This is a genomic window from Streptomyces rhizosphaerihabitans, from assembly GCF_025399795.1.
GTDB classification, from domain to species: Bacteria; Actinomycetota; Actinomycetes; order Streptomycetales; family Streptomycetaceae; genus Streptomyces; species Streptomyces rhizosphaerihabitans.
Genome location: NZ_JAODTZ010000031.1, coordinates 1 through 57,671 on the forward strand (window position 1 = coordinate 1; position 57,671 = coordinate 57,671).

Consider the following 57,671-nt stretch of genomic DNA (forward strand, 5'->3'; position numbering starts at 1 on the left):
GCGGGGCCGATGCCTGACGGCGGACGGCGGCTGGCGGACGGCGGACGGCGGACGGCGGACGGCTGGCGGACGGAAGCCGGTGGTGGGCGACCGGTGGACGGTCAGCGGAGGCTGCGGACGTCGAGGTGTCTGAGGACCCGGTCCACGATCTCCGGGTCGGCCCCGGGCTCGCTCCGCGCGGACAGCACCTCGTGCCGGGCCGCGCTCATCATCTCCCCCTGGATCCGGCGCATCCGCTTCATCCTCCGGACCCGCTGCTGATGCGCCTCGCGCCGCTCCTCGTCCCCCAGGTCGGGGCTGATCCGCACGCCGATCTCGAAGGCCCGGCGCAGCAGTTGCTCGGAGACCTCCTCCGGCAGCTCCTCCACCTCCTCGATCTCCCGCAGCCGCCGCCTCGCGGCCTTGGCGGCCCGTATCGCGAGCTCCTTCTCGAAGGCCTTCTCGACGTCCTCGTCGGCCCGCACCCCGAGCCTTCTGACCAGCCACGGCAGGGTGAGCCCCTGGAGCACCAGGGTCGCCATGATCACCCCGAAGGCGATGAACACGATCTCGTCCCGGTCGGGGAACGGCGACCCGTCGTCCATCTCCAGCGGAATCGCGAGCGCCAGGGCCACGGAGGCGACCCCCCGCATCCCGGCCCACCACATGACCACGGTCTCCCGCCACGACGTCGGGATCTCCTCGTCGTAGTCCCGCTTGGCGTGCAGCCGCTTGGTCAGCCAGGTCGCGGGCAGCAGCCATGCAAGGCGTACGAACACGACCACCACCACGATCGTGGCGGCCCAGCCGAGCATCTCGCCCCACCGCCCCGCCGCCGTGCGGATCGCGTTGTGGAGTTCGAGCCCGATGAGCCCGAAGGCGACGCCGGTGACGAGCGTGTCGACCACGTCCCAGACGGTCGACCCGGCGAGCCGGGTCATGACGTCGTCGGCGTCGGTGGCGTACTCCGCGAGGAACAGTGCGGTGGTGAGCACGGCGAGCACCCCCGACCCGTGGAGTTCCTCGGCCAGCACGTACGCGGCGTACGGCACCAGCAGGGTCAGCCCGATCTGGAGGGTGGCGTCACCGACCATCGTCATCAGCCTGTTCGCGGCCCAGCCGAGGGCGACTCCCATGACGAGCGCGACGACGGCGGAGAGCACGAGGTCGAGTCCGGCCCGCCACGGCGAGAAGGTGCCGCTGACCGCGGCGGCGATCGCGACGTGGTACAGCACGATGGCCGTCACGTCGTTGAAGAGCCCCTCCCCCTCCAGGATCGACACCAGCCGGCGCGGCAGCCCGAGCTGTCCCGCGACGGCGGTCGCCGCGACCGGGTCGGGGGGTGCCACCAGCGCGCCCAGCGCGAAGGCGGCGGCGAGCGGCAGGCCCGGCACGATCGAGCTCGCGACGGCAGCCACGGCCAGCGTGGTGACGAACACCAGCGCCACGGCGAGCAGGAAGATCGGACGCTTGTTCGCGGTGAACTGTCTCCACGAGGTGCGCCGCACCGCGGCGTACAGCAGCGGCGGCAGCAGCGCGGGCAGGATGAACTCCGGCGGGATGTCCACGTTCGGGACGAAGTCCAGCACGGCCAGCACTATGCCGAGCAAGGTCATCAGGACCGGCGCGGGAAGCCCGAACCGCTCTCCCACCGGGACACTGATCACGGCCCCGAGCAACAGCACGAACAGCAGGGCCAACTGATCCACGGTCAGCGCTCCGGCGGGGTCTAGACGATCAAAGGCGAACCAGACCTCAAGCGTGCCACGCCGCTATGACAATCCCCGCTCACAGGGCCTTGCGCATCGCGCGGTGCGGCATTCCGGCGTCCGCGAACTCCGGACCGTACGCCACGTATCCGAGACGCTCGTAGAACCCCAGCGCGTGGGTCTGCGCGTGCAGGTCCACGGCAGCGAGGCCACGCGCGCGTGCCGCGACCTCGATGGCACCGACGAGCGCGGCGCCGACGCCGAGCCCGCGCGCCTCACGCGTCACGGCGAGCCGCCCGAGCGAGCCGACGGTCAGATCCCCGCCGGCCTTCGCCGCGGCCGCCTCGCCCTCCAGGAGACGCCCGGTGCCGAGCGGTACGCCGTCCTCGCGGACCGCCAGCACGTGCACGGCACCGGGGTCGTAGGCGTCGCACTCGACGTCTTCCGGGACGCCCTGCTCGCCGACGAAGACGTCCTTGCGCACCGCGAAACAGGCCTCACGCTCGGTGGCGTCCTCGGCGACCCGCACCTCGTACGCACAGCCCCGCACCGCCGGGGAGGTGCCCGCCGCCCCGGCCGAGCCGCCGCTCACGCGTTGCTCTCCTCACGGACCTTGTCGAGCGCCCGCTGGAGGTCCTCGGGGTAGTCGCTCTCGAACTCCACCCAGCGCCCGTCCCCGGGGTGCTCGAAGCCGAGCCGCACCGCGTGCAGCCACTGGCGGGTGAGGCCGAGGCGCTTGGCGAGCGTGGGGTCCGCTCCGTAGGTCAGGTCGCCGACGCACGGGTGGCGGTGGGCGGCCATGTGGACGCGGATCTGGTGGGTGCGCCCGGTCTCCAGCTTGATGTCGAGCAGCGAGGCGGCACGGAACGCCTCGACCAGGTCGTAGTGGGTGACCGAGGGCTTGCCCTCGGCCGTGACCGCCCACTTGTAGTCGTGGTTCGGGTGGCGTCCGATGGGCGCGTCGATGGTGCCGCTGGTCGGGTCCGGGTGGCCCTGCACCAGCGCGTGGTAGCGCTTGTCGACCGTGCGCTCCTTGAACTGGCGCTTGAGCGACGTGTACGCGTACTCCGACTTGGCGACCGTCATCAGACCCGAGGTGCCCACGTCGAGGCGGTGCACGATGCCCTGGCGTTCGGCGGCGCCGGAGGTCGAGATCCGGTAGCCGGCGGCCGCGAGGCCACCGATGACGGTCGGTCCCGACCAGCCGGGGCTGGGGTGCGCGGCCACGCCGACGGGCTTGACGATCACGAGCACGTCGTCGTCGTCGTGGATGATCTCCATGCCCTCGACATGCTCGGCGACGATCTGTACGGGCGCGGGTGCACCGGGCATCTCGACTTCGAGCCAGGCGCCGCCGTGCACCCGCTCGGACTTGCCGACCACCGAGCCGTCGACCGTGACCTTCCCCGCCGCGGCGAGCTCTGCGGCCTTGGTACGGGAGAAGCCCAGCATGCGGGAGATGGCGGCGTCGACACGCTCGCCCTCCAGGCCGTCGGGCACGGGCAGGGTGCGGATCTCGGGAACGGTGCTCACCCGTCGAGTATGCCGGACGGCTCGGACACCGACGGACCACGGCCCGAACGCCAGTGCCCGGGGAGGCCCGCCCGGCGGCCCGGTACGCGGGCCGCGAGCGCCCGTCCGAAGGCCCGTGCGTCAGTCCTTGTGGACCGTGCCGTCCGGGTCGAGACCCCGGAAGGAGAGCAGAACGATCAGGATGCCGCCGCAGACGATCGCCGAGTCGGCGAGGTTGAAGACGGCGAAGTGCTTGGGCGCGATGAAGTCCACGACCGCGCCCTCGAAGACGCCGGGCGAGCGGAAGACCCGGTCGGTCAGGTTGCCGAGGGCGCCGCCCAGCAGCAGGCCGAGGGCGATGGCCCACGGCACGCTGTAGAGCTTGCGGGCGAGCCGGGCGATGACGACGATCACCGCCGCCGCGATCACCGTGAAGATGATCGTGAACGCCTGACCGAAGCCGAAGGCTGCGCCCGCGTTGCGGATCGCCTCGAGCTTCAGCCAGTCCCCGATGATCTCGATCGAATCGTGGTGCTCCAGCTTCGCCACCACGATCATCTTGCTGACGAGGTCAAGGGCGTACGCCAGTACGGCCACCGTGAAGAGCACGGCGATCCTGCGCTTGCCCCTGGGCCGCTCGGCCGGGGCCGGCGCGGCGGCGCCGGACCGGTCGCCGGACGCCGCGTTCCCGTCGGACTGCTCCGGATCGGCCCCCGCCGCCCCTGGAATGTCCGGCGTACCGATGATGCGCTCCGCCTCTGCCACGTGAGTGAGTCCCTCGACCTAGGTTCCTGACTGAGGACGAGGGTACGGCACACGCTCCTGGGCCCACAGGCTCAGGAGCTCCCGCGGACCGCGAGGCGGTGGCGCTCCCGTGCGGCGCCCGGGGTTCAGTGCCTCCGCTCCTGCTTCTGCTTGCACTCGACGCACAGGGTGGCGCGCGGGAAGGCCTGCATACGGGCCTTCCCGATGGGGTTGCCGCAGTTCTCGCAGAGCCCGTAGGTGCCCGCGTCGAGGCGGTCCAGGGCGCGCTCGGTCTGCTCCAGCATTTCTCGCGCGTTCGAGTTGAGCGCCATCTCGTGCTCGCGTGTGATGTTTTTCGTACCGGTGTCCGCCTGGTCGTCGCCCGCGCCGTCGCCGGAGTCCCGCATCAGGCCCGCGAGAGCCTCCTCGGACGACGAGATCTCGGTGCGCAGCCGCAGCGCCTCCGACTGGAGCTCCGCGCGGGCCGCCCCGACCTCCTCCGCGGTCCAGGGGTCCTCCCCCGGTCGCACCGCGAGTTCTCCGGGCTCCATCGCCGCGATCCTCGCCTTGGGGACCGCAGTGGCCTTCTTGGCGGCCGTGGCCGTGCCACGGGTCTTCTTCGCAACCACTGTCGTGGCTCCTGTCGTCTTCGCGGCCTCGGCCGCACCCTGGGCCGCGGAAGCGACCACCTTCTTGGCCGTGCTGGTGCTCTTCCTCGCCGTGCCGGTGCTCTTCTTGGCCGCGGACTTCCTGGACGCGGGGTTCCTCGCCGCTGCCGCCGCCTTCTTCGCGGTGGTCTTCTTGGCGGCCGGCTTCTTGGCCGCCGCCTTCGGGGACGCGGTCTTCGGGGACGCCGATTTCGTGGCAGTCGTCTTCAAGGACGTCACCTCGGCTGTCGCGGGGGCCGTCTGCGCGTTCTTCTTCCCACCCGCATTCTTGGCCGCCGCACTCGTGGATCTGCCTGACGCCGACTGCTGTACGGCGGTCTTCTTCGCCACCATGGCCGCGGCCCCTTCACATATTGTGATCTTGCTCGCGAATCGTGCTGGGACGATAAATCGACTTCTGGCCCGCGGCAACGGGGGCCGCCCACGATTCGCCCGCCCCGCGAGCCCCGCGCGGCGGGTCTGCATGCGTTGTGCCCAGCTCCCCGCCGGGTAATCCGCCGGGCCCGGCGTCCCGGGATCCGGACACGCGCGCCTCGCCATTCGGGTCACCGCGCAGGCCACGGCGATGCCCGGGAAAACCGGTCGGCCGCTGTCCCCGGGGCGCCGTACACTGGGCGGAGCGAGAAGCGTGGATGGGGACGAGTAGCGGCGTACGCGGCCAGGAGCGACCCGGGGACGGTGGAAGCCCGGGGGCGAGCGCGACGCGAAGATCACCCCGGAGCCGCCGGAAGAACACCCCTCTGGGGCCAGTAGACCCGGCTTCGCGACCCCAATGAGGGGGCTCACTGATGCGAACGGCGCACCGGGGGGCCAAGGAGGGTGGTACCGCGGGAGCGCGCCGCACACGGCGTCCGTAGCAACACGGCTCTCGTCCCTCCGACGGAAGGCAGAAAGTCCGTTGGAGGAAGCTCGCCGATGACAGCGCCGACGTACCGCCAGGTGCCCGCCCAGGTCGACCTGCCCGCCCTCGAGCACGCCGTGCTCGACTTCTGGCGCGAGCAGAAGATCTTCGCCAAGAGCCTTGAGCAGTCCGAGGGCCGGCCGGAGTGGGTGTTCTACGAAGGTCCGCCCACCGCCAATGGCATGCCGGGCGCCCACCACATCGAAGCGCGCGTCTTCAAGGACGTCTTCCCGCGCTTCCGCACCATGCGCGGCTACCACGTGGCCCGCAAGGCCGGCTGGGACTGCCACGGCCTCCCGGTGGAGCTGGCGGTCGAGAAGGAACTCGGCTTCACCGGCAAGCAGGACATCGAGGCGTACGGCATCGCCGAGTTCAACGACCGGTGCCGCCAGTCCGTGACCCGCCACACGGACGCGTTCACCGAGCTGACGAACCGCATGGGCTACTGGGTCGACCTCGACGACGCCTACCGGACCATGGACCCCGAGTACATCGAGTCCGTGTGGTGGTCGCTCAAGGAGATCTTCAACAAGGGCCTGCTGGTCCAGGACTACCGCGTGGCGCCCTGGTGTCCGCGCGACGAGACGGGCCTGTCGGACCACGAGCTGGCTCAGGGCTACGAGACGATCGTCGACCCCTCCGTGTACGTCCGTTTCCCGCTCACCTCCGGTCCGCTGGCCGGCCGTGCCGCGCTCCTGGTGTGGACGACCACGCCGTGGACCCTGGTCTCCAACACCGCGGTCGCCGCTCACCCGGGCGTCACCTACGTCGTCGTCACCAACGGCGAGGAGCAGCTCGTCGTCGCACAGCCGCTCGTCGAGAAGGCGCTCGGCGAAGGCTGGGAGACCACGGGCGAGTCCTTCACGGGTGCCGAGATGGAGCGCTGGACGTATCAACGTCCGTTCGAGCTCGTCGAGTTCCCCGAGCCCGCCCACTTCGTGGTCAACGCCGAGTACGTGACGACCGAGGACGGTACGGGTCTGGTCCACCAGTCCCCCGCCTTCGGCGAGGACGACCTCAAGGTCTGCCGCGCCTACGGCCTCCCGGTCGTGAACCCGGTCCGCACCGACGGCACCTTCCAGGAGGACGTGCCGCTCGTGGGCGGCATCTTCTTCAAGAAGGCGGACGAAAAGCTCACCGAGGACCTCCAGAGCCGCGGCCTGCTCTTCAAGCACGTGCCGTACGAGCACAGTTACCCGCACTGCTGGCGCTGCCACACCGCGCTCCTGTACTACGCGCAGCCGTCCTGGTACATCCGCACCACGGCCGTGAAGGACCGCCTCCTCCAGGAGAACGAGGAGACCAACTGGTTCCCGGAATCGGTCAAGCACGGTCGCTTCGGCGACTGGCTGAACAACAACATCGACTGGGCGCTCTCACGCAGCCGTTACTGGGGCACCCCGCTGCCGCTGTGGACCTGCGAGGAGGGCCACATCACCTGTGTCGGCTCGCGGGCGGAACTGTCCGGGCTGACCGGCACCGACCAGTCGGAGCTGGACCCGCACCGCCCGTACATCGACGCGGTGACCTTCCCGTGCCCCGAGGGCGGCTGCGGCCTGACGGCGACCCGCGTCCCGGAGGTCATCGACGCCTGGTACGACTCGGGTTCGATGCCGTTCGCGCAGTGGGGCTACCCGTACAAGAACAAGGAGATCTTCGAGAGCCGCTACCCGGCGCAGTTCATCTCCGAGGCCATCGACCAGACCCGCGGCTGGTTCTACACGCTGATGGCCGTCGGCACCCTGGTCTTCGACAAGTCCTCGTACGAGAACGTGGTGTGCCTCGGCCACATCCTCGCCGAGGACGGCCGCAAGATGTCCAAGCACCTGGGCAACATCCTCCAGCCGATCCCGCTGATGGACCAGCACGGCGCCGACGCGGTGCGCTGGTTCATGGCCGCCGGTGGCTCCCCGTGGGCGGCCCGGCGCGTGGGCCACGGCACGATCCAGGAGGTCGTCCGCAAGACGCTCCTCACCTACTGGAACACCGTCGCCTTCCAGGCGCTGTACGCCCGCACCACCAACTGGGCGCCCAGCGAGGCCGATCCGGCCCCGGCCGACCGCCCGGTCCTGGACCGCTGGCTGCTCTCCGAACTCCACGCGCTCACCGACCAGGTGACGCAGGCCCTGGAGGCGTACGACACCCAGCGCGCCGGAAAGCTCCTGTCGGCGTTCGTCGACGACCTCTCGAACTGGTACGTCCGCCGCTCCCGCCGCCGCTTCTGGCAGGGCGACAAGGCCGCGCTGCGGACGCTGCACGAGGTCGTGGAGACGGTCACGCGGCTGATGGCCCCGCTGACCCCGTTCATCACCGAGCGGGTCTGGCAGGACCTGGTGGTCCCGGTCTCCCCGGACGCCCCCGAGTCCGTGCACCTGTCGTCCTGGCCGGAAGCGGACCTGTCCGTCATCGATCCGGAGCTGTCGCGCCAGATGGTGCTGGTACGCCGTCTCGTCGAGCTCGGGCGGGCCACGCGCGCGGAGTCGGGCGTCAAGACCCGTCAGCCGCTGTCGCGCGCGCTGATCGCCGCGACCGGCTTCCCGGCGCTCGACCCCGAGCTGCACGCGCAGATCACCGAGGAACTGAATGTGAGTTCGCTCGCCTCACTCTCCGAGGTCGGCGGCTCACTGGTCGACACCACGGCGAAGGCGAACTTCCGCGCGCTGGGCAAGCGCTTCGGCAAGGGCGTCCAGGATGTGGCGAAGGCCATTGCCGGGACCGATGCCGCCGCCCTGTCCCTCGCCCTGCGCGAGGGCACCGCGTCGGTCGAGGTCGGCGGCGAGACCGTCACCCTGGCCCCGGACGAGGTCATCATCACGGAGACCCCGCGCGAGGGCTGGTCGGTGGCCTCCGACTCCGGCGCGACCGTCGCCCTCGACCTGGAGATCACCGAGGAGCTGCGGCAGGCCGGCCTCGCCCGTGACGCGATCCGGCTGATCCAGGAGGCCCGCAAGAACAGCGGCCTCGACGTCGCCGACCGCATCGCGCTCCGCTGGACCTCCACGGACCCGGCGGTCATCGCGGCACTCGGCGAGCACGCCGGTCTCATCGCCGACGAGGTCCTCGCCACGGACTTCGCCCAGGGAGAGGCCGACGGCGCCTACGGGGAGCCGTTCACGGACGAGGGCCTGTCCCTGGTGTTCCGCCTCCGCAAGGCGTAACGAGGACCGGCGCACCCGCACCGAAGGCCCGGGGCCACCAGGAGATCCTGGTGGCCCCGGGCCTTCGGCGTTGCGCCCCTGCGACCCTGCGTGACTTCGGGCCGGCCCGGCGTCACGACCCTGGCCTTCGGCGTTGTGCGCCCCTGTGACGAGCGCCGCGCGCACCCCGTACGAGCGGAGACCCGCGCACCCCGTACGAGCGAGACCCGGGCATCGCGTACGAGCGCGGCTCCGCGCCCCCGGGTACAAGCCAAGCCCCCACGCACCCCGTACAAACGCCCCCTGGACCCCGTACAAGCCCCTGGTGGACCGCGCAAAAGGGCGAGGCCCCCGGAATCCGGGGGCCTCGCCCTGAACGCTGCCGACGCCTAAGGCGTGCTGATGGCCGTCAGTTGTCGTCCTCGTCGATGAGGAACCCGCGCATCGGCGAGGGCGCCTGCTGCATCGGCGACGGGCCCTGGGGCCGCACCGGAGCCATCGGCTGGGTCATCGCGGGCGACATCTGCTGCTGGCCGCCGTAGGACGGTCCCGCCTGCGACGGTCCACCCATGCCCGGGTTGCCGCCGTAGGACGGCGCACCGGCGCCTGCGGGGGCCATGGAGGGCGCGGAGGACGACGGCAGGGACGCCGTGGCCGGGTTGCGCGGCGGGGCGAGCGAGTCGTCCGCCTGCGTCTCCAGCTGGCGCAGCTGCGACTCCAGGTAGGACTTCAGACGCGTGCGGTACTCGCGCTCGAAGCCACGCAGGTCCTCGACCTTGCGCTCCAGCGTGGCGCGGGCGGACTCCAGGGAGCCCATCGCGACGCGGTGCTTCTCCTGCGCGTCCCGCTCCAGGGCGTCGGCCTTGGCACGGGCGTCGCGCTCCAGACCCTCGGCGCGGCTGCGGGCCTCACCGACGATCTTGTTGGCCTCGGAGCGCGCCTCGGCGATCGCCTGGTCGGCGGTCTGCTGAGCCAGCGAGAGGACACGGGCGGCGCTGTCGCCACCGGGGCCCTGCTGCGGCATCTGCTGACCGTGACCGCCCATGGGACCGCCCATCGGGCCACCCATGGGACCGCCCATCGGGCCGCCCATCTGCTGCATCTGCTGCATCTGGCCGGGGCCCTGGCCCATCGGACCCTGACCCATCGGACCCTGACCCATGGGGCCCTGGCCCATCGGACCCTGACCCATCGGACCCTGACCCATCGGACCCTGACCCATGGGGCCCTGGCCCATCGGACCCTGACCCATCGGACCCTGACCCATGGGGCCCTGGCCCATCGGACCCTGGCCCATCGGACCCTGACCCATCGGACCCTGACCCTGCTGACCGCCCTGTCCGCTGGGACCCGCGGGCAGCTGCGGCGCACCGCTCGGGAGCTGGGGCGGGCCACCCATGGGGCCACCCATTCCCTGCGGCGGGCCCGATATGCCGGCGGGCACGGGAGCGCCGGGCCCCCGCATACCCTGCGGCGGGCCCTGCTGGTCCTGCTGCTCGGGCGGTTTGCGCATACCCTGCTGCTGCTGGTTCTGCGCGGCCGCGCGCGTGGCAGCGGCCAGCTTGGCGCGCAGGTCCTCGTTCTCGCGGAGCAGGCGAGTCAGTTCGGCTTCGACCTCGTCGAGGAAGGCATCGACCTCGTCCTCGTCATAGCCTTCTCGGAGGCGGACGGTCGTGAACTGCTTGTTCCGCACGTCCTCGGGGGTCAACGGCATCTCTTCACCTCAACGTAGTCGTCGGCATTCGGCAAGACCGTATCGTTCACAGCCGGCTCACGACGGAGATCAGGATGTAGACGATGATCATCAGTACGAAGAAGGACAGGTCAAGCGCCACGCCCCCGAGACGCAGCGGCGGAATGAACCGCCGCAGAAGCTTGAGCGGTGGATCGGTGACAGTGTAGGTGGCCTCCAGAACGACCACCATCGCCTTGCCGGGTTGCCATGAGCGGGCGAACTGGAAGACGTAGTCCATGACCAACCGGAAAATCAGCACGATGAGGAAGCACATCAGCGCGATGTAGAAAACCTGCCCGACCACGCTCATGATCCGTGCTTCCCTCTCCCCTGTTTCCCATGCGGTGTTCCCGGTCCTGCGTCTCAGCTCTGGTTGAAGAACCCGCCCTCTGCGATGCGGGCCTTGTCCTCCGCCGTGACATCGACGTTAGCAGGCGACAACAGGAACACCTTCTGCGTCACCCGCTCGATGCTGCCGTGGAGACCGAACACCAAACCGGCCGCGAAGTCGACAAGTCGCTTCGCGTCGGTGTCATCCATCTCCGTCAGGTTCATGATCACCGGAGTGCCCTCACGGAAGTGTTCCCCGATGGTACGGGCCTCGTTGTAGGTCCGGGGGTGCAGCGTGGTGATCCGGTACGGCTCTCGTTCCGACACGACCTTGGGCATGATCACCGGGGCGTTCTTCTCCATGCTCTGACGTTCTTGTGTGATGGACGCCACGGGGGCGATGCGTGCCGGGCGCCCGGACTCCGCGGCGAGCGAGGCGGAATGCGGCACCGGGTCGCGTGGCGCCGGGGACTGTACCACTCGTACCGATTCATCCCGTTGGGACGAGTGCGCCTGATGTGACTGGTGCGGCGGTTCATGCCGTCGCCGGTCCCGCTCGGGTTCCGGGTCGAGCTCGGGCTCGAAGTCGTCGTCGGGGTCGAATCCCCTGCCGTCGTACCCATCGTCCTCCACGAGGCCGAGGTAGACCGCCATCTTGCGCATCGCGCCGGCCATGCTCTGAGTCCTCCGCTCTGTGGTGGATCGGCTGACGAATTGCCAAGTGCCCGCGATCCACGAGGTCGTTATGCCCGCCTTTGGCGGAAATGACCATATTTTCTGCTGTGGTCCGACTGCTTGGCGACGTTACCCGAGGCCGGGTCGGACTCCGAGTACCGCAGTACCGACGCGTACATGTGTCGCTCCGGCTGCCACAGCCTGTTCGAGGTCCGAGCTCATCCCTGCCGAGACCATGTTCGCAGCCGGATGAGTCCGGCGCAGGGCAGTCGACAAATCCATCAGCCGCTCGAACGCCTGTTGTTGGCGCCCCGCGTACTCGCCGGTGAGCGGAGCGACGGTCATCAGCCCGTCGAGACGGAGCCCGGGGGCCCTCGCGACGAGGTCGGCCAACTCCTCGACACCGCCGACCCCCACGCCTCCCCGCTCACCCCGGCCGCTCTCCTGCGCGTCCAGCGCGACCTGGATGAGGCACCCCACTTCGCGCTCCGCCCGCACGGCTTCCTTCGACAGGGCCGCAACGAGCCGGGAACGGTCGACGGACTGCACGAAATTCGCGTAACCGACCACGGAACGCACCTTGTTGGTCTGCAATTGACCGACAAAATGCCACAACAGGGGCAGATCCGAGCACTCGGCGGCCTTGGGGGCCGCGTCCTGATCCCGGTTCTCGGCCACATGACGCACCCCGAGTTCCGACAGGATCCGCACATCACTCGCGGGATAGGTCTTGGTGACCACGATCAGGGTCACCTCTTCGCGCTTGCGTCCGGCGGCCGTGCACGCCGCCGCGATCCGCTCTTCCACTTTCGCCAGGTTCGCGGTGAGTTGAGCCTTACGGTCTGTCATGCCCCATCAGTCCAGCCAGACATAGCCCGCGAGCCGCCCGGTGGTGCGGTCCCGTCGGTACGAGAAGTGGTCCCCCGATTCGAGCGTGCATACCGGCGACTGCTCCCGGTCGCGCACTCCGAGCCGTTCCAGTTGCGCGTGCACCCCGGCCGTCACATCGACCGCGGGCGTCCCCCACCCCGTCTCGGCGTATGCCGCGGGCTCGACGGCGGCGACCTCGGCACGCATCGCGTCCGGCACTTCGTAGCACCGTCCGCAGACGGCGGGTCCGGTGCGGGCGACGATCCTGGCCGGATCGGCGCCGAGTCCCACCATGGCCCGCACGGCCGCGGGAACCACGCCGGCGACCATGCCGGGCCGTCCCGCGTGCGCGGCGGCCACCACACCGGCGACGGGGTCGGCCAGCAGGACGGGCGTGCAGTCGGCGGTGAGAACGGCGAGCGCGAGCCCCCGCCGCGCCGTGACGATCGCGTCGACGGCAGGGATCTCCGAGGACCCCCAGGGCGCCTCGACGACCGCCACGTCCGGCCCGTGCACCTGGTTCATCCAGACGACCCGGGCCGGGTCGAGCCCGAGCGCCTTCGCGGCCAGGTCCCGGTTGGTGCGTACGGCGTCGGGGTCGTCGCCGACCGCTCCGCCGAGGTTGAGCTCCCCGTACGGAACGGCGCTCACCCCGCCCCACCTGTCGGTGAAGGCGAAGTGGGCGCCGCTCACGGTGCTCGTTTCGGAGCGCTGTCCTATCACTTCAGGAAGTCCGGCACGTCCAGTTCCTCGGCCGCGCTGTCCGAGTAGGAGCGGGACGGCGGGACCGGCGGGGACACCGGCAGCTCACTGACCGGCTCCGGAGCGGGCTCCGGGGTGACCTCCTTGGGCGTGACGCTGCCGAGCGACCCGAAGGAGGGGCGGCTCTCGGCGGGGCGCGACTGAACGGGCTCCTCGCGTCGGGTGGAGGTCGAGCCGAGGACGTTGTCCCGCTTGGCCGGCGGCTGGCCGCCGTCGAAGCCGGCGGCGATGACGGTGACCCGCACCTCGTCGCCGAGGGCGTCGTCGATGACCGCGCCGAAGATGATGTTGGCCTCGGGGTGCGCGGCCTCGCTGACCAGCTGGGCGGCTTCGTTGATCTCGAACAGGCCGAGGTCGGAGCCGCCGGAGATGGAGAGCAGGACGCCGCGGGCGCCGTCGATGGAGGCTTCGAGGAGCGGCGAGGAGATCGCCATCTCGGCCGCCGCCACCGCGCGGTCGTCGCCGCGGGCCGAGCCGATGCCCATGAGCGCCGAACCGGCCTCGGACATCACGGACTTGACGTCGGCGAAGTCGAGGTTGATCAGACCGGGCGTGGTGATGAGGTCGGTGATGCCCTGAACACCGGAGAGCAGGACCTGGTCCGCCGACTTGAAGGCGTCGAGGACCGAGACCTGGCGGTCCGAGATGGACAGCAGCCGGTCGTTCGGGATGACGATGAGGGTGTCGACCTCTTCGCGGAGTTCCGCGATGCCGTCCTCCGCCTGGTTGGCGCGGCGCCGGCCCTCGAAGGTGAACGGGCGGGTGACCACGCCGATGGTGAGGGCGCCCAGCGAGCGGGCGATGTTGGCCACGACGGGCGCGCCGCCGGTGCCGGTGCCGCCGCCCTCTCCGGCCGTCACGAAGACCATGTCGGCCCCCTTGAGGACCTCCTCGATCTCCTCACGGTGATCCTCGGCGGCCTTGCGGCCGACTGCCGGGTTGGCTCCGGCCCCGAGGCCGCGCGTGAGTTCCCGGCCGACGTCGAGCTTGACGTCGGCGTCGCTCATCAACAGCGCCTGCGCGTCGGTGTTGATGGCGATGAACTCGACGCCCTTGAGACCGACCTCGATCATCCGGTTGATGGCATTGACACCACCGCCGCCGACACCGATGACTTTGATGACTGCGAGGTAGTTCTGCGGTGCTGCCACGTCGAAGGCCTCTCGCCTCGAGTTACGTGTCGTCGCCTCGCACGCTCGCGATCCGACGACTGATGCCGAATGGGACGGTCCGAACGCCGACCCGAACCCTAACGCTGAAGTTTAGGGTTACCAGTGTGTCTGTTCCTTGGACTCTCCGAACAGGACACTAAGTCGACAAGCGGCGCACGTTCAACGAACACGCCGAACCTCCCGTTTTTCTTTTCACCCTATGTGATCAGGCGCAGCACTGCCCAACCAGGGGGCTGGCCTGCGCCGATGCGAGTCAACTGCCCGACGATGCGGGTGCGGTGGGGGCACTTACGTCGAAGCGCCGGGCCCCGGGATCGGCTTTCATGAGAGCAAGGAGCGTCCTGGCCTTCGCGCGGCCCTTCTCGACGCTGCCCCACTCGACGGTCCGGCCACCCGTCAACTCCAGCGAAACGGCGTCATAGGAACGGACCTTCACGGTACGGGTGTCACGGGCGACGGCGTCCGGAATGTCCCCGGCGATCCGCACCGCCTCACGCACCAGCCGGTCGACGGGGAAGCGGCGCAGCGCGGCACGCTTCGACACCGTCAATTCCAGTACGGGCACACCCCTCGGGGCATCGGAAACGGTGGCGAACCGCACGCCCTTGGCGTCCACTTCGATGAAGTTTGCGCCCTTTTCGACCAGTAGGACCGGAGTGCGTTCGGTCACTTTCAGGCCGATTCCGTGCGGCCAGGACCGGACGACGTCGACCGAGTCGATTCGGGGCAACTCCCTGAGCAATCGCGCCCCGATGGCGTCCGTGTCGACGGAGATCAGCGGGGATCCGACCGGGACATCGGCCGCCTCCCGCACCTGCCCGGCCGTCAGTACCCGCATCCCGGAGGCCGACACGCGCTCCGTGCGCAGCCAGGGGGAGCCGTAGAGAATCCACACCGCGGCGGCCCCGGCCAACACCAGGGCGGCCAAAAGGACGATGAGCCTACGAAGGCGACGGAGCCGCCCGACGAAGGGCGGCCGGGGCGGGCCGGACTCCAGCTTCTGCCGTTCACCGCGCTCGGCGGTCGTCGGTCCGGCCACGCTCCCTGCCTTCCCTCATGCGTCCTAGCGGTGGCGCGAGGCGATCGCCTCGTACACCATGCCGACGAGCAGGTCGTCGGCGTCCCGGCGGCCGAACTCGCTGGCGGCACGCGACATCTCGTACAGCCGGTGCGGGTCGGCGAGTACGGGCAGCACGTTCTGCTGCACCCACTGCGGGGTCAGCTCCGCGTCGTCGACCAGCAGTCCGCCACCGGCCTTGACCACCGGCTGGGCGTTCAGCCGCTGTTCGCCGTTGCCGATGGGCAGCGGGACGTAGGCGGCGGGCAGTCCGACGGCGGAGAGTTCGGCGACGGTCATCGCGCCCGCGCGGCAGAGCATCATGTCGGCCGCGGCGTACGCGAGATCCATCCGGTCCACGTACGGTACCGGGATGTACGGGGGCATCCCCGGCATCTGGTGCACCTGCGGCAGTTCGTTCTTCGGGCCGACCGCGTGCAGGATCTGGATTCCGGCCTGCTGGAGGTACGGAGCCGCCTGCTGGACCACCTCGTTGAGGCGGCGGGCGCCCTGCGAGCCTCCCGACACGAGGAGCGTCGGCAGGTTCGGGTCGAGCCCGAACGCGGCGCGCGCCTCGGGCCGTACCGCCGCGCGGTCCAGGGTGGCGATGGAGCGGCGCAGCGGGATGCCGATGTAACGGGCCCCCCGGAGCTTGCTGTCGGGCGTGGAGACGGCGACCTGGGCCGCGTACCGCGATCCGATCTTGTTGGCGAGGCCGGGGCGGGCGTTGGCCTCGTGGACGATGATCGGCACGCCGAGGCGCTTGGCCGCCAGGTAGCCGGGCAGGGCGACATAGCCGCCGAAGCCGACGACCGCGTCCGCCTTGGTCCGCTCCATGATCTGCTCGACGGCCTTGATCGTGCCGCGCAGCCGTCCGGGGACGGTGATCAGCTCGGGGGTGGGCTTGCGCGGCAGCGGTACGGCAGGGATCAGCGCGAGTTCGTAGCCGCGCTCGGGTACGAGCCGGGTCTCGAGTCCGCGTTCCGTGCCCAGGGCCGTGATACCCACGGTCGGGTCCTGCCTGCGCAGGGCATCCGCGAGGGCGAGCGCGGGCTCGATGTGGCCGGCGGTCCCCCCGCCGGCGAGTACGACATGCACCGAAATTCACCGCTCTCCGGACGAACGCGCCGCAGAGGCACGCCGTCGCATCGTGTTCCATCTCCGGGGCCCCGCGGCCCTTGCGGACTCTCTCACCGCACCCCGCTTTCTGCCAAAGCGGGGTTGCCGCATCGCGAGAGCCGCCCGCGCAGCGGGGTCGTCACGCGCGAAGGCGATCAGCAACCCGATGGCGAACATGGTCGGCAGCAGGGCGGAACCCCCGTAGGAGAACAGCGGGAGCGGGACACCGGCGATCGGCAGCAGACCGAGCACCGCACCGATGTTGATCACGGCCTGGGCCGTGATCCAGGTGGTCACGCCTCCCGCGGCATACCTCACGAAGGGGTCCTCCGTGCGTCCGGCCACGCGGATACCCGCATAGCCTAGAGCCGCGAAGAGGGCGAGCACCGACAGCGTCCCCGCGAGGCCCAGTTCCTCCCCAGTGATGGCGAAGATGAAGTCGGTGTGCGCTTCGGGCAGTTGGCCCCATTTCTCCACACTGGCGCCGAGACCGGAACCGAAGAGCCCGCCGGAGGCGAGGGCGTAGATACCGTGCACGGCCTGCCAGCAGGTGTCGTTCGGGCCCGGCTCGGTCGCGCCGATGCAGGCCAGCCTGGACATGCGATTGGGGCTCGTCTTGATGAGGACGAAGCCGATCGACAGGGCGACGGACAGCACCCCCACGAACAGCCGGGTGGGCGCTCCGGCCAGCCACAGCAGCCCGAACAGGATGGCCGTGAGGATGATCGCCGTGCCCATGTCGCCGCCGAGCATGATCAGGCCGAGCAGCATGAAGGCGACGGGCACGAGCGGCACCAGCATGTGCTTCCACTGGGTCAGCAGCCGCTTGTCCTGTTTGCGGGCGAGCAGATCGGCGCCCCAGAGCACGAGCGCGAGCTTGCCGAACTCGCTGGGCTGGATCTGGAACGAGCCGCCGAGGGAGATCCAGTTCTGGTTGCCGTTGACCGACATCCCTATCCCGGGCACCTGTACCAGGACCATCATGAAGACGGCACCCGCCAGTATCGGGTAGGCCAGCGCCCGGTGCAGTTTCACCGGCATCCGTGAGGCGGCCAGCAGCAGCACACCGCCGATCAGCGCGGCCAGGAACTGCTTGCGGAAGAAGTACGACCCGGGCAACGACAGCTGGAGCGCCGTGATCTGCGAGGCCGAGTAGACCATCACGAGCCCCAGCACGGTGATCAGCAGACTGCCACCGAGAATCAGGTAGTACGCGGTCAGTGGCCGGTCCCAGGCCTTGCGGGCACGCGTGAAGAGGCGGCGTACGGGGTTGTCGCGCGGCACCCCGGCGGCGGGCCGCCGGCCGGCCCGCCGCACGGGAGGCCGGCCGGTACGGCTAGTGGGCATCGGCGTCTCCGGGCCACAGCGATGTCACGCGTCCGTCCCTCCCAGGTTCGCCCGGCTAGGCGGCCGGGTCAGGCGCCGAGTTCGCGGACCGCCTCCGCGAACGCGTCACCGCGCTTGTTGTAGTTGGCGAACATGTCCATGGACGCACAGGCCGGGGCCAGCAGCACCGTGTCCCCGGGCTCGGCGAGCCTCCTGGCCTCCTGAACAGCCGCGAGCATCGCCCCAGTGTCGGTCCGGTCGAGGTCGACGACGGGTACTTCCGGTGCGTGTCGCGCCAGGGCTTCACGGATCAGCGCGCGGTCCGCGCCGATCAGGACGACGCCCCTCAGCCGCTTCGCCGACCGGGCGACGAGCTCGTCGAAGGTCGCGCCCTTGGCGAGCCCTCCGGCGATCCACACGATCGACTCGTAGGCGGCCAAGGAGGCTTCCGCGGCATGTGTGTTGGTGGCCTTGGAGTCGTCGACGTAGGCGACCTCGTCCACGTCGGCCACGTGCGCGATGCGGTGCGCATCCGGGGTGAAGTCCCGCAGTCCGTCCCGTACGGCCCGTGGAGGCACCCCGAAGGCACGCGCGAGGGCCGCCGCGGCAAGGGCGTTGGCGATGTTGTGCGGGGCGGGCGGACGGACGTCGGAGACCTCCGCCAGCTCCTGGGCGTTCTTCTGCCGGTTCTCGACGAAGGCGCGGTCGACCAGGATGCCGTCCACGACGCCGAGTTGGGACGGCCCGGGAGCGCCGAGGGTGAAGCCGACAGCCCGGCAGCCCTCCTCGACGTCCGCCGCGCGCACCAGGTCCTCGGTGGCCTTGTCGGCCACGTTGTAGACGCAGGCGACCCGATTGCCTTCGTAGATGCGGCCCTTGTCGGCGGCGTACGCCTCCATGGAGCCGTGCCAGTCGAGGTGGTCGGGCGCGAGGTTCAGTACCGCCGCGGAGTGGGCGCGCAGCGAGGGCGCCCAGTGGAGCTGGTAGCTGGAGAGTTCGACCGCGAGCACGTCGTACTCCTGCTCGCCGAGGACGGCGTCGAGCAGGGAGACGCCGATGTTGCCGACGGCCGCCGTGCGCAGGCCCGCCGCCTTGAGGATGGAGGCGAGCATCTGGACGGTCGTGGTCTTGCCGTTGGTGCCGGTGACCGCGAGCCAGGGCGCGGCCTTCCTGCCGTCCAGTTCCCGCAGCCGCCAGGCGAGTTCGACGTCGCCCCAGACGGGGACGCCCGCCGCGGCGGCCGCGGCGAACAGCGGTTTGTCCGGCTGCCAGCCGGGCGCGGTCACGATGAGCTCGGTGCCCTCGGGCAGGGTCGCGCCGTCACCGAGGCGCACGGTGACGCCGAGCGCCTCCAGTTCCGCGGCCTGCGCCCGGGCCCTTTCGTCGTCGCCGTCGTTGACGACGGTGACGAGTGCGCCGAGGCCGTGCAGGACCTTGGCGGCCGGGATGCCCGAGACGCCGAGGCCGGCGACCGTGACGCTCTTGCCCTGCCAGTTGGTCACTTCTTGGCTGCCCATCCTGCGTAGAAGAGGCCGAGTCCGACGATCACGCACATGCCCTGGATGATCCAGAAGCGGACCACCACAAGGACTTCGGACCACCCCTTGAGTTCGAAGTGGTGCTGCAGCGGGGCCATTCGGAAGACGCGTTTCCCGGTCAGCTTGAAGGAGCCGACCTGGATGACCACCGACATGGTGATGAGGACGAAGAGGCCGCCGAGCAGGGCCACCAGAATCTCGGTGCGGGAGCAGATCGCCAGACCGGCGAGCGCGCCGCCGAGGGCCAGCGAACCGGTGTCGCCCATGAAGATCTTGGCCGGCGAGGTGTTCCACCACAGGAAGCCGAAGCAGGCGCCCATCAGGGCGGAGGCGACGACCGCGAGGTCGAGTGGATCTCGTACCTCATAGCAGGCGGCCGGGTTGGTCAGGGTCAGCGCGTTGGCGCAGGACTCCTGGAACTGCCAGACACCGATGAAGGTGTAGGCACCGAAGACCATCGTGGCGGCGCCGGTGGCGAGGCCGTCCAGACCGTCCGTCAGGTTCACGCCGTTCGACATGGCGAGGATCATGAACAGCGCCCAGACCACGAAGAGCACCGGTCCGATGGACCAGCCGAAGTCCTGGACGAAGGACAGCTTCGTGGAGGCCGGGGTGTTGCCGCGGTTGTCGGCGAACATCAGCGCCAGCACCGCGAAGGTGATGCCCACGATCAGCTGTCCGGCCATCTTCGCCTTGGCCCGCAGGCCCAGCGAACGCCGCTTGATGATCTTGATGTAGTCGTCCAGGAAGCCGACCAGGCCCATGCCCGCCATCAGGCCGAGCACCAGGAGACCCGAGAAGGTCGGCGGATAACCCGTGATCACCTTGGACAGGAAGTACGCGATGATCGTCGCGAGGATGAAGGCGATACCACCCATGGTCGGCGTACCGCGCTTGCTGGCGTGCTCACGCGGGCCGTCGTCGCGGATGTACTGGCCGTAGCCCTTGCGGGCCAGCAGCTTGATCAGCAGCGGAGTGCCGACCAGAGTCAGGAACAGGCCAATGACTCCCGCGAACAGGATCTGCTTCATCATCGGGCGGAAACCTCACCCTCGGTACCGTCGGCGAGCAGCGCGAGCGCCACCCGTTCCAGCCCGACGGACCTGGACGCCTTCACGAGCACGACGTCACCTGGGCGCAGCTCACTGCGCAACAGGTCGACAGCCGCCTGTGCGTCGGACACGTGCACCGACTCCTCACCCCACGAACCCTCGTTATATGCGCCCAGTTGCAGCCAGGACGCTTCCCTGCCCCCGACCGCGACGAGCTTGCCGACATTGAGCCGGACGGCAAGCCGTCCGACCGCGTCGTGCTCGGCGAGCGCCTCGTCCCCGAGCTCGGCCATCTGACCGAGCACCGCCCACGTACGACGTCCCTTGCCCATCGCCGCGAGCGCGCGCAGGGCGGCTCGCATGGACTCGGGGTTCGCGTTGTAGGCGTCGTTGACGACCGTCACGCCGTCCGGACGCTCGGTGACCTCCATCCGCCAGCGGGAGAGGGTGCCCGCCTCGGAGAGCGCGCGGGCGATCTCGTCTGCGGACATGCCCAGCTCATGGGCGACGGCGGCCGCGGCGAGCGCGTTCGACACGTGGTGCTCACCGTACAGGCGCATGGTCACATCACTGCACCCGGAGGGTGTGCGAAGGCTGAAGGAAGGCTGTCCGCTCTCCGTGAGCCGGACGTTCTCGGCCCGTACGTCCGCTTCGTCGGACTCTCCGAAGAGGATCACGCGTGCCTTCGTGCGGGAGGCCATGGCGCGTACGAGGGGATCGTCGGCGTTGAGGACCGCCGCGCCGTCCTCGGGGAGGCTCTCGACGAGCTCGCCCTTTGCTTGCGCGATCTGCTCGCGGCCGCCGAACTCGCCGATGTGGGCGGTGCCGACGTTGAGGACGAGACCGATCTTCGGCGGGGTGAGGCCGGTGAGATAGCGGATGTGGCCTACGCCGCGGGCGCCCATCTCCAGCACGAGGAACTTCGTGTCCTCGGTGGCGCTGAGCGCGGTGAGCGGCAGTCCGATCTCGTTGTTGAGGGAACCGGGCGTGAAGACGGTCGGCGCCTTGCTCCGCAGCACCTGGGCGATCAGGTCCTTGGTGCTGGTCTTGCCCGCGGAGCCGGTGAGGGCCACGAGGGTCGCGCCGAGCCGTTCGACGACGTGGCGGGCGAGGGCACCGAGAGCCGTCTGCACGTCGTCGACGACGATGGCGGGCACGCCGACGGGGCGGGACGCCAGGACGGCGGCCGCGCCGGCTCCGATCACCGCCTCGGCGTAGTCGTGGCCGTCGGCCCGTTCGCCGACGAAGGCGACGAAGAGACTGCCGGACTCCACTTCACGGGAGTCCCTGACGACCGGTCCGGTGACCTGTACCGCCGGATCCGGTATGTCGTACGTCTGCCCGCCGACGACTGCTGCGATCTCGGCGAGAGAGAGGGCGATCACAAGTTCATCCCTGGGTCTGCTGGATAGCTTCGCGAAGCACTTGGCGGTCGTCGAAGGGACGCACCACCCCGGCGATGTCCTGGCCCTGCTCGTGGCCCTTGCCCGCGACCAGCACGGTGTCGCCCGGCTTTGCGCGCGCGACGGCCGCGGCGATGGCGGCGGCCCGGTCCTCGAAGACCTGGACCTCGCCGCGCTCGTGCGCCGGCACCTCGGCGGCGCCCGCGAGCATCGTGGCGAGGATCGCCAGCGGGTCCTCGGAACGGGGGTTGTCGGACGTCAGGACGGCGGTGTCGGCGAGCCGGGCCACGGCCGCGCCCATCGGCTTCCGCTTGGTCTTGTCACGGTCGCCGCCGCAGCCGAGCACCACGTGCAGGCTGCCCTCGGTCACCTTGCGCAGGGCGCGCAGGACGGATTCGACGGCGTCCGTCTTGTGGGCGTAGTCGACGACGGCGAGGTACGGCTGGCCCGCGTCCACGCGCTCCAGCCGGCCCGGGACCCCCGGGACGGCGGCGACGCCGTCCGCGGCGGTCTGCGGGTCGAGTCCGGCGGCCGCGAGGGCGACGATCGCGGCGAGGGCGTTGGCCACGTTGAAGGGGCCCGCGAGCGGCGAGCGGGCGTTGATCCGCTCACCCTTGGGGCCGACCGCGGTGAATGTCGAGTCCATCGGGCCGACTTCGACGTTCTCGGCGCGCCAGTCGGCGTCCGGGTAGCCCTCGGCGGAGAAGGTGATGACCGGGACGGTGGCTTCCCCGGAGAGCCGGCGACCGTACTCGTCGTCGAGGTTCACGACGCCGAGCCGGCTGCGTCTGGCCGTGAACAGCTGCGCCTTGGCCTGGAAGTAGTCCTCCATGCCGGTGTGGAACTCCATGTGTTCCGGGCTGAGGTTGTTGAAGACGGCGACGTCGAAGACGCAGCCGTCGACGCGGCCGAGTACCAGTGCGTGGCTGGAGACCTCCATCGCGACCGAGTCGACCCCGCGCTCGCGCATGACGGCGAACAGGGCCTGGAGGTCGGTGGCCTCGGGCGTGGTGCGTTCCGACTTGATGCGCTCGTCGCCGATGCGCATCTCGACCGTGCCGATCAGACCGGTGGAGTGGACCGTCTTCAGACCGCCCTCGATGAGATAGGCCGTCGTGGTCTTGCCGGAGGTGCCCGTGATGCCGATCTGGAGCAGATCTCGTCCCGGGTGGCCGTAGATGGTGGCCGCCAGCTCGCCCATCGATCCGCGCGGGTCGTCGACGACGAGGACCGGCAGACCGGTGGCCGCGGCGCGCCCGGCGCCGGTCGGGTCGGTGAGGACGGCGACGGCGCCGAGGCCGGCCGCCTGGGTCACGAAGTCGGCGCCGTGCAGACGCGCGCCGGGCAGGGCGGCGTACAGGTCGCCGGGTCGCACCGCGCGGGAGTCATGGGTGATGCCCGTGACCCCGGCGTCGCTCTCCGGCTTCTCGGCGCCCAGCTGATCGGCCAGCTCCGCGAGGTGGATGGCGGAGACGTGAACCGGCCGCGGCGGCCCCGGATATGTCACAGGAGCGCCCTTCTGGGTGGTTTGGGACTGATCAGCTTGTGGCACGGCGGTGAGCGTACCGGGCTCACCCCCGCCGGGGCGAAGCGAGGGCGCGGACGGGGTGTGCGGGGAGGAGTGGTTCCCGGGGTCCGGGGTGATCGTTGTCACGAGTGGTTCCTGGTCCGTTGTGCGTGGGTGCTGATCACTGCGTGCGTCGGAGCGGTCACGGCGTGAACGAGACGGGCAGCCGGGCCGCGTGGGCGCCGGTCGGCGGGACCTGAAGGGTCTTCAGGGCGAACTCCATCACCTGCTTGAAGACGGGTCCACAGATCTGGCCGCCGTAGTAAAGGCCCTTCGTCGCGTTCTGGATCGCGCAGTAGACGGTGATACGCGGCTTGTCCGCGGGGGCGAATCCGGCGAACGAGGAGGTGTAGCCGTGGTACTTGCCGGTGGCCGGATCCACGCGGTTGGCCGTACCCGTCTTGCCCGCGACCCGGTAGCCGGGGATGCGCGCCTTGATGCCGGTGCCCTGTTCGTCGTCCACCACGGACTCCAGCATCTGGGCGAGCGTCTTCGCCGTCTTCGCGCTCACGACCCGTGTCTTCTTGGGCGCGGCGGCCGGTGTGAAGCGGCCGTCGGGCCCCTTCGTACCGCGCACCAGGGTCGGCTCGATACGGACGCCGCCGTTGGCGATCGTCGAGTAGACGGAGGCCGCCTGCATCGCGTTGATCGACACGCCCTGGCCGAAAGGAATCGTGTACTGCTGCGAGGTCGACCACTTGTCGGCGGGCGCGAGGATGCCCGCCGTCTCGCCGGGGAAGCCGAGCCCGGTGTGGCTGCCGATGCCGAACTTGCGCAGATACGAGTAGAGGACCTGGTTGGCCTGTTTCTGGGTCTTTCCGAGCTGCCCGGTCGCCAGGATGGTGCCGATGTTGCTGGACTTGGCGAGCACGCCGTTGAGCGTGAGGTTCCAGGTCTTGTGGTCGATGTCGTCCTGGAAGAGCCGGTCGCCGCGGTGCAGCCGGTTGGGCACGACGACATGGGTCCCGGGGGTCGCCGCGTTCTCCTGGAGGACGGCGGCCATCGACATCAGTTTGGCGGTGGATCCGGGCTCGTACGCGTCCTGGAGGGCCGCGTTGCCCATGGCCGCCGCGTTGGCCTGGGTGAGGTCGTTGGGGTCGAAGCCGGGCGAGTTGGCCATGGCGAGGACCTGGCCGGTCCTGGTGTCCTGCACTATCACGTAGCCGCGGTCCGCCCTGGACTTCTTCACCTGCTCGGTGATGGCGTCCTGCGCGGCCCACTGGATGTCCCGGTCGATGGTCAGCTCGACGTCGGAGCCGGCCACGGCGGGTGTCTCGGTGGAGCCCACGGTCGGCACCTGGCGGCCCCCGGACTGGGCGTAGCGGATCTTGCCGTCCTTGCCGGTGAGCTGTTTGTTCAGCTGCTGCTCGATGCCGCCGCCGCCCTTGCCGTCGGCGTTGACCCAGCCCAGTATCCCGGCGGCGAGATCGCCGTTCGGGTACACGCGTTTGCTGGCCGGCACCGCGAGGACGCCGGCGAGGACGTTGACCGTGTTCCTGTCGGTCTCCGCCTTGGTCCCGAGCGTGCTCTTCAGGTCCTTGATCTGCTGCCAGACCTGGGGGGTGCGGCGGTGTGCGAGGAGCGTGTAGCGGGTGTTCTTCGTCCGCAGCTTCCTGGCGACGGTGTCCACGTCCTGGCCGATGATCGGGCCGAGGAGCGCGGCGGCCTGCTCGGGGGCGTCCCCCACCTTGGTGGCCGCGCGCGTGAACATCGTCGGGTCCGCGGTGATGTCGTACGCGTCCACGCTCGTCGCCAGCTCGACGCCGTCGCGGTCGGTGATCCCGCCGCGCTCGGCGGCCAGCGTGCGCCCGACGTACCGGTTCTGCTCGGCCTTCGCGGCATAGGTGCTCGCGTCCACGGCCTGCACCTGGAGCAGCCGTACGACGAACGCGATCATCACCAGCGTCAGCGCGAGGCTGACCATGCGCAGGCGGGGGCGGGGGCTGCCGAGCCGGATGACGCGCGGGCCTTCGGAGCGGTTCGCGGCCGGGCGGCGCACGGGGCGGGCGCCCGGGCCGGGGCGGCTCCGGCCGCCGGGGCGTACGGGCCTGGCGGGGCCGGGTACTCGGCGGCGCGGCGGTTCCCTGTCGGACACTTCCGTCACCTGCCGGGGGTTGTGGAGGGCTGTGTGGACGGGGCGGGGGCCCGGGTGGTGAGCGCGCCCGGGGACGGCTGCCGCTGGGCGGTGGACGGTGCCGCACTCCGCACCGGGCTCGGAGTGCGGGCCGGGACCGGGGCGAGGACCTCGGGCGGGGGGATCATCGGGGCCTGTGCGGCGGACTGCCGGCCGGCGGCTCCGGGGACGCCCTTGACCGTGCCGTCGGGGTCGAGGAAGGCCGGATCGCCACCGGGGACCATCCCGAGTTCGCGGGCACGGCGCTGGAGGGCGTCGGGGGCGGAGTAGGCGTCCACGTCCCGCTGTAGGCCCTGTTCCTCGTCGGTCAGGCTCTTGGTCTCCTTCTGGAGGTCGTCGAGCCGGAACGCCCCTTCGCTGAGCGCCGAGTTCAGCACGAGGAGCCCGATGAGACCGCCGCCGAGGAGAAGGACGACCAGGAGGACGAAGGGGGTTCGGGCGGCCTGCCCAGCCCCGGCCGGGAGGAGCCGCGCGAGCCGGGCGGCCCGCCCCCTGAGTTCGGGTCTGCCGCTCACGCGCCCTCCCTGTGGGTCTGGTGTGCCGTCGTCACGGCCGCTCCATGGGTTCGGTTCCCGTACTCACGAAGCCGTCGCGGGTTCGGTTCCCGTACTCACGAAGCCGTCGCGGGTCAGGATTCCCGACCCCCGCCGTCCGGCGGGTCCGGAAAACGGGCCCACGGCCTTTCGCGAGTTCGGGTTTCCGACTCACGGCCCCTCCTTCTCCCCGCGCCTCACTCGGCGGCTTCCTCGCGGATGCGCTGTGCCCCCCGCAGCCGGGCAGGAGCCGCTCGCCGGTTCTCGGCGACCTCTTCCTCGGTGGGAAGTTCGGCACCGCGGGTGAGGAGCTTGAGCCGGGGCTGGTAGCGCTCGGGGACGACCGGCAGTCCGGGCGGCGCCGTGTTGGCGGCGCCTGCCGCAAACACCTGCTTGACCAGCCGGTCCTCCAGCGAGTGGTACGACAGCACGGCGATGCGGCCGTCGACGGCGAGCGCCTTCACGGCCGCGGGAATCGCCCTCTCCAGGACACTCAGTTCGCCGTTGACCTCGATGCGCAGCGCCTGGAAGGTGCGCTTGGCGGGATTGCCCCCGGTGCGCTTGGCCGCCTGGGGCAGCGCGTCACGGATCAGCTCGACGAGCCGCGCGCTGTTGGTGAAGGGGTCCTTCTCGCGCTCGCGCACCACCGCGGAGACGATCCGCTTGGCCTGCTTCTCCTCGCCGTACGCCCGCAGGATCCGCACCAGTTCGCCCGGCGGATAGGTGTTGAGCACCTCGGCCGCGCTCATCCCGGTCGTCTGGTCCATGCGCATGTCGAGCGGCGCGTCCTGCGCGTACGCGAACCCCCGGTCCGCCTCGTCGAGCTGCATGGAGGAGACACCGAGGTCGAACAGGACACCCTGGACGCGCGGGATGTCGAGGCGGTCGAGCACGTCGGGGAGTTCGTCGTAGACGGCGTGCACCAGGGAGGCGCGGTCACCGTAGGGGGCGAGCCGCTCTCCGGAGAGGCGCAGCGCCTCCTTGTCACGGTCCAGGGCCACGAGCCGCACTTCGGGGAACCGGGTGAGCAGTGCCTCGCTGTGACCGCCGAGCCCGAGCGTGCAGTCGACGACCACTGCTCCCGGCTCGGCGAGGGCCGGGGCCAGCATGTCCAGGCACCGCTTGAGCATGACCGGGACGTGTCGGCTCTGTCCCTCCGGTCGCCCGCTGTCGCCCTCGTCGGTAAGCGCTTCGCGCCCTTGCATTCCGGGCCCTCTCAGGTCCGGCGCGGCCATACGCACTGCCGGGTCCCCACCCGCTCGGGAAGGGGAGGTCTGCTGGCGCCGGATGACTGGCGTCAGCCGACCGGGAGCGGGAGGAGGCCGAGCCGTACGTACGCGCCGCGCACGCGGGGAGACTCCGGAAAGTCGCCGGGTCTCCAGGGGAAAACAGTCCAGCGGGGAGAGCCTCGCCTCCCGCTTCGCGTCACTTTAGTCCACGGTGTCTCGCGGTCAACCAACCGGCATGCGCGTCGCGGACAGCGCCCGGATCGAAGCCGTGGATCCGGAAGAATCACCCGAACGGGCAAGCCGTCACCCCCCGTGTGGATTACCTCACAACAAGCCGCGATGACATTCTTTGTCCACTCTCCCAGCAGGACCGCCCCATACGTGACCAGTACCGTCATGGGTATGACGACTTCCGCATCTGTTCCCACCGAACCCGAAGGCGCCATAGCGGTGGAGCGCACGGTCACCGACCGTCTCGTCGACGCGAACGAGAAATACGCCGCCGCCTTCACCGACCCGGGGATGGACGCCCGACCCGTGCTGCATGTCGCGGTGGTGGCGTGCATGGACGCCCGGCTCGACCTGCACGCCGCGCTCGGCCTGGAACTGGGTGACTGCCACACCATCCGCAACGCGGGCGGCGTGGTCACCGACGACGTGATCCGCTCCCTCACCATCAGCCAGCGGGCGCTCGGCACCCGCAGCGTGGTCCTCATCCACCACACCGGCTGCGGCCTGGAGTCCCTCACCGAGGACTTCCGGCACGACCTGGAGATGGAGGTCGGCCAGCGCCCCGCGTGGGCGGTCGAGGCCTTCCGGGACGTCGAACAGGACGTACGGCAGTCGATGCAGCGCGTGCGCACCTCCCCGTTCCTGGTGCACACGGACGATGTGCGCGGCTTCGTCTTCGACGTCACGACCGGCCTGCTGCGGGAGATCGACCCCTCCTGACCGGCCCCGTCCCACCCCCCGGTCGCCGGCCCTCCGCAGCTCGTGGGACCCTCTCTTCACAAAAAACCCCGGCCGTCCGGTGCTCAAAGGGCCGTAAGAACTGACATATCGCGGCCACTTATCCACAGGCGAGTGACACGAACCGGTAACGGCAACAAGAATGCGGTTGTGGCGTCACGCAGAACCTTCGCGCGTGGTGTCCGTGTTTCGGGGTGGGCCGGTCCGCACAGGGCGTCGGCCCGAACGGGCCGAGGAGGGCCGGGTGACGACCTATGACGATCGAGCGAGCCTTACAGATCTGACCGCCACTGCGGAGCGTGTCCGCAGTTCGGTGGAAGGAGTGATCGAAGGCAAGCCTGAGGTCGTACGGCTTTCGCTGACCGTGCTGCTCGCCGAGGGCCATCTTCTGATCGAGGATGTCCCGGGCGTCGGCAAGACCATGCTCGCCAAGGCGCTGGCACGGTCCATCGACTGTTCGGTGCGGCGCATTCAGTTCACGCCCGACCTGCTGCCCTCGGACATCACGGGTGTGTCCATCTGGGACCAGCAGCGCCGGGACTTCGAGTTCAAGCCGGGCGCGATCTTCGCGCAGATCGTGATCGGCGACGAGATCAACCGCGCCTCGCCCAAGACGCAGTCCGCGCTCCTGGAGTCGATGGAGGAGCGGCAGGTCACCATCGACGGGCAGACCTACGAACTGCCCAGCCCGTTCATGGTGGTGGCCACCCAGAACCCGGTCGAGATGGAGGGCACCTACCCGCTGCCGGAGGCCCAGCGCGACCGCTTCATGGCCCGTGTCTCCATCGGCTACCCCAGTGCGGAAGCCGAACTGCAGATGCTGGACATCCACGGCGGGGTGAACCCGCTGGACGACCTCCAGCCGGTCGCCCACGCGCACGACATAGTGAAACTGATCGACGCGGTCCGCACGGTCCATGTCGCCGACCCGGTGCGCCGTTACGCGGTGGAACTGGTGGCGGCCACCCGTACCCACCCCGACCTCAGACTCGGTGCCTCGCCGCGTGCCACGCTGCATCTGCTGCGCGCGGCGAAGGCGTCCGCCGCTCTCAGCGGCCGGGATTTCGCGCTGCCGGACGATGTGCAGGCGCTCGCCGTCGCGGTCCTGGCCCACCGCCTGCTGCCCACGGCCCAGGCGCAGTTGAACCGCCGCACGGCCGAGCAGGTCGTCCAGGAGATCCTCCAGCGCACCCCGGTGCCCGCCGCTCCCCACCAGTCCGGCCTGTCGATGGGCCGGGGCGCGCCCACGTACGGTCAGCAGCCGCCCCGGAGGCTGTGATGACGCAGGCGAGCACGGGGCAGACCGCCGAGGGGGACAAAGGCGGGATGCGCACCGCGCTCGCCGGGCTCACCACCCGCGGCCGCTCGTTCCTGGCCGCCGGAGTGGCCGCCGCGATCTGCGCGTACGTCCTGGGGCAGAGCGATCTGCTCCGGGTCGGCCTGCTCCTCGCGGTCCTGCCGCTGGTCTGCGCGACCGTGCTGTACCGCACCCGCTACCGGGTCGCGGGCAGCCGCAGGCTCTCCCCCGGGCGCGTGCCCGCGGGCTCCGAGGCACGCGTCCATCTGCGCATGGACAACATCTCGCGGCTGCCCACCGGCCTGCTGATGCTCCAGGACAAGGTGCCGTACGTCCTCGGTCCGCGCCCCCGCTTCGTGCTGGACCGGGTGGAGGCGGGCGGCCGCCGCGAGGTGTCCTACCGGGTGCGCTCGGACCTGCGCGGCCGCTACCCGCTGGGGCCGCTCCAGCTGCGGCTGACCGACCCGTTCGGCATGTGCGAGCTGACCCGCTCCTTCTCGACGTACGACACCCTGACGGTCATCCCGCGCGTGGAGGCGCTGCCGCCGGTGCGGCTGGCAGGCGAGGCGAAGGGGTACGGCGACGGGCGGCACCGCTCGCTGGCCCTGGCCGGCGAGGACGACATCATTCCGCGCGGGTACCGCTACGGCGACGACCTGCGCCGCGTGCACTGGCGGCTGACCGCCCGTTACGGCGAGCTGATGGTCCGCCGCGAGGAACAACCCCAGCGCTCCCGCTGCACCGTGCTGCTCGACACCCGGGGCATCGCCTTCCACGGCGCGGGTCCCGACTCGGCCTTCGAATGGGCCGTCTCGGGCACGGCGTCGACACTGGTGCACATGCTGGAGCGGGGCTTCTCCGTCCGTCTCCTGACGGACACCGGCACCTCGGTGCCCGGCGAGGGCACCGACGGGTTCGCGGGCGCCAGCCAGGAGTCGGCGGACGCCGCCGGGATGATGATGGACACGCTCGCCGTCGTCGACCACTCGGACGGGACGGGCCTGTCCCGGGCGTACGACGTGCTGCGCGGTGGCAACGAAGGACTGCTGATCGCCTTCCTCGGCGATCTCGACGAGGAGCAGGCGGCGGTGCTCGGCAAGATGCGCCAGCGCAGCGGCGGGGCCGTCGCGTTCCTGCTGGACAGTGAGTCCTGGGTGCGGGAACCGACCGAGGTGCCCGGCCCGTTGGACACGAGCGTGGACCGGCTGCGCATGCTGCGCGAGGCGGGCTGGACCGCCGTGATGGTGCCTCGGGGGGCGTCGCTCGCCGACCTGTGGCGCGAGGCGGACCGCCAGCGCGCCCACGTGGCGTCGACAGGAACTACCGCGGGGGGTGGTGGCGTATGAGCGGGCGAGCCCGACTGGCGCTGTGTGCGGCGGCGGCCACGCTGATGACGTCCTGCGCGCTGCTGCCGCTGGTGAGCCCGGCGACCTGGATCTTCCAGGCGTGGTTCCTGCTGGCCGTGCAGACCGGCGTGGGCGCGCTGACCCGGCGGGTTCCGCTGGCCCGGCCGCTGACCGTGGCTGCCCAGGCGCTGGTGACGCTGATGCTGCTGACGCTGGTCTTCGCCCGGCATCAGGCCGTCGCAGGGATCGTCCCCGGGACCGACGCCTTCCAGCACTTCTCTGAGCTGCTCCGGGCGGGCACCGACGACGTCGGCAGATACTCGATTCCGGCCCCGTTGTCGGACGGGATCCGGCTGATGGTGGTCGGCGGCGTCCTGGTGATCGGGCTCGTGGTGGACGCGCTCTCGGTGACCTACCGCAGCGCCGCGCCCGCAGGGCTTCCGCTGCTCGCCCTGTACTCGGTCGCCGCCGGCCTCTCAGTCGGCGGCGCGGCGTGGCTGTGGTTCCTGCTCGCGGCCGCCGGCTATCTGATGCTGCTGCTGGCCGAGGGCCGGGACCGGCTCTCGCAGTGGGGCCGTGTTTTCGGCGGCTCCGGCGGAGCGGCCCGCGCACCCGGCCCGGAGCTCGCGGGCGGCGCCGTCGCGCCCGTCCGCACCGGGCGGCGGATCGGCGCGGTCGCGCTGGGCATCGCCCTGTTCGTGCCGTTCGTCCTGCCGTCGCTCGACGGCGGCGGTCTGCTGGGCGGCGCGGCACGGGGTGTCGACAACACCACCGGGGGCGTCGGGGTGGACCTGATGGTCTCGCTCCGCGACAGTCTGAACGTGGACGAGGACCGCACGGTCCTGACGTACCGCACCAACACCGCGCAGACGCAGGACCTGTATCTGCGGATCGTCTCGCTGGACGACTTCGACGGCACGGCGTGGAAGCCGACCCAGCGCCACATCGTGAACGTGCCGAAGACGTTCCCGGCGCCGATCGGTCTCTCCGGCCAGGTCAAGCGGGCCTCGATCCAGACCCGTATCGCGGCGGCCGACTGGTACACGCAGGGCTGGCTGCCGATGCCGTATCCGGCCAGCAAGGTGGACATCAGCGGCAGCTGGCGCTACGAACCCGTGGGGCGCACCCTCGTGGGGGACCACGGCCAGAGCACGCGCGGTGTGCAGTACCAGGTGACGAGCCTGATGGTGCAGCCGACGGCGCGGCAGCTGGCGAACGCCCCGGAGCCCTCGTCGGCGATGAGGCGCGAGTACACCAAGGTTCCGGGGTCGTTGCCCGCGGTGGTGGCGGCCACGGCCCGCAAGGTCACCGCGGGTTCGGCCAACCACTACGAGCAGGCGGTCAAGCTCCAGGACTACTTCGCGGTCAGCGGCAACTTCCGGTACAACACCCAGGTGCAGGCCGGCAGCGGCTCCACCGCGATCGCGAACTTCCTGAAGGACAAGGAGGGCTTCTGCGTCCACTTCTCCTTCGCGATGGCCTCCATGGCGCGGACGCTCGGGATTCCGGCCCGCGTGGCGGTGGGCTTCACACCCGGGACTCCGCAGGCGGACGGTTCGATGTCGGTGGGGCTGCGGGACGCGCACGCCTGGCCCGAGCTGTACTTCGAGGGTGTGGGCTGGACCCGTTTCGAGCCGACCCCGAGCCGGGGCACGGTGCCGTCGTACACGCAGACGAACACACCGGGCAACGACGTGTCCGCCGCGCCGAAGCCGACGTCGTCGACGTCCGCGGGACCCTCCACCGCGCCGTCGGCCAGTGAGAACTGCTCGCCTCAGCTGCGGAAGCTGGCTGCCTGCCCTGGCCAGTCCTCGGCGGCGGCGGTCGGTGCCCAGGACGACGACTGGCCCTGGTTCAACATCCTCGGGCTGACGCTGGCCGGGCTGCTGATCCTGGGACTGCCGCTGCTGCCCATGCTGTGGCGGATGCGGGTACGGGCCGTCCGGCTCGGCGGCCACGGCCGCACCGAGGCGGACGTGGCGGCGTACACGCTGGGGGCCTGGCTGGAGGTCACCGATTCGGCGTGGGACTACGGAATCGCGCCGAAGGAGTCGCAGACGCCGAGGAAGGCCGCCGAGCGGGTCGTCGGGCTCGGGCACTTGGATCCGGAGGCCGCGGCCGCGATGCACCGGCTGGCCGCGGCCGTGGAGCAGGTTCTCTACGCTCCGCGTCCCCGGCCGGTGGCGGGCCTCGCGAACGACGCGCGCCGTGTCGAGGAGGCCTTCCGGATCTCCGCGAGCCGTCCCGCTCGTCTGCGTGCTCTCCTCGCCCCCCGTTCGGCCGTCCGGGTGATCTGGGCGTTCTCGACCGCCCGGACATCCCTGAGAAGCCGCCTGTCGGCCCGCCTGCAATCCCTGCTCCGCCGTCCGTCGAGCCAGAACGGCTGACGGACACCGGGGCCCTCGGCCCTCGCCATGCCTGAGCGGCTTGCGGCCTGAGCGGCTTGCGGCCCGCGGCCTGGCGAGGGCCGGTCCCGTGAGGGCCTGCCCGACGTCGAGCGGTCACGGCGGTCCGGTGCCCGTGACCGCCCTGGAGGGCGGGCCCCCGAGCGATGGCCGTCCCTGGCCGGGCGAAGCCGAAGCCTTGGGGACGGGCGGGAACAGCCACCCCCCGTGCCGGGCGCCGTCGCGACATGAGCGCACGGGCCGCCGGGCCGGGTCCCCTGGGCAGGCCCCCGGGTGCCGGGCGGGCCCCCGGGTGCCGGGCGAGACGCCGGGTGCCCCGGCAGGCGCGCACCGAGCGGCACCGCACACCGGCCCGCAGCCGGAGCGCGGCGGCTGTCCGACCGAACGCCGACCGCACATACGCGTGAGGGGGCGTCCACCCGGATCCGGGTGGACGCCCCCTCACGCGTATGTCTGCGGCTGCGACGCCGGAGGCTCAGTTACCGCCTTGTTCGTCGCGGCGACGCTGCCAGCGCTGTTCGATTCGATCCATCACGGAACGGCGTTGTCGGCCCTGGTGGCGAGCGGCGGGCGAACCCGACGCGGCCGGCTGTTCACCCGGCTTGGGAGCTTTGCGCCAACCGGTGACGGCGAGCACCGCGCAGCCCAGCATGACGAGGAAGCCCACCACGCTCAGCCAGATCTGAACTGCGACCATTCCAGCCATGAGGAGCGCGATACCCACCAGGAAGCCCGCGACCGCCTGGTAAACCCGTCGCCGGGTGTACGTACGCAGCCCGCTTCCCTCAAGCGCTGTCGCGAACTTGGGATCTTCGGCGTACAGCGCTCGCTCCATCTGCTCGAGCATTCGCTGCTCGTGCTCCGAGAGCGGCACGGAGTCCTCCTCATCGTGCAGTCGCCGGGGCGACCGGGGGTCCCCTTCAGGATAGGCAGGGAATCGCCCCCGTGAAACCCGCCCCTCTACGCCAATTCGCCAACCGGAACCCGTCATGGCACCCCGAAGCGCTGAGGCGTGCATTCCCCAGCGAACGGTCCGTCATGCCGGACGGTCTCCCCCGATCATACGGCGCCGAGCACTCGATCGGGTGGTCTGTGGCGTACTCCATCTGCTGCCAAGCCCCTGATCAGCGGCGCACCACGGGAGCAGCTCAGTCCCCGGCAGCCCCTCGGGCCTCACCGAGCACGTGCAGTTGTGTGGCCACGGAGTGGAACGCGGCGAGTTCGGCCGCCGCCGCCTCCAGCTTCAGCAAGGCCTCCAGGGCACCCGGCTCGGTGTCCACCAGGACGCCCGGCACCAGGTCCGCGAAGACCCGTACGCCATGCACGGCACCGACCCGCAGCCCGGCGCCCTCGACCAGGGAGGTGAGCTGCTCGGCGGTGAAACGGTGCGGAACAGGATCACCCTCGCCCCAGCGTCCGTCCGGGTCGTCGAGGGCGTGCCGGGCCTCCTTGAAGTGCCCGGCGAGGGCGCGGGCCAGCACGGCTCCGCCCAGGCCCGCGGCGAGGAGGCTGAGCACGCCCTCGGGCCGCAGCGCGTCCACCACGTTGCGGACGCCCTCGGCCGGGTCGTCGACGTACTCCAGGACGCCATGGCACAGCACGACGTCGTAGCGGCCGCGCTCGACCACGTCGAACAGCCCGTGCGCGTCACCCTGGACACCCTGCACGCGGTCGGCGACGCCGGCCTCGGCGGCGCGGCGCTCCAGCGCGAACAGCGCGTTCGGGCTGGGGTCGACGACGGTGACACGGTGACCGAGGCGGGCCACAGGCACGGCGAAGTTGCCGCTGCCGCCGCCCGTGTCCAGTACGTCGAGCGACTCGCGCCCGGCGGTCTTGACCCGGCGGTCCAGGGCATCCTTGAGGACTTCCCAGACGACGGCGGTACGGAGAGAAGCGCGGGGGCGCATCGGGTCCGACACGGCAGTGACTCCTCGGCGCGGCACCGCCACTTGAACGGCGGAGCGATCTTCTGGCCTCCCGGCGGGGAGGCAGCAGGGGCCTCCACCCTATTGCCTCCGCCGCCGTGACCGATCCCCCGTCTCACGTGCGCCGGATCGCGCGATGAGCGGGTGCCGTACGGCACGGCGAGCGGGTGCCCGACGGACGCCGAGCGGTGCCCTGCGGACGCCGAAAAGCTGCCGGCCCTGTGCTCCGCCCGAGGCCTCCTCGCGGTCAACCCGCGTCCGGAACCCCCCTGTCCACCCGGTCCGGGTCCCCGTCCTGCCGCGGCTGGGGCAGCACGGGCTGCAGCACCAGCATCCGCTCGACGAGGCGCAGGAACATGGCGACGTCGCGTATCAGGTCGTCGGCGTCGCGGGTGGTGGCCGCTCCCTGGATGCCCGCCTCCGCGCGGGCACGGCGGGTGGCCCCGGAGGAGAACAGCGCGCTCCACTCGGTCAGTTCGGGCGCGATCTCCGGGAGCACTTCCCAGGCGCTGCGGATACGGGCCCTGCGCCGGGACGCGGGCTCCGGGCGGGCTCGCGCGGCGAGGACGGCGGCGGCGGTGCGCAGCGCGGCCAAATGGGCCGTGGCGTACCGCTCGTTGGACGTTTCCAGAGCCGTCGCCTCGTCGAGTCCGGCGCGGGCCTGGGAGAGCAGGTCGAGGGCGGCGGGCGGGGCCGTGGCCCGGCGGAGCACGGGGTGGACGTCGCCCGCCGGTCCGTTCAGTGAGGGGGCAGGGCCGGTGGCGCGGCGCCGACGGGCGGCGGCTGCGGATGAGTTGGCCATGACGAACCTCCTGTCGTCGTGTGACGGCACTGTGGCCGTATGTGCACATCGTGCGGTATGCCACTGACAATCCGTTCTGACCTGGGCTTTTGCTTCGATCGAAGGTTCGGGATAGTTTTTGCACTGACCAGTCAGTTCAAATTTAGTTCGATGGTGTTTCAGGGGATGGGGGAGCTGTGGACGGTCCGCACGGACTGGGCGTCACGGCAGAGGACTTCGGACTCAGGGGGCCCCGCGGGTGGGCGTTCCGCGGGGTTCGTCTCGACGCGGAGCCCGGATCGCTCATCGCGATCGAGGGGCCGTCCGGGTCCGGCCGCACGTGCCTGCTGCTCGCCCTCACGGGCCGGATGAAGGCCACCGAGGGGACGGCGACCGTGGGTTCGTCGAGGCTGCCGAAGCAGCTGGCCGCGGTGCGCCGGGCGAGCGCGCTCGCCCATGTGCCCGGGGTCACGGACCTCGATCCCGCCCTGACCGTCGGGGAACACCTGCGGGAACGGGCGCTGCTGCAGCGGCGGTTCGGGGGTTCACTGCGCGCCCTGCTGCGGCCTCGCGGCGAGCGGGTGAGCGAGACCGAGCTGCGGATCGGCGCCGCGTTGACCGCCGCCGGACTCGACCCTGAGACGCTGCCCAAGGGGGCGAGAACAGCCGTACGCGATCTGGAACGGCTCGAAGCGCTGCGGCTGTCCCTCGCGTTGGCCCTGATCGGCCGGCCACGGCTGCTCGGTGTCGACGACACCGACCTCAAGCTCTCGGATGCCGAACGGTCCGACGTCTGGGCCCTGTTGACGTCTCTCACCGAGTCCGGCACCACGGTCGTGGCGGTGTGCAGCGAGGCCCCCGAGGGTGCCGTCGTCGTGTCCACCGCACCGTTCGACATGTCGAAGCCCTCCGCCGAAGAGGACCCCGCCGGGACTCGCGCGTCCGTGACCGGAGCCGGGGACGGAGCCGGGGCCGGAGCCGGGGACGCGGCCGGGAGCACCGCCGAGATCACCGGCAGCACCGCAGTTGCCGCCGAAGCCGACACCACCGACACCGACGCCGCCGCGGATGCCATCGCCACCTCCATCGCCGACAGCGACAGCGACAGCGACAGCGACAGCGAGAACCACGACAGGAAGACGGTCGATGCGCTCGCCTGAATTGGCCCTTCTCGAACTCCGCCGCTTCGGCCGGGGCAAGCTCCCGCGCGCCGCGCTGGTCGCGCTCCTGCTGCTGCCCCTGCTGTACGGCGCCCTCTACCTGTGGTCGTTCTGGGACCCGTACGGCCGTCTCGACCGCATCCCCGTGGCACTGGTGAACGACGACAAGGGGGCGACGGCCGGCGGCCGGAAGGTCGCGGTCGGGGACACCATCACCGAGGGGCTGCGGGACAGCGACACCTTCGAGTGGCACGAGGTGAGTTCCGCCGAGGCCCAGCGGGGCGTGGAGGACGGCACGTACTACCTCTCGCTGACCATGCCGGGCGACTTCAGCAAGAGGATCGCCTCCAGTTCCGGGGCATCGCCCGAGACGAGTGCCCTCCAGGTGCGGACCAACGACGCGAACAACTACATCGTCGGGCAGATCTCCCGCACGGTCTTCAGCGAGGTGCGGACGGCCGCGTCCACGAAGGCCTCGCGTTCGTTCCTCGACAGGATCTTCATCTCGTTCTCGGACATCCACGGGAAGACCGTGCAGGCGGCCGAGGGTGCCGACCGGCTCAACGGCGGCATCGGCAAGGCGAAGAAGGGTTCCAAGGACCTCGCGGACGGTCTGAAGGAGGCCAAGAAGGGCAGCGGAAAGCTCTCCGGGGGCCTGCGGAAGCTCAGCACGGGCGCGGGCGACCTGGAGGACGGTTCGCGCCAGGTCGCGGACGGCACCCGGACGCTGGCCGGCAAGGTCAACGGGGTCGCGGACAAGGTGGGCCCGTTCCTGAAGGACAACGAGAAGTCGATCGGCGACACGGCCCGGCTGGTCGCCGACTCGGCCGCGGGCATCCGCCACAACCTCGACACCCTGGTGAAGACGGCTCCGGCCGCGGCCAAGGGCGCGCGCACCGCGTCCGACGCGCTGAACGCCGTCCACCGCGCGCGGTGCGAGACCCTGCCGGTCCCCGACGCGGCGTGTCCCGAGCTGACGAAGGCCGCGGAGGCGGCCGCGGACGTCGTCAAGGTCACCGACGACGTCAACGCGCTGATCGATGACCAGGACAGCGATCTCGACAAGCTGGACAAGAGCCTGGCGACGCTGGAGAAGCAGGCACAGGCCCTCGCCGATCGCTCGCCGCATCTCTCCGAGGACCTCGACGACGCCGTCTCCAAGATCAACAAGTTGAACGACGGAGCCTCCGCGGTCGCCAAGGGCGCGCAGCGGCTGCACTCCGGTATCGGCACCGCCAGGACCGGCGCGGCGGACCTCGACAAGGGCGTCGGCCGGCTGAGGACCGGCGCGAGCGATCTCGACGGGGGCCTGTACAAGCTCGTCGGCGGCTCCGGGAAGCTCGCGGGCGGCCTGCACGACGGCGCCGAGCTGATCCCCGACTACGACAAGCCCGACCGCGACCTGCGTACCCAGGTCATGGCCGACCCGGTGCAGATGGCCTCCAGGGACCTGCACAAGGCGCCCAACTACGGCACGGGATTCGCCCCGTACTTCATTCCGCTGTCCCTGTGGGTCGGCGCGATGGTGGCGTACATGCTGATCCAGCCGCTGAACCGGCGCGCGCTCGCTGCGGGAGCCTCGGCCTGGCGCATCGCGCTGGCGGGCTGGCTGCCGGTCGCCGTCGTCGGCGTGCTCCAGACGGCCGCCCTGATGGCGGTGCTGCACTGGGCGATCGGCCTCCAGATGGTGCGGGCGGCCGGAACGGTGGGCTTCCTGTTCCTGGTGACGGCCTGCTTCGCGGCGATCGTGCAGTGGCTGAACGCGCGCTTCGGAGCGGCGGGCCGGATCCTCGTCCTGGCCTTCCTGATGCTCCAGCTGACGTCGGCGGGCGGCACCTACCCCGTCCAGACCAGTCCGGGCTTCTTCAACGCGATCCACCCCTTCCTGCCGATGAGTTACGTCGTCGAGGCTCTCCGGAGACTCATCACCGGCGGCGGCCTGGAGCCGGTACGGACGGCGTGCGCCGTCCTGACGGCCTTCACCGTGGGCGCCCTCGCGCTCACCGCCCTGACGGCGCGCCGCAAACAGGTGTGGACCCTCGACCGGCTGCATCCGGAGCTGAGCCTGTGACCACGCGCGCAGGCGCTCCTGTGACAATCGGAGCCATGGAAAGCAGCAGCACCACGGCGGGCGGCGGCAGCCGCCGCGAGGCGACCCGGCAGAAGCTCTACGAGGCGGCCGTCACCCTGATCGCCGAACAGGGTTTCTCCGCCACCACGGTGGACGAGATCGCCGAGCGGGCCGGGGTCGCGAAAGGCACGGTCTACTACAACTTCGCGAGCAAATCGGTCCTCTTCGAAGAGTTGCTGCGACACGGCGTGGGGCTCCTCACCGCCTCGCTGCGGGAGGCCGCGGAGAAGACCGCCCGGGACGGCGGCAGCAAGGTCGACGCGCTGGACGCGATGATCCGGGCCGGGCTCGTCTTCATCAACCGCTATCCGGCGTTCACCCAGCTGTACGTGGCGGAGCTCTGGCGTACCAACCGGGCCTGGCAGTCCACCCTCATGGTGGTACGGCAGCAGGCGGTGGCGGTCGTCGAGGGCGTTCTGCGCGACGCGGTGGCGGGCGGCGAGCTCAGCGACGAGATCGACATTCCGCTGACGGCGGCGGCGCTGGTGGGGATGGTCCTGGTGGCCGCCCTGGACTGGCAGGCCTTCCAGCCGGAGCGCTCCCTGGACGATGTCCACGCGGCGCTGTCCCGGCTTCTGCAGGGTCGCGTGAGCGGCCACCGCTGAGCCAGGGTTCCGCCCCGAGGCCGGGCCCGCCGGAGATCCACCCGCTCGCCGGGCCCGCGCCCGCTCGCCCGAGCGCCGGTCCGGCGGATCCGGGCTCCGCGAAGCACGCACCGCGCCCGCCGCCGGCGCCGGGAAGCGGCACGCGTCGCTCCGGAGCACTTCGCGCCGCGCACACGAAAGCGCCGGTCCGGGTGGCCGCGTCCCCCGCGGGCCGTCCGTACCGGCGCTCCGTCGTGCTCCCCCGTACCCCCCGTTGGGCCCCCGTTCGGTCGTCCCCCCGGGTTCCCCCGTGTCTCACTCCCGCCGAGCGGGTCGGCGGAAGGAGCGGCCAAGGGCGCGAGTTCCGTTCCGCCGCCCCGTGTCGGCGGTGCCGGAGCCGCGCCCCTTTCCGTGTCTCCACTCTCCCGTTCGCGCAGGTCGGACCCATCCGTGCGGCTACTCATCTCACCCTGTAGGTACGGATACTCAGGCATACGCGCTCAGACCCAGGACGCCCCGTCGTCCACTGGTTACGATCGCCCCCGTGTCCGTACTCCCCCTGGTCTTCACCAGCGGCTGGGCCAGCGGCATCAACGCGTACGCGGTGGTGCTGCTCCTCGGCCTCTTCGGCGCGACCGGGCTGAGCGACGACGTCCCGGAGTCCCTGCAACGCCCTGAGATCCTGGTCACAGTCGGTGTTCTCTTCCTCTGCGAGGCGGTCGCCGACAAGATCCCGTACATCGACTCGGTGTGGGACTCCGTGCACACCGTGATCCGGCCGGCGGCGGGTGCGTGGGTCGGGGCGCTGCTCGCCGGACAGAGCGGCTCGGTCTCGGATCTGACGGCGGGCCTGATCGGCGGTTCGACGGCGCTGGCGAGCCACACGGTCAAGGCCGGGACACGGATGGCGATCAACACCTCGCCGGAGCCGTTCAGCAACTTCGTGATGAGTACCGCCGAGGATCTCGGGGTCGCGGGCCTCCTCACCTTCGCGATGTTCCATCCCGTGGCCGCCGCGTCCATCGCCGGTGTCCTGCTGTCCAGCGGGCTCGTGGTGCTCTGCTTCCTCGTCTCACGGATCAGACGGTTCCTGCGCCGCCGGACGCAGCGCCGGGAGGAGCGGCGGATGGCCTCGGCGGCGGAGCAGCCGCCCGGCCGGGCGCCATGGGCGGACCGCGACTGACCTCGACCGATCGCGACCGACCGCTGCGGGAGGTCCGGGCGGCGGACGGAGCCGCGACGCGGCCGAGCCGGAACCACTCCGCCCGACCTCCGGACGGGACTGTCGGTGGGGGCCGATAAAGTCGCCGGCATGGGACGGATTGCGGTGATCGGCGCCGGGATGGGCGCGATGGCGTCCGCCGCCCGGCTGGCCGTCGCGGGCCACCGGGTGGTGGTGTACGAGCGGACGCAGACGTACGGCGGTGCAGTGCGCCGCTTCGAGCGGGACGGCTTCGCCTTCGACACGGGCCCGGGGCTGCTTCCGGTGCCCGCGGTCTATCGCGACCTGTTCGTCAAGACGGGAAAGCAGCCCCTGGAGGAGTGCGTCGAGCTGGTGCAGGTCGACCCGTCCACCGACCACGTCTTCGCCGACGGCACGCGGGTGTCCCTGCCGAACGCCTCGCGCGCGGGTGTGCTCACCGCGCTGGACGAAGCGCTCGGCCCGGACGCGGGCGCGCGGTGGGGCGACTTCCTGGTGCGGGCCGGCGAGGCGTGGGACCGTGCGCGCAGACCGCTCCTGGAGGAGCCGCTGTGGCCCAACTGGGCAGTGCTGGCCGAGCGCGAGCCGTATCCCTCGGTGCCGTACAAGAGGCTGCTGCGCACCCGGCGGGCCGGCACCCTCGCCGAGGTCGGTGCCTGGGAGCTGCGCGACGCGCGTCTGACGGCTCTCCTGGAGAGTCATGCTCTGGCGTACGGGCTCGACCCGCGCGTCACCCCGGCGAGCGCCGCCGTGCTGCCGTACATGGAGCACGCCTTCGGCACCTGGTACGTGCGCGGCGGCATCCGGGAGCTGGCGCGCGCCGTGTACGAGCGGTGCCTGGAGCGCAGGGTCGAGTTCCGTTTCGCGACCTCCGTCGAGCGGATCGTCGAGAAGGACGGCAGGGTCGTCGGTGTGGAGCTCTCCGGGGGCGGCTCCGAGTCCCCCGGCCCCGAGGGCAGCCCCGAGACCCCGGGATCCGGAGAAGGCACGTTCGCGGAGGCGGACTTCGTGGTCGCGGGCGTGGCACCGGGCGTCGTGGACGCCCTCCTTCCCGGTCCGGGGCTCCGGAGCGGTGACGAGGTTCCGCCGCAGCCCGGGGCGTCCAGCCGACTGACCGTGCTGCTCGCGCTGCGCGGCGGGCGGCCCCGCGGGGTGGCGCATCGGACGGTGGTCCACACGGTCGACCGCGACGGCGAGCTGGACCGGCTCTTCGGCGAGCGTCCCGCGGTGCCCGCTGCGCCCACCGTCGTGGTGTCACGCCCCGACGACCCGGCGCTCGTCCCGGACGCGGAGCACGAGGCGGTCGCGCTGACCGTCACGGTGCCGTCGGGCGCTCAGGTGTCCGAGGCGGACGTGGAGCGGGTCCTCGGTGCCGCCGAGCGTGCCCTGCCGGATCTGCGCGACCGGCTCCTGTGGCACGAGGTCCGCACACCGGCCGACATCGCGGCGGCGACCGGCGCGGAGGGCGGCGCGGTCCCCGCCCCGGCGCTCGCGGCGGCGGACGGCCGGCTGCTGCACCCGTCGAACAGCACGCGGATCCCCGGGCTCTTCGCGGCCGGGGGCTGGGCACACCCCGGTGGCGGTCTGCCGCACGCGGGTATGTCGGGCGCGCTGGTGGCCGGGCTGATCGTGGAAGGACCGGAGTTCCAGGGCTCGCAGTGAACAGCCCGGTGGGCGGGAACGGCTGCCGGGACACGGACCGGCGGCAGGTCGCGACGCGCCGGTGGGCGGCGGTGCCGGGTGACTGAGGCTCCGGTAACGGCGACAGCGGTGCGGGAGGCCCTCAGCCGCTGTCCGGTCGGTCAGTAGCGGTACTGCTCGTCGTACCCGGCGTTGCCGTTTCCGGTGCCCTGGTACGGGTACTGCTGCTGCTCGGGCGGGAGTTCGCCGCCGTACTCGTCGGTGCGCTGCTGCGGCACCCAGACGCCGCCGGCCGGGGTCTCGCCGCCGTACGTGCCGGTGGCGTACTGGTCCTGGCCGGTGGCGTACTGGTCCTGGCCGTAGTTCTGCTGTTGCTGCGGGTACTGCTGGTCGCCACTGTTGTAGGCGGTGTTGTCGTACGAGGCGCCCGGGTAGGTCTGCTGGCCGGTGTACGGGTCCGAGTAGGCGGCGTACTGCTGCTGACTGTTGTCGTAGCCGTACTGCTGCTGCTGGTCGTAACCCGTGTAGCCGTCGTACGCGTAGGCCTGCTGGCCCTGGGCGCCCGCCGCGTAGGCCTGCTGGTCCTGGGCCGTGGCGTAGGCCTGCTGGTCCTGGGACTGGGACTCGCCGGCGTAGGACTGGTCGGTGGCGGCGGCGTAGGCGGCGCCGTTGTAGACGCCGTAGGAGCCGGTGTCCTCGGGCAGGGGCTGCGGTTCGTACACCGAGGTGGACTCGGCGGCCGTGGGCTCGGCCGGCTCCGGGGGCATGAACCGGTCGGACGGGGCGGGCGTGAAGACGTCGTCCTCGGCGGCGGCGTACTGGTCGTCGCGCCGGTAGGCCGCCTCCTCGACCTCGTCGAGGCCGCCCTCGGGCGACGGGTCGTCGCTCTCCGGATCATCCGGCTCGCCGCGGCGGCGCTTGCTGGGCTTGGCCGGCGCGGAGTGGCCGTTGATGGCCCAGCCCTGCGCGAAGCCCTGGCGGAACGACAGCGTCACGTACGTCTGGCCGACCGTGAAGGCGGCCGCGCCCAGGCCGATGACCACGACCGAGTGCATCAGGACACCGAGGACCACACCGAGGAAACCTACGAACGCGAGCAGCCGGAACCGCAGCCGCGCCTTGTACTGCAACAGCACCTCGCCGAGCAGCCACAACGCGACGATGCCGAATGCCAGATAGAGGACCGTCAAGCCCATGTACGCCCCTCTCCCAGTGGCCGCTACGCAGTGTGTCGTACGTGGGTGCGACCGGTCTAGGCCTGCTGCGGGTGGTGCAGGCCCAGATTCTCGTAGATTTCCAGCGTCGCCGTGGAGTTGTTCAACGTGATGAAGTGCAGTCCGGGAACTCCCTCGGCCAGCAGCCTCGCACAGAACTCCGTCGCGAACTCGATCCCAATGGAGCGTACAGCCGCCGGATCGTCTTTGACTGTGAGGATCCGCTCTTTCAGGACGTCCGGGAACGAAGCATTCGAGAGTTTGGGCAGCCGTTCCAACATCTTCACACTTGTCACGGGCATGACTTCGGGGATGACCGGCGTCGCACAGCCCGCCGCGTCGACGCGGTCACGCAGGCGGAGGTAGGACTCCGGCTGGAAGAACATCTGCGTGATGGCGTAGTCGGCGCCGGCCCGGCACTTGTCGACGAAGTGGGAGACGTCCAGGTCCCACGTGGCGGACCGGGGGTGCATCTCCGGGAAGGCCGCGACCCCGACGCAGAAATCGCCGGATTCCTTGATGAGGCGCACGAGTTCGGCAGCGTAGGTCAGACCCTTGGGGTGGGGGACCCACTCGCCCATGGGGTCGCCGGGCGGGTCCCCGCGCACGGCGAGCATGTTGCGGATGCCCGCGTCCGCGTACTGCCCGATGATGTTGCGCAGTTCCGCGATGGAGTGGTTGACCGCGGTGAGGTGCGCGACCGGGGTGAGGGTCGTGTCGAGGACGATCTGCTCGGTCTCCTTGACCGTGCCGGCCCGCGTGGAGCCGCCGGCTCCGTAGGTCACGGAGACGAAATCGGGCGCCACGGCCTCGACCCGCCGCAAGGCGTTCCACAGGTTCCGCTCGCCCTTGGGGGTCTTCGGCGCCGAGAACTCGAAGGAATAGGTCTGTTTGCCGGTCGCGAGCATGTCGCGCACGGTGCGTGCGCGATCAGTCCTGGTGGAAGCAGATCCGAGGGCCATACTCGCAGGTTAGCCAGAGGGCGTCGGTCCCCCAACCGAACCGCTGCCATATGTCCGATCTGTCGATTTCTTGTCCACCCCTCGGACACTCGCGGACACCCCGGGGGAGCAGCCCTGCCGCCTCCGGACACTCCCGGCCGGCGGCACTGCCGGAAGCCCCGTGCGGGCGGCCGACGTGTCTACGCCCCGCGCAGCCGCTTCGCGAACTCCGCCGCCGCCGCGCCCGGATCGTCCGCCTCGGTGATCGCCCGTACGACGACGATCCGGCGGGCACCCGCTTCGAGCACCTCGTCGAGCCGGCCGAGGTCGATGCCGCCGATCGCGAACCAGGGACGGTCGGTGCCGAGGGCGGCCGTGCCGCGGACCAGGTCGAGGCCGGGTGCGTGGCGGCCGGGCTTGGTGGGGGTGGGCCAGCAGGGGCCGGTGCAGAAGTAGTCCACGCCCTCCTGGACCGCAGCGGCCGCGGCCTCGGACCCGGCGTGCGTGGAGCGGCCGATGAGCACCTCGTCGCCGAGGATCGCGCGGGCCGCGGGAACCGGGAGGTCCCCCTGGCCCAGGTGCAGCACGTCGGCGCGGACGGCGTGGGCCACGTCCGCCCGGTCGTTGACCGCGAGGAGCTTGCCGTGCCGGGCGCAGGCGTCCGCGAAGACCTGGAGGTGTTCCAGCTCCTCCCCCGCCTCCATGCCCTTGTCCCGGAGCTGCACGATGTCGACACCGCCCGCCAGGACCGCGTCGAGGAACTCGGCGAGGTCGCCCTGACGCCTGCGGGCGTCCGTGCACAGGTAGACGCGGGCGTCGGCGAGCCGGCCCCGCGCGGTCGTGGCGGCGTTCTCGGGCATGGGTGTGTCCCCCGTTGTCGGTGCGCGGGGAGTGCGGCGGCCGGGATGATCCCGCCGCCGCGCTCCCCGTGCCGGACGGTCGCGTTCAGGTCAGACGGCGAGCGCCTGGGCGCGGCGCTTCACCTCCGTGCCGCGATTCTCGCTCAGGGCCTGCGCGGGGGTGCCGGGCAGGCTCGGGTCGGGGGTGAAGAGCCACTCGAGGGCCTCTTCGTCGGAGAAGCCGTCGTCCCTCAGGAGCGTCAGGGTGCCGGCCAGGCCCTTGACGACCTTCTGTTCGTCCGCGTCGATGAAGTCGGCGGGGACGTGCAGCGCGCGGTTCTCACCACGGCGTACGGCGATCAGCTGGCCGTCCTTGACCAGCTGCCGGACGCGCGTCACCTCGACGCCGAACTGTTCGGCGATGTCGGGGAGGGTGAGCCAGGCGGGGACGAGAGCATCGATCTTTGCGTCAATCTCGGTCACGGGACAAGCCTGCCATCCCGGACCGACAGTCGGAAGCCAAGGGCGTCCGACCTGGTGTGACGGATCAGGTCGCGGCGCCCTTCAGGGGCCTCGACGGGTCCGCGAGCAGCTCCGGATCCATGGGGGCGCCCGCCTCGATGAGCCGGCGGCCCTGGGCGAGATCCCTCGGGCGGCCCACCGCCAGGAGGGCGACAAGACGGGTCTCGCGGAGCCAGCACACCGACCAGGAGGCGCCCGTGGGGTCGCCGCGCCACACCAGGGTGTCGTCGGGCGCGTGGTGGCCGACGTACTGCACGAAACGGCCGAACTGCTCGGACCAGAAGTACGGCACGGGGTCGTAGGCGGCGGGCGCCTCTCCGACGATGTTCAGGGCGACCGTGCGGGGGCCCTGGAGGGCGTTGTCCCAGTGGTGGACGAGGAGCCGGTCCTCGTAGCGTCCCGACGGGAAGGAGGCGCAGTCGCCGACCGCGTAGACGTCCGGCAGGGAGGTGCGCAGGTGGTCGTCGGCGACGATCTCGCGGTCGGCGCCGAGTTCGATGCCGGAGCCCGCGATCCAGGCGGTCGCGGGCCGCGCCCCGATCCCGACCACGACGGCGCCCGCGGGCACCCGGGAGCCGTCGTCCAGGATCACCGCGCCGGGCTCGATGCGCTCCACTCGCGCGTGGGTGCGCAGCGTGGCCCCGCTGTCCGCGTACCAGGCGGCCATCGGCGCTGCCACCTCGGCGGGCAGCGCGCCGGCGAGCGGCCGGTCGGCGGCCTCGACGACCGTGACCGCACAGCCCGCCTCGCGCGCCGCCGTGGCGAACTCTGCGCCGATCCAGCCCGCGCCGACCACCACGATGTCGTGCTGCCGGGTGAGGACGGGACGCAGCCGGTCGGCGTCGTCCAGGGTGCGCAGCAGGTGCACCCCGGGCACGCCTTCGGCGCCGGGCAGCTGGATCGGCTCGGCGCCGGTGGCGACGACCAGGACGTCGTACGGGACGGGTCCCTCGGCCGTGTCCAGTTCGTGGTCGCCGGGGCGTACGCCCAGCGCCTCGCGGCCCAGCCTGAGGTCGATGTCCAGGGCCTCGAAGTCGATGTCGAAGGCCGAGCCCTCGGCCTTGCCCAGCAGAACGGCCTTGGACAGCGGCGGCCGGTCGTACGGCTGATGCGGCTCCGCGCCGATCAGCGTGACCGTGCCCGTGAAACCCTGCTCGCGCAGGGCGACCGCGGTCTGCACTCCGGCCATGCCCGCGCCCACCACGACGACCCGCCGTGCCGTGGGCCCCTGCGACTGAGACTGCGCCTGCGTCTGCTCGCTCACCTGATCACCTTAGACACCTGACAATTCGTCAGTCAGCTGACGCGTTCAGTGACCTGTTCCACAGGGCCGGTCGCGCGCAGCTCTTCCACCACGCTCGTCCCCGTGCCCTCCCGCGACTCCCACGTCCAGGTCTCCTCCAGCCGCACGCGGCCGTCGGGCAGTTCCACGACGAGGGACACGCAATGGCCCGACGAGGTGGTTCCGTCGCGCTTGAGCTGCACGTACCGGAAGTCGAGGCGGTCGCCCTCGCGGGTGCCCAGGAGGTGTCCGCGGACGATGTCGCCGCCGTCGTAGTCGGCCCAGACCGTGCCGTCCTCCTCGTGGTACGTGAACCGGGTGCGGGTGCCCACCTGGCCCGGTGCCTGGTCGGCGACGGGGGCGAGGACGAGGCCGTCGAGCGGTCGCGCCATGGTCGGAGGCTCCCTTACTGAGACGGAGCGGGGCGGGCTAGGGTGGCCAACGTAAAGCACTCGCGGGAGCCCGGACGCACCGGGCTGAGAGGGAGGCTGGGGCGGCCTCCGACCGTACGAACCTGATCCGGGTCATGCCGGCGAAGGGAGGGGCTGGACGCCCATGTCGCCTGCACGTTCGTCAGACGTCCTCGTCGTCGGGGGCGGAATCATCGGTCTGGTGACGGCCTGGCGGGCCGCGCAACGCGGGTTCACGACCGCGCTCGTGGACCCCGGGCCGGGTGGCGGGGCCGCCCAGGTCGCGGCCGGAATGCTCGCCGCCGTCACCGAACTGCACTTCGGCGAGGAGACCCTGCTGGGCCTCAACCTCGCCTCCGCGCGCCGCTATCCGGACTTCGTCGCCGAACTGACCGAGGCGACCGGCCAGGATCTCGGCTACCGCCGGTGCGGCACGCTGGCCGTCGCGCTGGACGCCGACGACCGCGCCCATCTGCGGGAACTGCACGCTCTGCAGGTCCGGTCGGGGCTGGAGTCAGAGTGGCTGAGCGGCCGTGAGTGCCGCCGCCTGGAGCCGATGCTCGCGCCCGGCGTACGCGGGGGTCTGCGGGTCGACGGAGACCACCAGATCGACCCGCGGCGCCTCGCGGGAGCCCTGGTCACGGCGTGCGAGCGGGCCGGGGTGGTCCTGCACCGGACCTGGGCGGAGCGCCTGACGGTCACAGGGGACCGGGCCGCCGGAGTGGTCACCACTGACGGCACCGAACTCACCGCGGGCCAGGTGGTACTCGCCGGAGGCAGCCTCAGCGGGCGTCTGGCGGGCGTCCCCGACGACGCCCGGCCGCCGGTGCGCCCGGTCAAGGGGCAGGTGCTGCGGCTGACCGTGCCGCAGCGGTACGCGCCCTTCCTCAACCGCACCGTGCGCGCCGTGGTGCGCGGCAGTCACGTCTACCTGGTGCCGCGCGAGAACGGCGAGCTCGTGGTCGGCGCGACCAGCGAGGAGCTGGGCTGGGACACCACCGTGACGGCGGGCGGCGTGTACGAGCTGCTGCGCGACGCCCACGAGCTGGTCCCCGGGATCACCGAGCTGCCGCTCACCGAGACCCGCGCCGGGCTGCGCCCCGGCTCGCCCGACAACGCGCCGCTGCTCGGCCCGACGGCACTGGACGGACTGCTGCTGGCCACCGGGCACTTCCGCAACGGCGTGCTCCTGACGCCCGTCACCGGCGACGCGCTGGCGCACGTCCTGACCACCGGCGAACTCCCCGCCGAGGCCCGCCCCTTCAGCCCCTTGCGCTTCGGCGCCACCGCCCCCACGGAGCTGCCCGTATGAACATCGTCGTCAACGGGGAGCGGCAGCGGATCGCCGCGGGAACCGCTCTCGACGCGCTCGTCGCGACACTCACCCCGGCACCCACCGGAGTGGCCGCCGCCCTGAACGAAACCGTCGTCCCGCGCGCGCAGTGGCCTTCCACCTCCCTCGCCGAGGGCGACCGCGTCGAAGTCCTCACCGCCGTCCAAGGAGGCTGACCCATGGCCGACGATCCCTTCGTCCTCGGTGGCACCACCTACGCGTCCCGGTTGATCATGGGAACGGGCGGTGCGCCCAGCCTCGACGTGCTGGAGCGCTCCCTGGTGGCGTCCGGCACGGAGCTGACGACGGTCGCGATGCGGCGCGTGGACGCGTCCGTGCACGGCTCGGTCCTGTCGGTGCTCGACCGGCTCGGCATCCGCGTCCTGCCGAACACGGCCGGCTGCTACACCGCCGGTGAGGCCGTGCTGACCGCCCGTCTGGCGCGCGAGGCACTGGGCACCGACCTGGTCAAACTGGAGGTCATCGCCGACGAGCGCACCCTGCTGCCCGACCCGGTCGAACTGCTCGACGCGGCGGAGACGCTGGTCGACGACGGCTTCACCGTGCTGCCGTACACGAACGATGACCCGGTGCTGGCGCGCAAGCTGGAGGATGTCGGCTGCGCGGCGGTCATGCCGCTCGGCTCGCCCATCGGGTCCGGGCTCGGGATCCGCAACCCGCACAACTTCCAGCTGATCGTCGAGCACGCGCGCGTGCCGGTGATCCTGGACGCGGGGGCGGGTACGGCCTCGGACGCCGCGCTCGCGATGGAGCTGGGGTGTGCGGGGGTCATGCTCGCCTCGGCGGTGACACGGGCACAGGAGCCTGTGCTGATGGCGGAGGCCATGCGGCACGCCGTGGAGGCGGGGCGCCTGGCGCGGCGGGCGGGGCGCATCCCCCGGCGGCACTTCGCCACGGCGTCCTCCCCCGTGGAGGGCATGGCGGCGCTGGATCCGGAACGCCCGGCGTTCTGATCAGCTGCCCCGTGCCGCCGGACCGTCGGTTTCCGGCCGGACGGGCGCGGCGGATCTCCTGGGGGAGCGGGCGCGGAGGGCGCGAGGTGTCCGCGCTCCCCGAGTGCGCCCCTTGCGACGTGCGCCTTGTGTCATGGGCAGACCGCTCGGTGGTGAACGCCGCGGCCGGTCGTGGACGGTCCCGCGACGGCGCAGGTTGTCGCGTTGTGGCCTTGCGGTGGCGAACAGGGCCTGATCGGACATCTGTGCGACGAACGGACCTTCGCGCGTGCGGTGTGCGTCACAGCTCGGCTGCAGTCGGGCCCCGGTATCCGCCGAACGGGGCGTCGTGACAGTGGTGGCTCGTAGACTCACCTGCGTGGATACGACCCTTCAGGACCCCCTTGTCGGACACGTGCTCGACGGGCGCTATCGCGTCGACGCACGGATCGCGGTCGGCGGGATGGCCACGGTCTACAGGGCCCTGGACACCCGCCTCGACCGTGTGCTCGCGCTCAAGGTGATGCACCCGACCCTGGCCGCCGACGGTTCGTTCGTCGAGCGGTTCATCCGCGAGGCGAAGTCGGTGGCCCGGCTGGCGCACCCCAACGTGGTTCAGGTCTTCGACCAGGGGGCGGACGGGTCGTACGTCTATCTGGCCATGGAGTACATCGCCGGGTGCACCCTGCGGGACGTGCTGCGCGATCGCGGAGCCCTGCAGCCCCGGGCCGCGCTCGACATCCTGGAGCCGGTGCTCGCCGCGCTCGGCGCCGCGCACCGCGCCGGCTTCGTGCACCGCGACATGAAGCCGGAGAACGTCCTGATAGGGGACGACGGCCGGGTCAAGGTCGCGGATTTCGGCCTCGTCCGCGCCGTGGACACGGTGACCAGCACGACGGGTGCGGTCCTCGGCACCGTGTCGTACCTCGCCCCCGAACAGATCGAGCACGGCACCTCCGACACCCGGGTCGACGTCTACGCCTGCGGAGTCGTCCTCTACGAAATGCTCACCGGCGCCAAGCCGTACACCGCGGACTCGCCCGCGCAGGTGCTCTACCAGCACCTCCACGCCGACGTGCCGCCTCCGTCGGCCGTGGTGCCGGGCATGGCGTACCCGCTGGACGAGCTGGTCACCGCGGCCACCGCCCGCAATCCCGAGGTCCGCCCGGCCGACGCGGTGGCGCTGCTCGGCCAGGTCCTCGAAGCACGGGCCGGCCTCACCGCCGAGCAGCTCGACGCGGTGCCGCCGGGTGCCCTGTCGGTGGGCCACGACAATGCCGACGACCGTACGAGCGTGATCCCGCGCTCGCTGTCCGTCCCCCGCCTGCTGCCGGTGAACGAGGACGACGGCGCCCTCGGCCGGACCAGCCGGTTCGAGCAGAGCAGCCCGTTCACCACCTCGCCGGTCATGCCGCCGCAGCCGCCGGGGACGCGTCCCCGGCGCGGGATGCTGATGGTCGTCGCCGCGATCGTGCTGGTGCTCGGCCTCGGCGGCGGTGTCTGGTACATCAACTCGGGCCAGTTCACCAAGGTCCCGCCGGTCCTGGCGAAGACGGAGCAGCAGGCCAGGAGCCGGCTCCAGGACTCCGGGCTCGACGTCAAGCAGGTCAAGCACGCCTACAGCGACACGGTGAAGCGCGGCACGGTCATCAGTACCGACCCCGGTGTCGGCGAGCGGATCCGCGACAACGACTCCGTGACGCTGGTCATCTCCGACGGCCCCAGGACGGTGAAGGTGCCCGACCTGAAGGGCTTCGCGCTGTTCAAGGCGAGGGAGGTGCTGAAGGGCGACGGGCTCGCCGCGGGTATGGTCACCCGCGCATTCAGCGAGGACGTGACCAAGGGCTTCGTGATCGGTACGAATCCGGGCGCGGGTACCCCGCGGCACTCCGGCTCGGCGATCGCGATCGTCGTCAGCAAGGGCGCCCCGGTGGAACTGCCCGACGTGACCGGCTCTTCGGTCGAGGACGCCACCGCCCAGCTGGAGGGCGCGGGCCTGAAGGTGAAGATCGCCGCGGAGCGGGTCAACTCGGAGTTCGACAAGGGCCAGGTCGCCGGGCAGACACCGGGCGCGGGCCGCGAGGCCGCCACGGGCGACACCGTGACGCTGACCCTCTCCAAGGGCCCCGAGATGGTCGAGGTCCCGGACGTCGTGGGCGACAGCGTGGACGACGCGAAGAAGGCGCTGGAGGATGCCGGGTTCCAGATCGACGAGGACCGCGGACTGCTCGGGCTCTTCGGCGACACGGTCAAGAAGCAGTCGGTGCACGGCGGCGACACGGCGCCCAAGGGCTCGACGATAACGATCCAGATCCGCTGAGCGGATCCGCCGGACCACAGGGACGTACGGCCTCCGACCGGGCAGCCGCTCGGGGGCCGCTCCCCCGCGAGGCGCGTGAGGTGCACGAGGCCCGTGAAACCCGCCCGCGGGGGGCTCGGCGGCGCGTGACACCCTGACGGGTGTGACCAGCAAGCAGCTCCGCAACCCCGTCGGCGGCCATGTCCCCGTGGCCGGCGGCCTCGACTCCGTCGGCATGGCCTACGCCCGCGACCTCGCGGCCGAGGCCGTCCAGGTCTTCGTCGCCAACCCGCGCGGCTGGGCGACGCCCGCCGGAAACCCGAAGCAGGACGAGGACTTCCGTGCCGCCTGTGCCGCCGGGTCGATCCCCGCGTACGTCCACGCCCCGTATCTGATCAACTTCGGTTCGCACACCGAGGCGACGGCCGAGAAGTCGGTGGAGTCGCTGCGGCACTCGCTGCGGCGCGGACAGGAGATCGGCGCCCTGGGTGTGGTCGTGCACACCGGGAGCGCCACCGGTGGCCGGGAGCGGTCCGTCGCGCTGAGGCAGGTGCGCGACCGTCTGCTGCCACTGCTGGACGAACTGACCCATGACGACGACCCGTTCCTCCTTCTGGAGTCGACGGCCGGCCAGGGTGCCTCGCTCTGCTCCCGCACCTGGGACTTCGGACCGTACTTCGACGCCCTGGACGCACACCCCAAGCTGGGCGTCTGCCTCGACACCTGCCACATCTTCGCGGCGGGCCACGATCTGACCGGGCCGAGCGGTATGCACCAGACCCTGGATCTGCTGGTGGACACCGTCGGCGAGGGGCGGCTCAAGCTGATCCACGCCAACGACTCCAAGGACGTGGTCGGCGCGCACAAGGACCGCCACGAGAACATCGGCTCGGGCCACATAGGCGAGGACCCGTTCCGCGCCCTGATGACGCATCCCGCCACGGAGGGCGTACCTCTGATCATCGAGACGCCGGGTGGGAAGGAGGGGCACGCGGCCGACGTGGAGCGCCTGAAGAAGCTCCGCGACGGCTGAGCCGGAACCGCCCGACACTTCACGGATGCGTGACGGAATACCCCAGGGGGGTATGTGGTTCCTAGAGAATACAGGAACCGCCACCTGGCATTGGGGGCCACTCATGCAGCAGCACGAGACGCACGCGGGGCACACACCGCACGCGGGACACACCGGCGATGCGCACGGGCACCACGAGGTTCACGGACATACGCACGCTCCGGCGGAGGCGACCTGGCCGACGGCCGTGCGGGCGACCCTGCACTGCCTCACCGGCTGCGCCATCGGCGAGGTGCTCGGCATGGTGATCGGTACGGCGCTGGGCTGGGGGAACACGCCCACGACGGTCCTCGCGATCGCGCTGGCCTTCTTCTTCGGCTACTCGCTCACCCTGCGCGGCATCCTGACGGCGGGGGTCGGCTTCCGGACGGCGTTCCGGGTGGCGCTGGCCGCGGACACCCTGTCGATCGCCGTGATGGAGCTGATCGACAACGGGGTGATCGCGCTGTGGCCGTCGGCGATGGACGCGAAACTGGCCGACGCGGTCTTCTGGTTCTCGCTGGCCGTCTCCCTGGTGATCGCCTTCGCGGTCACGACGCCCGTCAACAAGTGGATGATCGGCCGGGGCAAGGGGCACGCGGTGGTCCACCGGTACCACCACTGAAGCACCCGGACAGCAACACATGAACGGCAACGCCCGGGAAGGAACGCCGGGACTCAGAGCTCGGGGCCGTCCCCGGGCTCTTCCTGGTAGGAGTAGCGCTGCTCGCGCCAGGGGTCACCGACGTTGTGGTAGCCGCGTTCCTCCCAGAAGCCGCGGCGGTCGGCGGTCATGTACTCGATGCCGCGCACCCACTTGGGCCCCTTCCACGCGTACAGATGCGGGACGACCAGGCGCAGCGGGAAGCCGTGTTCCGCCGTCAGCAGTTCGCCGTCCTTGTGGGTGGCGAAGATGGTGCGCTCGGAGGCGAAGTCCGCGAGGCGCAGGTTCGAGCTGAACCCGTACTCGGCCCAGACCATCACATGGGTGACGGTGGGTGAGGGCGGGGCTATCTCCAGGATCGTACGAGCGGGGACACCACCCCATTCGGCCCCGAGCATGCTGAACTTCGTGACGCAGTGCAGATCGGCGACGACGGAGGCGTACGGGAGGGCGGTGAACTCGTCGTGGGTCCAGCACTGCTTCCCGCCGTCGGCGGTGGCGCCGAAGACCCTGAATTCCCAGCGTTCGGGGCGGAACTTGGGGACGGGCCCGTAGTGCGTGACGGGCCAGCCGCGCTGAAGTCGCTGTCCCGGCGGAAGCTCCGACTGTGCTGTTTCTCCAGATTCGCGCTCCACCGGCTGACCCATGACTCCATCCTGACAGACCCGGAACAGTGCCCATGACCAGCGCAGGCCGGAATCGGGCAACTCGTAGTAAGCATGCACTTACTGGACGGTCTCCGGCGCCGGTGCGAAGATGCGGCGCAATCTGCCCAGTCCCCCGCCTGGAAGGAGCCTCTGCGATGCAGGGCGACCCCGAGGTCATCGAATTCCTCAACGAGCAGCTGACCGGTGAGCTGACCGCGATCAACCAGTACTTCCTGCACGCGAAGATGCAGGAGAACTCCGGCTGGACGAAGCTCGCGAAGTACACCCGGCACGAGTCGTTCGACGAGATGAAGCACGCGGAGGTACTCACCGACCGCATTCTCTTCCTGGACGGACTGCCGAACTACCAGCGGCTCTTCCATGTCCGGGTGGGACAGACGGTCACCGAGATGTTCCAGGCCGACCGGCAGGTGGAGGTGGAGGCGATCGACCGCCTCAAGCGCGGGATCGAGGTGATGCGCGCGAAGGGCGACATCACGTCCGCGAACATCTTCGAGTCGATCCTCGAGGACGAGGAACACCACATCGACTACCTGGACACCCAGCTGGAACTGGTCGAGAAGCTCGGCGAGGCGCTCTACATCGCGCAGCTCGTCGAGCAGCCGGAGAGCTAGGCGGCCTCGCGCCCGGCGGTCCCGTACTCGACGGCCTCGCGCCGGCCGGCCTCGACCTGTCCGAGGACGTCGGAGAGCACCGGCATGCCCTGGTCTGCCAGCTCACGACGCGGACACGAGCCCCTGCCCAGCAGTGCCTGGATCCGGCGTACGCACGAACCGCAGTCCGTGCCCGCCTTGGAGGCCGAGGCTATCTGCCGAGGAGTACAGGCGCCGTTCTCCGCGTGCTTCTTCACCTGCTGCTCGGTGATCCCGAAGCAACTGCAGACGTACACGCGGTTCACCTCCCGCCGGAATCGCTGGGTAGTGCCGTCCCGATGATCGGTGAGGCTAACCTAACCTTACCCGTCACACACGAACCACAAAAGTGGCGTGGGGCGCGGATCGTATGTGATCCGCGCCCCACTTCAGGTGCCGGTAACAGGTGTTTCACCTGTTGATCTGCTACTGGTCGCGGTACATCTCGGCGACGAGGAACGCCAGGTCAAGGGACTGGCTGCGGTTCAGGCGGGGGTCGCAGGCCGTCTCGTAACGCTGGTGCAGATCGTCGACGAAGATCTCGTCGCCGCCGCCCACGCACTCGGTGACGTCGTCACCGGTGAGCTCGACATGGATGCCGCCCGGGTGCGTGCCGAGGCCCTTGTGGACCTCGAAGAAGCCCTTGACCTCGTCGAGCACGTCGTCGAAGCGGCGGGTCTTGTGGCCCGAGGCCGCCTCGAAGGTGTTGCCGTGCATCGGGTCGGTCACCCAGGCCACGGTCGCTCCGGAGGCGGTGACCTTCTCGACCAGCTCGGGCAGCTTGTCGCGGACCTTGTCCGCGCCCATGCGCACGATGAAGGTGAGACGGCCCGGCTCGCGGTCCGGGTCGAGGCGCTCGATGTACTGGAGCGCCTCCTCGGCCGTCGTCGTCGGGCCCAGCTTGATCCCGACCGGGTTGCGGATCTTCGAGGCGAACTCGATGTGCGCGCCGTCCAGCTGCCGGGTGCGCTCACCGATCCACACCATGTGGCCCGAGACGTCGTACAGGTGGCCGGTGCGCGAGTCGACGCGGGTCAGCGCCGACTCGTAGTCGAGGAGCAGCGCCTCGTGGGAGGCGTAGAACTCGACGGTCTTGAACTCCTCCGGGTCGGTCCCGCAGGCCCGCATGAAGTTCATCGCGTTGTCGATCTCGCGCGCGAGCTGCTCGTAGCGCTGGCCGGACGGGGACGACTTCACGAAGTCCTGGTTCCAGGCGTGCACCTGGCGCAGGTCGGCGTAACCGCCGGTGGCGAAGGCGCGCACCAGGTTGAGCGTGGAGGCGGACGCGTTGTACATCCGCTTCAGGCGCTCGGGGTCCGGGATGCGGGACTTCTCGTCGAAATCGAAGCCGTTGACCGAGTCGCCCCGGTACGTCGGCAGGGTCACGCCGTCACGGGTCTCGGTGCCCTTGGAGCGTGGCTTGGAGTACTGGCCGGCGATCCGGCCGACCTTCACCACGGGCACCGAGGCGGCGTACGTGAGGACGGCGCCCATCTGGAGCAGGGTCTTGAGCTTGTTGCGGATCTGGTCGGCCGACACGGCGTCGAAGGCCTCGGCGCAGTCGCCGCCCTGGAGAAGGAACGCCTCTCCCTTGGCGACGGATGCCATCCGGGCGCGCAGCTGGTCGCACTCGCCCGCGAAGACGAGCGGCGGATACGACTCGAGGTCCGCGATCACATCGCGCAGAGCCTCGGCATCGGGGTACTCGGGCTGCTGCGCCGCGGGCAGGTCTCGCCAGGTGTTGCCAGCGCTCGCGCTGGGCTTAGCGTTCACGGTCACCCCGACAACATTACGGGGTCGTGTCGGGCATCCATTCACATGCTCATCAATTGAGACGAACCCCGCTCGATCGACACCTCTCCGGGCGGCGGTACGGCACGTGCAGGGGCCACCCGGAGAGGGAAAACCGCTAGTCCACGTCGAGGCGGTCGCGGTCGATGGAGATCTTCACCCCGCCGTGGGTCTCGGTCGTGTCGCCCACGTACTGGTGGATGCGCTGGTGCTTGCCCCACAGCGTCGAGGGGATCGAGGAGTCGGACGTGCTCGACGCGCCGTTCCAGCGGGCGAAGTGGATCACGTCGGGCAGAGTGACGTCCGCCCGGTTGGCGATCAGGTCGGACACCAGGGACGAGGTGTTGCCGTACGCGCCCGAGCGGTAGCCGAGTGCGTGCAGGCGCACGGTGTAGGCCTGGAGGTAGGAAAGCACCTGGTCGGTGATCTTTCCGCCGGGTTCGTAGTGCTCCAGGTCGTTGTAGATCACCGTGCCCTTGC

At 70.9% G+C, this 57,671-nt stretch carries 51 protein-coding genes and 1 riboswitch (1 of these 52 running past the window's edge); of the genes, 17 read left to right on the plus strand and 34 right to left on the minus strand.

Features of this window, described 5'->3' with window-relative positions:
• Nucleotides 1-101: 101 nt before the first annotated feature.
• The 5 genes from N4G66_RS27315 to N4G66_RS27335 form a co-directional block, all read right to left on the minus strand.
• Nucleotides 102-1,688: a Na+/H+ antiporter gene (locus N4G66_RS27315; RefSeq protein ID WP_261706872.1), complete on the minus strand. Its 1,587-nt coding sequence runs from the start codon at nucleotides 1,686-1,688 to the stop codon at nucleotides 102-104.
• Nucleotides 1,689-1,767: 79 nt separating this feature from the next.
• Entirely contained in the window at nucleotides 1,768-2,238 is a 471-nt protein-coding gene (locus N4G66_RS27320; RefSeq protein WP_261706970.1) for a GNAT family N-acetyltransferase, read from the minus strand.
• A gap of 38 nt (nucleotides 2,239-2,276) precedes the next feature.
• Entirely contained in the window at nucleotides 2,277-3,221 is a 945-nt protein-coding gene (locus tag N4G66_RS27325) for an RluA family pseudouridine synthase (protein ID WP_261706873.1), read from the minus strand.
• A gap of 120 nt (nucleotides 3,222-3,341) precedes the next feature.
• Nucleotides 3,342-3,965: a signal peptidase II gene (lspA, locus tag N4G66_RS27330; protein ID WP_261706874.1), complete on the minus strand. Its 624-nt coding sequence runs from the start codon at nucleotides 3,963-3,965 to the stop codon at nucleotides 3,342-3,344.
• 125 nt (nucleotides 3,966-4,090) lie between these two features.
• On the minus strand, nucleotides 4,091-4,945 hold the full coding sequence (locus N4G66_RS27335) for a TraR/DksA family transcriptional regulator (RefSeq protein ID WP_261706875.1): 855 nt from the start codon (nucleotides 4,943-4,945) through the stop codon (nucleotides 4,091-4,093).
• Nucleotides 4,946-5,527: 582 nt separating this feature from the next.
• Between N4G66_RS27335 and ileS the strand changes: the two genes are divergently transcribed.
• A complete protein-coding gene (gene ileS / locus N4G66_RS27340; protein WP_261706876.1) occupies nucleotides 5,528-8,671 on the plus strand; it encodes an isoleucine--tRNA ligase in 3,144 nt (1,047 codons plus the stop codon).
• A gap of 388 nt (nucleotides 8,672-9,059) precedes the next feature.
• Here ileS and N4G66_RS27345 read toward each other — a convergent pair whose 3' ends face one another.
• The 16 genes from N4G66_RS27345 to rsmH form a co-directional block, all read right to left on the minus strand.
• On the minus strand, nucleotides 9,060-10,364 hold the full coding sequence (locus N4G66_RS27345) for a DivIVA domain-containing protein (protein WP_261706877.1): 1,305 nt from the start codon (nucleotides 10,362-10,364) through the stop codon (nucleotides 9,060-9,062).
• A 46-nt stretch (nucleotides 10,365-10,410) separates the two neighbouring features.
• Nucleotides 10,411-10,695 (minus strand): YggT family protein, encoded by a 285-nt coding sequence (locus N4G66_RS27350; protein ID WP_261706878.1) that lies wholly within the window; start codon nucleotides 10,693-10,695, stop codon nucleotides 10,411-10,413.
• A gap of 53 nt (nucleotides 10,696-10,748) precedes the next feature.
• The gene (locus tag N4G66_RS27355) at nucleotides 10,749-11,390 is read right to left on the minus strand and encodes a cell division protein SepF (RefSeq protein ID WP_261706879.1); all 642 of its coding nucleotides are present in this window, start codon (nucleotides 11,388-11,390) and stop codon (nucleotides 10,749-10,751) included.
• 129 nt (nucleotides 11,391-11,519) lie between these two features.
• Entirely contained in the window at nucleotides 11,520-12,239 is a 720-nt protein-coding gene (locus N4G66_RS27360; RefSeq protein ID WP_261706880.1) for a YggS family pyridoxal phosphate-dependent enzyme, read from the minus strand.
• Nucleotides 12,240-12,245: 6 nt separating this feature from the next.
• Nucleotides 12,246-12,983: a peptidoglycan editing factor PgeF gene (pgeF, locus tag N4G66_RS27365; RefSeq protein WP_261706881.1), complete on the minus strand. Its 738-nt coding sequence runs from the start codon at nucleotides 12,981-12,983 to the stop codon at nucleotides 12,246-12,248.
• A complete protein-coding gene (gene ftsZ, locus N4G66_RS27370) occupies nucleotides 12,980-14,173 on the minus strand; it encodes a cell division protein FtsZ (protein WP_261706882.1) in 1,194 nt (397 codons plus the stop codon). The genes pgeF and ftsZ overlap by 4 nt, the downstream gene beginning before the upstream one ends.
• Nucleotides 14,174-14,447: 274 nt before the next feature.
• Nucleotides 14,448-15,233 carry a cell division protein FtsQ/DivIB gene (locus N4G66_RS27375; RefSeq protein ID WP_261706883.1) on the minus strand — a complete coding sequence of 262 codons (786 nt, stop codon included), beginning with the start codon at nucleotides 15,231-15,233 and terminating at the stop codon, nucleotides 14,448-14,450.
• Between the two features lie 24 nt (nucleotides 15,234-15,257).
• Complete coding sequence (gene murG / locus N4G66_RS27380; RefSeq protein WP_261706884.1) at nucleotides 15,258-16,349, minus strand: undecaprenyldiphospho-muramoylpentapeptide beta-N-acetylglucosaminyltransferase; 1,092 nt, start codon at nucleotides 16,347-16,349, stop codon at nucleotides 15,258-15,260.
• A 6-nt stretch (nucleotides 16,350-16,355) separates the two neighbouring features.
• On the minus strand, nucleotides 16,356-17,717 hold the full coding sequence (ftsW, locus tag N4G66_RS27385; protein ID WP_261706885.1) for a putative lipid II flippase FtsW: 1,362 nt from the start codon (nucleotides 17,715-17,717) through the stop codon (nucleotides 16,356-16,358).
• Between the two features lie 68 nt (nucleotides 17,718-17,785).
• A complete protein-coding gene (murD, locus tag N4G66_RS27390) occupies nucleotides 17,786-19,213 on the minus strand; it encodes a UDP-N-acetylmuramoyl-L-alanine--D-glutamate ligase (protein WP_261706886.1) in 1,428 nt (475 codons plus the stop codon).
• The gene (mraY, locus tag N4G66_RS27395) at nucleotides 19,195-20,268 is read right to left on the minus strand and encodes a phospho-N-acetylmuramoyl-pentapeptide-transferase (protein WP_261706887.1); all 1,074 of its coding nucleotides are present in this window, start codon (nucleotides 20,266-20,268) and stop codon (nucleotides 19,195-19,197) included. Before mraY ends, murD begins: the two co-directional genes overlap by 19 nt.
• Nucleotides 20,265-21,671, minus strand: a complete 1,407-nt coding sequence (locus N4G66_RS27400; RefSeq protein WP_261706888.1) for a UDP-N-acetylmuramoyl-tripeptide--D-alanyl-D-alanine ligase — start codon at nucleotides 21,669-21,671, stop codon at nucleotides 20,265-20,267. The genes mraY and N4G66_RS27400 overlap by 4 nt, the downstream gene beginning before the upstream one ends.
• A gap of 4 nt (nucleotides 21,672-21,675) precedes the next feature.
• Nucleotides 21,676-23,196 carry a UDP-N-acetylmuramoyl-L-alanyl-D-glutamate--2,6-diaminopimelate ligase gene (locus N4G66_RS27405; protein ID WP_261706889.1) on the minus strand — a complete coding sequence of 507 codons (1,521 nt, stop codon included), beginning with the start codon at nucleotides 23,194-23,196 and terminating at the stop codon, nucleotides 21,676-21,678.
• 202 nt (nucleotides 23,197-23,398) lie between these two features.
• Nucleotides 23,399-25,351 carry a peptidoglycan D,D-transpeptidase FtsI family protein gene (locus N4G66_RS27410; RefSeq protein WP_315903697.1) on the minus strand — a complete coding sequence of 651 codons (1,953 nt, stop codon included), beginning with the start codon at nucleotides 25,349-25,351 and terminating at the stop codon, nucleotides 23,399-23,401.
• A 5-nt stretch (nucleotides 25,352-25,356) separates the two neighbouring features.
• On the minus strand, nucleotides 25,357-25,905 hold the full coding sequence (locus N4G66_RS27415; RefSeq protein WP_261706891.1) for a hypothetical protein: 549 nt from the start codon (nucleotides 25,903-25,905) through the stop codon (nucleotides 25,357-25,359).
• Between the two features lie 215 nt (nucleotides 25,906-26,120).
• Nucleotides 26,121-27,128 (minus strand): 16S rRNA (cytosine(1402)-N(4))-methyltransferase RsmH, encoded by a 1,008-nt coding sequence (gene rsmH / locus N4G66_RS27420; RefSeq protein WP_261706892.1) that lies wholly within the window; start codon nucleotides 27,126-27,128, stop codon nucleotides 26,121-26,123.
• 426 nt (nucleotides 27,129-27,554) lie between these two features.
• Between rsmH and N4G66_RS27425 the strand changes: the two genes are divergently transcribed.
• The 4 genes from N4G66_RS27425 (at nucleotide 27,555) to N4G66_RS27440 (ending at nucleotide 33,151) form a co-directional block, all read left to right on the plus strand.
• Nucleotides 27,555-28,103, plus strand: a complete 549-nt coding sequence (locus N4G66_RS27425) for a beta-class carbonic anhydrase (protein WP_261706893.1) — start codon at nucleotides 27,555-27,557, stop codon at nucleotides 28,101-28,103.
• Nucleotides 28,104-28,365: 262 nt separating this feature from the next.
• Nucleotides 28,366-29,400 carry an AAA family ATPase gene (locus tag N4G66_RS27430; RefSeq protein ID WP_261706894.1) on the plus strand — a complete coding sequence of 345 codons (1,035 nt, stop codon included), beginning with the start codon at nucleotides 28,366-28,368 and terminating at the stop codon, nucleotides 29,398-29,400.
• Nucleotides 29,400-30,764, plus strand: a complete 1,365-nt coding sequence (locus tag N4G66_RS27435; RefSeq protein WP_261706895.1) for a DUF58 domain-containing protein — start codon at nucleotides 29,400-29,402, stop codon at nucleotides 30,762-30,764. The genes N4G66_RS27430 and N4G66_RS27435 overlap by 1 nt, the downstream gene beginning before the upstream one ends.
• Nucleotides 30,761-33,151 carry a transglutaminase family protein gene (locus N4G66_RS27440; protein ID WP_261706896.1) on the plus strand — a complete coding sequence of 797 codons (2,391 nt, stop codon included), beginning with the start codon at nucleotides 30,761-30,763 and terminating at the stop codon, nucleotides 33,149-33,151. Before N4G66_RS27435 ends, N4G66_RS27440 begins: the two co-directional genes overlap by 4 nt.
• Nucleotides 33,152-33,644: 493 nt before the next feature.
• Here the strand turns inward: N4G66_RS27440 and N4G66_RS27445 are convergent, their stop codons facing one another.
• From N4G66_RS27445 to N4G66_RS27455, 3 genes are all read right to left on the minus strand, one after another.
• A complete protein-coding gene (locus tag N4G66_RS27445; RefSeq protein WP_261706897.1) occupies nucleotides 33,645-34,043 on the minus strand; it encodes a DUF3040 domain-containing protein in 399 nt (132 codons plus the stop codon).
• A gap of 274 nt (nucleotides 34,044-34,317) precedes the next feature.
• Entirely contained in the window at nucleotides 34,318-35,088 is a 771-nt protein-coding gene (locus tag N4G66_RS27450; protein WP_261706898.1) for a methyltransferase, read from the minus strand.
• Between the two features lie 253 nt (nucleotides 35,089-35,341).
• Nucleotides 35,342-35,896: an SAV_6107 family HEPN domain-containing protein gene (locus N4G66_RS27455; RefSeq protein ID WP_261706899.1), complete on the minus strand. Its 555-nt coding sequence runs from the start codon at nucleotides 35,894-35,896 to the stop codon at nucleotides 35,342-35,344.
• Between the two features lie 176 nt (nucleotides 35,897-36,072).
• Between N4G66_RS27455 and N4G66_RS27460 the strand changes: the two genes are divergently transcribed.
• The 5 genes from N4G66_RS27460 to N4G66_RS27480 all read left to right on the plus strand — a co-directional run bounded on the left by N4G66_RS27460 (nucleotide 36,073) and on the right by N4G66_RS27480 (nucleotide 42,613).
• Nucleotides 36,073-37,035: an ATP-binding cassette domain-containing protein gene (locus tag N4G66_RS27460; protein WP_261706900.1), complete on the plus strand. Its 963-nt coding sequence runs from the start codon at nucleotides 36,073-36,075 to the stop codon at nucleotides 37,033-37,035.
• Entirely contained in the window at nucleotides 37,022-39,106 is a 2,085-nt protein-coding gene (locus tag N4G66_RS27465) for a YhgE/Pip domain-containing protein (protein WP_261706901.1), read from the plus strand. The genes N4G66_RS27460 and N4G66_RS27465 overlap by 14 nt, the downstream gene beginning before the upstream one ends.
• A 35-nt stretch (nucleotides 39,107-39,141) precedes the next feature.
• Nucleotides 39,142-39,771 (plus strand): TetR/AcrR family transcriptional regulator, encoded by a 630-nt coding sequence (locus N4G66_RS27470; protein ID WP_261706902.1) that lies wholly within the window; start codon nucleotides 39,142-39,144, stop codon nucleotides 39,769-39,771.
• Between the two features lie 523 nt (nucleotides 39,772-40,294).
• On the plus strand, nucleotides 40,295-40,933 hold the full coding sequence (locus tag N4G66_RS27475) for a DUF4126 domain-containing protein (protein ID WP_261706903.1): 639 nt from the start codon (nucleotides 40,295-40,297) through the stop codon (nucleotides 40,931-40,933).
• Nucleotides 40,934-41,062: 129 nt separating this feature from the next.
• Entirely contained in the window at nucleotides 41,063-42,613 is a 1,551-nt protein-coding gene (locus N4G66_RS27480) for a phytoene desaturase family protein (protein WP_261706904.1), read from the plus strand.
• Nucleotides 42,614-42,753: 140 nt separating this feature from the next.
• Here the strand turns inward: N4G66_RS27480 and N4G66_RS27485 are convergent, their stop codons facing one another.
• The 6 genes from N4G66_RS27485 to N4G66_RS27510 form a co-directional block, all read right to left on the minus strand.
• Entirely contained in the window at nucleotides 42,754-43,788 is a 1,035-nt protein-coding gene (locus tag N4G66_RS27485) for an SCO2102 family sporulation regulator (protein ID WP_261706905.1), read from the minus strand.
• 56 nt (nucleotides 43,789-43,844) lie between these two features.
• Nucleotides 43,845-44,768 carry a methylenetetrahydrofolate reductase [NAD(P)H] gene (gene metF, locus N4G66_RS27490; RefSeq protein WP_261706906.1) on the minus strand — a complete coding sequence of 308 codons (924 nt, stop codon included), beginning with the start codon at nucleotides 44,766-44,768 and terminating at the stop codon, nucleotides 43,845-43,847.
• Nucleotides 44,769-44,947: 179 nt separating this feature from the next.
• Entirely contained in the window at nucleotides 44,948-45,607 is a 660-nt protein-coding gene (thiE, locus tag N4G66_RS27495) for a thiamine phosphate synthase (RefSeq protein ID WP_261706907.1), read from the minus strand.
• Between the two features lie 90 nt (nucleotides 45,608-45,697).
• Nucleotides 45,698-46,069: an Rv2175c family DNA-binding protein gene (locus tag N4G66_RS27500; RefSeq protein WP_261706908.1), complete on the minus strand. Its 372-nt coding sequence runs from the start codon at nucleotides 46,067-46,069 to the stop codon at nucleotides 45,698-45,700.
• A gap of 64 nt (nucleotides 46,070-46,133) precedes the next feature.
• Nucleotides 46,134-47,372 (minus strand): NAD(P)/FAD-dependent oxidoreductase, encoded by a 1,239-nt coding sequence (locus N4G66_RS27505; protein ID WP_391858888.1) that lies wholly within the window; start codon nucleotides 47,370-47,372, stop codon nucleotides 46,134-46,136.
• Nucleotides 47,373-47,404: 32 nt separating this feature from the next.
• Nucleotides 47,405-47,782 (minus strand): hypothetical protein, encoded by a 378-nt coding sequence (locus N4G66_RS27510; RefSeq protein ID WP_261706909.1) that lies wholly within the window; start codon nucleotides 47,780-47,782, stop codon nucleotides 47,405-47,407.
• Nucleotides 47,783-47,834: 52 nt separating this feature from the next.
• Nucleotides 47,835-47,948: riboswitch (TPP riboswitch) on the plus strand.
• Here N4G66_RS27510 and thiO point away from each other — a divergent pair.
• The 6 genes from thiO (at nucleotide 47,946) to N4G66_RS27540 (ending at nucleotide 54,061) form a co-directional block, all read left to right on the plus strand.
• Nucleotides 47,946-49,112 carry a glycine oxidase ThiO gene (gene thiO, locus N4G66_RS27515; RefSeq protein ID WP_261706910.1) on the plus strand — a complete coding sequence of 389 codons (1,167 nt, stop codon included), beginning with the start codon at nucleotides 47,946-47,948 and terminating at the stop codon, nucleotides 49,110-49,112. It overlaps the preceding riboswitch by 3 nt.
• Nucleotides 49,109-49,309 carry a sulfur carrier protein ThiS gene (gene thiS, locus N4G66_RS27520; protein ID WP_261706911.1) on the plus strand — a complete coding sequence of 67 codons (201 nt, stop codon included), beginning with the start codon at nucleotides 49,109-49,111 and terminating at the stop codon, nucleotides 49,307-49,309. Before thiO ends, thiS begins: the two co-directional genes overlap by 4 nt.
• Nucleotides 49,310-49,312: 3 nt before the next feature.
• Complete coding sequence (locus N4G66_RS27525) at nucleotides 49,313-50,107, plus strand: thiazole synthase (RefSeq protein WP_261706912.1); 795 nt, start codon at nucleotides 49,313-49,315, stop codon at nucleotides 50,105-50,107.
• Nucleotides 50,108-50,465: 358 nt separating this feature from the next.
• On the plus strand, nucleotides 50,466-52,406 hold the full coding sequence (gene pknB / locus N4G66_RS27530; RefSeq protein WP_261706913.1) for a Stk1 family PASTA domain-containing Ser/Thr kinase: 1,941 nt from the start codon (nucleotides 50,466-50,468) through the stop codon (nucleotides 52,404-52,406).
• A 142-nt stretch (nucleotides 52,407-52,548) separates the two neighbouring features.
• Nucleotides 52,549-53,418, plus strand: coding sequence for a deoxyribonuclease IV (locus N4G66_RS27535; RefSeq protein ID WP_261706914.1), 870 nt, complete (start codon nucleotides 52,549-52,551; stop codon nucleotides 53,416-53,418).
• Between the two features lie 103 nt (nucleotides 53,419-53,521).
• Entirely contained in the window at nucleotides 53,522-54,061 is a 540-nt protein-coding gene (locus N4G66_RS27540; RefSeq protein ID WP_261706915.1) for a DUF4396 domain-containing protein, read from the plus strand.
• Nucleotides 54,062-54,114: 53 nt separating this feature from the next.
• Here N4G66_RS27540 and N4G66_RS27545 read toward each other — a convergent pair whose 3' ends face one another.
• Nucleotides 54,115-54,747: a sulfite oxidase-like oxidoreductase gene (locus tag N4G66_RS27545; RefSeq protein WP_261706916.1), complete on the minus strand. Its 633-nt coding sequence runs from the start codon at nucleotides 54,745-54,747 to the stop codon at nucleotides 54,115-54,117.
• Nucleotides 54,748-54,902: 155 nt separating this feature from the next.
• On the opposite strand from N4G66_RS27545, the gene bfr reads away from it, so the two are divergent.
• A complete protein-coding gene (gene bfr, locus N4G66_RS27550; protein WP_261706917.1) occupies nucleotides 54,903-55,382 on the plus strand; it encodes a bacterioferritin in 480 nt (159 codons plus the stop codon).
• On the opposite strand, the gene N4G66_RS27555 is transcribed toward bfr, so the two are convergent.
• From N4G66_RS27555 to N4G66_RS27565, 3 genes are all read right to left on the minus strand, one after another.
• Nucleotides 55,379-55,666, minus strand: a complete 288-nt coding sequence (locus N4G66_RS27555; RefSeq protein ID WP_261706918.1) for a (2Fe-2S)-binding protein — start codon at nucleotides 55,664-55,666, stop codon at nucleotides 55,379-55,381. The two genes, bfr and N4G66_RS27555, sit on opposite strands and share 4 nt — an antisense overlap.
• Before the next feature lie 160 nt (nucleotides 55,667-55,826).
• Complete coding sequence (locus N4G66_RS27560; RefSeq protein ID WP_261706919.1) at nucleotides 55,827-57,179, minus strand: class II 3-deoxy-7-phosphoheptulonate synthase; 1,353 nt, start codon at nucleotides 57,177-57,179, stop codon at nucleotides 55,827-55,829.
• Nucleotides 57,180-57,309: 130 nt separating this feature from the next.
• Nucleotides 57,310-57,671 carry the 3' end of a glycoside hydrolase domain-containing protein gene (locus tag N4G66_RS27565; RefSeq protein WP_261706920.1) on the minus strand. 856 nt of this gene lie beyond the right edge of the window, so the window shows 362 of its 1,218 coding nt (coding positions 857-1,218); its start codon lies off the right edge, out of view — the gene reads right to left on this strand; it ends in the stop codon at nucleotides 57,310-57,312.

Excerpts from the sequence above, each read along its gene's own strand:
- N4G66_RS27335 (WP_261706875.1), bottom strand. The coding sequence starts at position 4,945 with ATGGTGGCGAAGAAGACCGCCGTACAGCAGTCGGCGTCAGGCAGATCC.
- ileS (WP_261706876.1), top strand. The coding sequence starts at position 5,528 with ATGACAGCGCCGACGTACCGCCAGGTGCCCGCCCAGGTCGACCTGCCC.
- N4G66_RS27345 (WP_261706877.1), bottom strand. The coding sequence starts at position 10,364 with ATGCCGTTGACCCCCGAGGACGTGCGGAACAAGCAGTTCACGACCGTC.
- N4G66_RS27350 (WP_261706878.1), bottom strand. The coding sequence starts at position 10,695 with ATGAGCGTGGTCGGGCAGGTTTTCTACATCGCGCTGATGTGCTTCCTC.
- N4G66_RS27355 (WP_261706879.1), bottom strand. The coding sequence starts at position 11,390 with ATGGCCGGCGCGATGCGCAAGATGGCGGTCTACCTCGGCCTCGTGGAG.
- N4G66_RS27360 (WP_261706880.1), bottom strand. The coding sequence starts at position 12,239 with ATGACAGACCGTAAGGCTCAACTCACCGCGAACCTGGCGAAAGTGGAA.
- ftsW (WP_261706885.1), bottom strand. The coding sequence starts at position 17,717 with ATGCCCACTAGCCGTACCGGCCGGCCTCCCGTGCGGCGGGCCGGCCGG.
- murD (WP_261706886.1), bottom strand. The coding sequence starts at position 19,213 with ATGGGCAGCCAAGAAGTGACCAACTGGCAGGGCAAGAGCGTCACGGTC.
- mraY (WP_261706887.1), bottom strand. The coding sequence starts at position 20,268 with ATGATGAAGCAGATCCTGTTCGCGGGAGTCATTGGCCTGTTCCTGACT.
- rsmH (WP_261706892.1), bottom strand. The coding sequence starts at position 27,128 with ATGCAAGGGCGCGAAGCGCTTACCGACGAGGGCGACAGCGGGCGACCG.
- N4G66_RS27425 (WP_261706893.1), top strand. The coding sequence starts at position 27,555 with ATGACGACTTCCGCATCTGTTCCCACCGAACCCGAAGGCGCCATAGCG.
- N4G66_RS27435 (WP_261706895.1), top strand. The coding sequence starts at position 29,400 with ATGACGCAGGCGAGCACGGGGCAGACCGCCGAGGGGGACAAAGGCGGG.
- N4G66_RS27440 (WP_261706896.1), top strand. The coding sequence starts at position 30,761 with ATGAGCGGGCGAGCCCGACTGGCGCTGTGTGCGGCGGCGGCCACGCTG.
- N4G66_RS27455 (WP_261706899.1), bottom strand. The coding sequence starts at position 35,896 with ATGGCCAACTCATCCGCAGCCGCCGCCCGTCGGCGCCGCGCCACCGGC.
- N4G66_RS27465 (WP_261706901.1), top strand. The coding sequence starts at position 37,022 with ATGCGCTCGCCTGAATTGGCCCTTCTCGAACTCCGCCGCTTCGGCCGG.
- N4G66_RS27470 (WP_261706902.1), top strand. The coding sequence starts at position 39,142 with ATGGAAAGCAGCAGCACCACGGCGGGCGGCGGCAGCCGCCGCGAGGCG.
- N4G66_RS27480 (WP_261706904.1), top strand. The coding sequence starts at position 41,063 with ATGGGACGGATTGCGGTGATCGGCGCCGGGATGGGCGCGATGGCGTCC.
- N4G66_RS27485 (WP_261706905.1), bottom strand. The coding sequence starts at position 43,788 with ATGGGCTTGACGGTCCTCTATCTGGCATTCGGCATCGTCGCGTTGTGG.
- metF (WP_261706906.1), bottom strand. The coding sequence starts at position 44,768 with ATGGCCCTCGGATCTGCTTCCACCAGGACTGATCGCGCACGCACCGTG.
- thiE (WP_261706907.1), bottom strand. The coding sequence starts at position 45,607 with ATGCCCGAGAACGCCGCCACGACCGCGCGGGGCCGGCTCGCCGACGCC.
- N4G66_RS27510 (WP_261706909.1), bottom strand. The coding sequence starts at position 47,782 with ATGGCGCGACCGCTCGACGGCCTCGTCCTCGCCCCCGTCGCCGACCAG.
- thiO (WP_261706910.1), top strand. The coding sequence starts at position 47,946 with ATGTCGCCTGCACGTTCGTCAGACGTCCTCGTCGTCGGGGGCGGAATC.
- thiS (WP_261706911.1), top strand. The coding sequence starts at position 49,109 with ATGAACATCGTCGTCAACGGGGAGCGGCAGCGGATCGCCGCGGGAACC.
- N4G66_RS27525 (WP_261706912.1), top strand. The coding sequence starts at position 49,313 with ATGGCCGACGATCCCTTCGTCCTCGGTGGCACCACCTACGCGTCCCGG.
- N4G66_RS27540 (WP_261706915.1), top strand. The coding sequence starts at position 53,522 with ATGCAGCAGCACGAGACGCACGCGGGGCACACACCGCACGCGGGACAC.
- N4G66_RS27545 (WP_261706916.1), bottom strand. The coding sequence starts at position 54,747 with ATGGGTCAGCCGGTGGAGCGCGAATCTGGAGAAACAGCACAGTCGGAG.
- bfr (WP_261706917.1), top strand. The coding sequence starts at position 54,903 with ATGCAGGGCGACCCCGAGGTCATCGAATTCCTCAACGAGCAGCTGACC.